The organism is Agrococcus sp. TSP3-2-1 (assembly GCF_049897585.1).
Taxonomy (GTDB): domain Bacteria; phylum Actinomycetota; class Actinomycetes; order Actinomycetales; family Microbacteriaceae; genus Agrococcus.
On the sequence record NZ_JAFCWN010000004.1, the window covers coordinates 165,671 to 221,640 of the forward strand.

50 protein-coding genes, 1 other RNA gene and 1 pseudogene (2 of these 52 running past the window's edge) are annotated in these 55,970 nt (G+C 73.2%); 33 read left to right on the forward strand and 19 right to left on the reverse strand.

Going from position 1 to position 55,970, the window contains the following annotated elements:
• The 8 genes from ACP7BI_RS07600 to ACP7BI_RS07635 all read left to right on the forward strand — a co-directional run.
• Positions 1-147, forward strand: the 3' end of a protein-coding gene (locus ACP7BI_RS07600) for a CpaF family protein (RefSeq protein WP_425844804.1). 1,086 nt of this gene lie to the left of the window's left edge; 147 of the gene's 1,233 nt are visible here — the last part of the coding sequence; the start codon falls outside the window, past its left edge; the stop codon is at positions 145-147.
• Entirely contained in the window at positions 144-1,001 is an 858-nt protein-coding gene (locus ACP7BI_RS07605; RefSeq protein WP_425844806.1) for a type II secretion system F family protein, read from the forward strand. The genes ACP7BI_RS07600 and ACP7BI_RS07605 overlap by 4 nt, the downstream gene beginning before the upstream one ends.
• Complete coding sequence (locus tag ACP7BI_RS07610) at positions 998-1,933, forward strand: type II secretion system F family protein (protein ID WP_425844808.1); 936 nt, start codon at positions 998-1,000, stop codon at positions 1,931-1,933. The genes ACP7BI_RS07605 and ACP7BI_RS07610 overlap by 4 nt, the downstream gene beginning before the upstream one ends.
• Positions 1,934-1,943: 10 nt before the next feature.
• Entirely contained in the window at positions 1,944-2,132 is a 189-nt protein-coding gene (locus tag ACP7BI_RS07615) for a hypothetical protein (RefSeq protein ID WP_425844810.1), read from the forward strand.
• A complete protein-coding gene (locus ACP7BI_RS07620; RefSeq protein WP_211448563.1) occupies positions 2,132-2,512 on the forward strand; it encodes a TadE/TadG family type IV pilus assembly protein in 381 nt (126 codons plus the stop codon). Before ACP7BI_RS07615 ends, ACP7BI_RS07620 begins: the two co-directional genes overlap by 1 nt.
• Complete coding sequence (locus ACP7BI_RS07625; RefSeq protein ID WP_425844811.1) at positions 2,487-2,969, forward strand: hypothetical protein; 483 nt, start codon at positions 2,487-2,489, stop codon at positions 2,967-2,969. Before ACP7BI_RS07620 ends, ACP7BI_RS07625 begins: the two co-directional genes overlap by 26 nt.
• Entirely contained in the window at positions 2,966-3,412 is a 447-nt protein-coding gene (locus tag ACP7BI_RS07630; protein ID WP_425844813.1) for a pilus assembly protein TadG-related protein, read from the forward strand. The genes ACP7BI_RS07625 and ACP7BI_RS07630 overlap by 4 nt, the downstream gene beginning before the upstream one ends.
• Positions 3,413-3,984: 572 nt before the next feature.
• On the forward strand, positions 3,985-5,613 hold the full coding sequence (locus tag ACP7BI_RS07635; protein WP_425844815.1) for a serine/threonine-protein kinase: 1,629 nt from the start codon (positions 3,985-3,987) through the stop codon (positions 5,611-5,613).
• 3 nt (positions 5,614-5,616) lie between these two features.
• On the opposite strand, the gene ACP7BI_RS07640 is transcribed toward ACP7BI_RS07635, so the two are convergent.
• A complete protein-coding gene (locus ACP7BI_RS07640) occupies positions 5,617-6,846 on the reverse strand; it encodes an MFS transporter (protein ID WP_425844817.1) in 1,230 nt (409 codons plus the stop codon).
• 91 nt (positions 6,847-6,937) lie between these two features.
• On the opposite strand from ACP7BI_RS07640, the gene prfB reads away from it, so the two are divergent.
• The 8 genes from prfB to ACP7BI_RS07680 all read left to right on the forward strand — a co-directional run bounded on the left by prfB (position 6,938) and on the right by ACP7BI_RS07680 (position 14,918).
• Entirely contained in the window at positions 6,938-8,056 is a 1,119-nt protein-coding gene (prfB, locus tag ACP7BI_RS07645) for a peptide chain release factor 2 (protein ID WP_425844818.1), read from the forward strand.
• A gap of 8 nt (positions 8,057-8,064) precedes the next feature.
• A complete protein-coding gene (locus tag ACP7BI_RS07650; RefSeq protein WP_425844819.1) occupies positions 8,065-9,474 on the forward strand; it encodes a 4-hydroxyphenylacetate 3-hydroxylase N-terminal domain-containing protein in 1,410 nt (469 codons plus the stop codon).
• A gap of 92 nt (positions 9,475-9,566) precedes the next feature.
• Positions 9,567-10,304, forward strand: coding sequence for a cell division ATP-binding protein FtsE (ftsE, locus tag ACP7BI_RS07655; RefSeq protein ID WP_425844820.1), 738 nt, complete (start codon positions 9,567-9,569; stop codon positions 10,302-10,304).
• The gene (gene ftsX, locus ACP7BI_RS07660) at positions 10,301-11,215 is read left to right on the forward strand and encodes a permease-like cell division protein FtsX (RefSeq protein WP_425844821.1); all 915 of its coding nucleotides are present in this window, start codon (positions 10,301-10,303) and stop codon (positions 11,213-11,215) included. Before ftsE ends, ftsX begins: the two co-directional genes overlap by 4 nt.
• Before the next feature lie 76 nt (positions 11,216-11,291).
• Positions 11,292-11,768 (forward strand): SsrA-binding protein SmpB, encoded by a 477-nt coding sequence (gene smpB / locus ACP7BI_RS07665; RefSeq protein WP_026373397.1) that lies wholly within the window; start codon positions 11,292-11,294, stop codon positions 11,766-11,768.
• Between the two features lie 83 nt (positions 11,769-11,851).
• Complete coding sequence (locus ACP7BI_RS07670) at positions 11,852-12,880, forward strand: 6-phosphofructokinase (RefSeq protein WP_211448579.1); 1,029 nt, start codon at positions 11,852-11,854, stop codon at positions 12,878-12,880.
• 107 nt (positions 12,881-12,987) lie between these two features.
• Positions 12,988-13,358: a transfer-messenger RNA gene (gene ssrA, locus ACP7BI_RS07675) on the forward strand.
• Positions 13,359-13,550: 192 nt separating this feature from the next.
• Complete coding sequence (locus ACP7BI_RS07680) at positions 13,551-14,918, forward strand: NAD-dependent succinate-semialdehyde dehydrogenase (RefSeq protein WP_425844823.1); 1,368 nt, start codon at positions 13,551-13,553, stop codon at positions 14,916-14,918.
• Here the strand turns inward: ACP7BI_RS07680 and ACP7BI_RS07685 are convergent, their stop codons facing one another.
• Together ACP7BI_RS07685 and ACP7BI_RS07690 are read right to left on the reverse strand one after the other, a co-directional pair.
• A complete protein-coding gene (locus ACP7BI_RS07685; RefSeq protein WP_425844824.1) occupies positions 14,919-15,083 on the reverse strand; it encodes a hypothetical protein in 165 nt (54 codons plus the stop codon).
• 146 nt (positions 15,084-15,229) lie between these two features.
• Entirely contained in the window at positions 15,230-15,520 is a 291-nt protein-coding gene (locus ACP7BI_RS07690) for a rhodanese-like domain-containing protein (RefSeq protein WP_425844825.1), read from the reverse strand.
• A 37-nt stretch (positions 15,521-15,557) separates the two neighbouring features.
• Here ACP7BI_RS07690 and ACP7BI_RS07695 point away from each other — a divergent pair, with 37 nt between their 5' ends.
• A complete protein-coding gene (locus tag ACP7BI_RS07695) occupies positions 15,558-16,046 on the forward strand; it encodes a VOC family protein (RefSeq protein WP_425844826.1) in 489 nt (162 codons plus the stop codon).
• A 27-nt stretch (positions 16,047-16,073) separates the two neighbouring features.
• Here ACP7BI_RS07695 and hisN read toward each other — a convergent pair whose 3' ends face one another.
• Genes hisN through aroA form a run of 3 tightly spaced genes read right to left on the reverse strand, consistent with a single transcriptional unit; the run spans position 16,074 to position 19,262 of the window.
• Complete coding sequence (hisN, locus tag ACP7BI_RS07700) at positions 16,074-16,850, reverse strand: histidinol-phosphatase (protein ID WP_425844827.1); 777 nt, start codon at positions 16,848-16,850, stop codon at positions 16,074-16,076.
• A 22-nt stretch (positions 16,851-16,872) separates the two neighbouring features.
• Positions 16,873-17,913: a ribosome small subunit-dependent GTPase A gene (rsgA, locus tag ACP7BI_RS07705; RefSeq protein ID WP_425844828.1), complete on the reverse strand. Its 1,041-nt coding sequence runs from the start codon at positions 17,911-17,913 to the stop codon at positions 16,873-16,875.
• Entirely contained in the window at positions 17,910-19,262 is a 1,353-nt protein-coding gene (aroA, locus tag ACP7BI_RS07710) for a 3-phosphoshikimate 1-carboxyvinyltransferase (RefSeq protein ID WP_425844830.1), read from the reverse strand. The genes rsgA and aroA overlap by 4 nt, the downstream gene beginning before the upstream one ends.
• A gap of 74 nt (positions 19,263-19,336) precedes the next feature.
• Between aroA and ACP7BI_RS07715 the strand changes: the two genes are divergently transcribed.
• Together ACP7BI_RS07715 and ACP7BI_RS07720 are read left to right on the forward strand one after the other, a co-directional pair.
• Positions 19,337-19,972: a sigma-70 family RNA polymerase sigma factor gene (locus ACP7BI_RS07715; RefSeq protein WP_425844832.1), complete on the forward strand. Its 636-nt coding sequence runs from the start codon at positions 19,337-19,339 to the stop codon at positions 19,970-19,972.
• Positions 19,969-20,244, forward strand: a complete 276-nt coding sequence (locus ACP7BI_RS07720) for a zf-HC2 domain-containing protein (RefSeq protein WP_425844833.1) — start codon at positions 19,969-19,971, stop codon at positions 20,242-20,244. Before ACP7BI_RS07715 ends, ACP7BI_RS07720 begins: the two co-directional genes overlap by 4 nt.
• Positions 20,245-20,302: 58 nt before the next feature.
• Here ACP7BI_RS07720 and aceB read toward each other — a convergent pair whose 3' ends face one another.
• Together aceB and aceA are read right to left on the reverse strand one after the other, a co-directional pair.
• Positions 20,303-21,964 carry a malate synthase A gene (gene aceB, locus ACP7BI_RS07725; protein ID WP_425844834.1) on the reverse strand — a complete coding sequence of 554 codons (1,662 nt, stop codon included), beginning with the start codon at positions 21,962-21,964 and terminating at the stop codon, positions 20,303-20,305.
• Positions 21,965-21,993: 29 nt separating this feature from the next.
• Positions 21,994-23,289 carry an isocitrate lyase gene (gene aceA, locus ACP7BI_RS07730; RefSeq protein WP_425844999.1) on the reverse strand — a complete coding sequence of 432 codons (1,296 nt, stop codon included), beginning with the start codon at positions 23,287-23,289 and terminating at the stop codon, positions 21,994-21,996.
• Positions 23,290-23,436: 147 nt separating this feature from the next.
• On the opposite strand from aceA, the gene ACP7BI_RS07735 reads away from it, so the two are divergent.
• Positions 23,437-24,942: a helix-turn-helix domain-containing protein gene (locus ACP7BI_RS07735; protein ID WP_425844836.1), complete on the forward strand. Its 1,506-nt coding sequence runs from the start codon at positions 23,437-23,439 to the stop codon at positions 24,940-24,942.
• A 174-nt stretch (positions 24,943-25,116) separates the two neighbouring features.
• Here ACP7BI_RS07735 and ACP7BI_RS07740 read toward each other — a convergent pair whose 3' ends face one another.
• The 3 genes from ACP7BI_RS07740 to ACP7BI_RS07750 all read right to left on the reverse strand — a co-directional run bounded on the left by ACP7BI_RS07740 (position 25,117) and on the right by ACP7BI_RS07750 (position 32,069).
• Entirely contained in the window at positions 25,117-26,589 is a 1,473-nt protein-coding gene (locus ACP7BI_RS07740) for a sugar transferase (RefSeq protein WP_425844837.1), read from the reverse strand.
• Positions 26,590-27,636: 1,047 nt separating this feature from the next.
• Entirely contained in the window at positions 27,637-31,458 is a 3,822-nt protein-coding gene (locus tag ACP7BI_RS07745) for a multifunctional oxoglutarate decarboxylase/oxoglutarate dehydrogenase thiamine pyrophosphate-binding subunit/dihydrolipoyllysine-residue succinyltransferase subunit (RefSeq protein WP_425844838.1), read from the reverse strand.
• Between the two features lie 98 nt (positions 31,459-31,556).
• Positions 31,557-32,069: an HNH endonuclease gene (locus ACP7BI_RS07750; RefSeq protein ID WP_425844839.1), complete on the reverse strand. Its 513-nt coding sequence runs from the start codon at positions 32,067-32,069 to the stop codon at positions 31,557-31,559.
• Between the two features lie 74 nt (positions 32,070-32,143).
• Between ACP7BI_RS07750 and ACP7BI_RS07755 the strand changes: the two genes are divergently transcribed.
• From ACP7BI_RS07755 to ACP7BI_RS07775, 5 genes and pseudogenes are all read left to right on the forward strand, one after another.
• A complete protein-coding gene (locus ACP7BI_RS07755) occupies positions 32,144-33,712 on the forward strand; it encodes a bifunctional 3'-5' exonuclease/DNA polymerase (RefSeq protein WP_425844840.1) in 1,569 nt (522 codons plus the stop codon).
• 25 nt (positions 33,713-33,737) lie between these two features.
• Positions 33,738-35,180 carry a GuaB1 family IMP dehydrogenase-related protein gene (locus ACP7BI_RS07760; protein ID WP_425844841.1) on the forward strand — a complete coding sequence of 481 codons (1,443 nt, stop codon included), beginning with the start codon at positions 33,738-33,740 and terminating at the stop codon, positions 35,178-35,180.
• Positions 35,181-35,293: 113 nt separating this feature from the next.
• A complete protein-coding gene (locus tag ACP7BI_RS07765) occupies positions 35,294-36,613 on the forward strand; it encodes a hemolysin family protein (protein ID WP_425844842.1) in 1,320 nt (439 codons plus the stop codon).
• Positions 36,610-37,650, forward strand: a complete 1,041-nt coding sequence (locus tag ACP7BI_RS07770) for a hemolysin family protein (protein WP_425844844.1) — start codon at positions 36,610-36,612, stop codon at positions 37,648-37,650. Before ACP7BI_RS07765 ends, ACP7BI_RS07770 begins: the two co-directional genes overlap by 4 nt.
• Before the next feature lie 242 nt (positions 37,651-37,892).
• A pseudogene (locus tag ACP7BI_RS07775) lies at positions 37,893-38,600 on the forward strand (glycosyltransferase 87 family protein); the annotation flags it as partial.
• Positions 38,601-38,897: 297 nt separating this feature from the next.
• Here the strand turns inward: ACP7BI_RS07775 and metX are convergent.
• Positions 38,898-40,118: a homoserine O-acetyltransferase MetX gene (metX, locus tag ACP7BI_RS07780; RefSeq protein WP_425844846.1), complete on the reverse strand. Its 1,221-nt coding sequence runs from the start codon at positions 40,116-40,118 to the stop codon at positions 38,898-38,900.
• 32 nt (positions 40,119-40,150) lie between these two features.
• Entirely contained in the window at positions 40,151-41,467 is a 1,317-nt protein-coding gene (locus ACP7BI_RS07785; protein ID WP_425844848.1) for a bifunctional o-acetylhomoserine/o-acetylserine sulfhydrylase, read from the reverse strand.
• A gap of 159 nt (positions 41,468-41,626) precedes the next feature.
• Between ACP7BI_RS07785 and ACP7BI_RS07790 the strand changes: the two genes are divergently transcribed.
• The gene (locus tag ACP7BI_RS07790; protein WP_425844849.1) at positions 41,627-42,400 is read left to right on the forward strand and encodes an SDR family NAD(P)-dependent oxidoreductase; all 774 of its coding nucleotides are present in this window, start codon (positions 41,627-41,629) and stop codon (positions 42,398-42,400) included.
• Between the two features lie 13 nt (positions 42,401-42,413).
• Here the strand turns inward: ACP7BI_RS07790 and ACP7BI_RS07795 are convergent, their stop codons facing one another.
• Positions 42,414-43,865, reverse strand: coding sequence for an MFS transporter (locus tag ACP7BI_RS07795; RefSeq protein ID WP_425844850.1), 1,452 nt, complete (start codon positions 43,863-43,865; stop codon positions 42,414-42,416).
• Positions 43,866-43,908: 43 nt separating this feature from the next.
• Positions 43,909-44,277: a hypothetical protein gene (locus ACP7BI_RS07800; protein WP_425844852.1), complete on the reverse strand. Its 369-nt coding sequence runs from the start codon at positions 44,275-44,277 to the stop codon at positions 43,909-43,911.
• 70 nt (positions 44,278-44,347) lie between these two features.
• Between ACP7BI_RS07800 and ACP7BI_RS07805 the strand changes: the two genes are divergently transcribed.
• The gene (locus ACP7BI_RS07805) at positions 44,348-45,136 is read left to right on the forward strand and encodes a ZIP family metal transporter (protein ID WP_425844854.1); all 789 of its coding nucleotides are present in this window, start codon (positions 44,348-44,350) and stop codon (positions 45,134-45,136) included.
• A gap of 17 nt (positions 45,137-45,153) precedes the next feature.
• On the opposite strand, the gene ACP7BI_RS07810 is transcribed toward ACP7BI_RS07805, so the two are convergent.
• Positions 45,154-46,716: a DUF222 domain-containing protein gene (locus ACP7BI_RS07810; protein WP_425844856.1), complete on the reverse strand. Its 1,563-nt coding sequence runs from the start codon at positions 46,714-46,716 to the stop codon at positions 45,154-45,156.
• 164 nt (positions 46,717-46,880) lie between these two features.
• On the opposite strand from ACP7BI_RS07810, the gene ACP7BI_RS07815 reads away from it, so the two are divergent.
• The 5 genes from ACP7BI_RS07815 to ACP7BI_RS07835 are packed head-to-tail and all read left to right on the forward strand — an operon-like array spanning position 46,881 to position 49,948.
• Positions 46,881-47,441, forward strand: coding sequence for a YceD family protein (locus ACP7BI_RS07815; protein ID WP_425844857.1), 561 nt, complete (start codon positions 46,881-46,883; stop codon positions 47,439-47,441).
• Positions 47,442-47,444: 3 nt separating this feature from the next.
• Entirely contained in the window at positions 47,445-47,648 is a 204-nt protein-coding gene (gene rpmF, locus ACP7BI_RS07820; RefSeq protein ID WP_021009302.1) for a 50S ribosomal protein L32, read from the forward strand.
• A 22-nt stretch (positions 47,649-47,670) separates the two neighbouring features.
• Entirely contained in the window at positions 47,671-48,375 is a 705-nt protein-coding gene (gene rnc, locus ACP7BI_RS07825) for a ribonuclease III (RefSeq protein ID WP_425844859.1), read from the forward strand.
• Between the two features lie 17 nt (positions 48,376-48,392).
• Positions 48,393-49,274: a bifunctional DNA-formamidopyrimidine glycosylase/DNA-(apurinic or apyrimidinic site) lyase gene (gene mutM / locus ACP7BI_RS07830; protein ID WP_425844860.1), complete on the forward strand. Its 882-nt coding sequence runs from the start codon at positions 48,393-48,395 to the stop codon at positions 49,272-49,274.
• Positions 49,275-49,315: 41 nt separating this feature from the next.
• On the forward strand, positions 49,316-49,948 hold the full coding sequence (locus ACP7BI_RS07835) for a DUF2461 domain-containing protein (RefSeq protein ID WP_425844862.1): 633 nt from the start codon (positions 49,316-49,318) through the stop codon (positions 49,946-49,948).
• A 48-nt stretch (positions 49,949-49,996) separates the two neighbouring features.
• On the opposite strand, the gene ACP7BI_RS07840 is transcribed toward ACP7BI_RS07835, so the two are convergent.
• The 3 genes from ACP7BI_RS07840 to ACP7BI_RS07850 are packed head-to-tail and all read right to left on the reverse strand — an operon-like array spanning position 49,997 to position 53,641.
• Positions 49,997-51,415 carry an aldehyde dehydrogenase family protein gene (locus ACP7BI_RS07840; protein WP_425844864.1) on the reverse strand — a complete coding sequence of 473 codons (1,419 nt, stop codon included), beginning with the start codon at positions 51,413-51,415 and terminating at the stop codon, positions 49,997-49,999.
• Between the two features lie 22 nt (positions 51,416-51,437).
• On the reverse strand, positions 51,438-52,553 hold the full coding sequence (locus ACP7BI_RS07845) for a GNAT family N-acetyltransferase (RefSeq protein WP_425844866.1): 1,116 nt from the start codon (positions 52,551-52,553) through the stop codon (positions 51,438-51,440).
• On the reverse strand, positions 52,550-53,641 hold the full coding sequence (locus tag ACP7BI_RS07850) for a GNAT family N-acetyltransferase (RefSeq protein WP_425844867.1): 1,092 nt from the start codon (positions 53,639-53,641) through the stop codon (positions 52,550-52,552). Before ACP7BI_RS07850 ends, ACP7BI_RS07845 begins: the two co-directional genes overlap by 4 nt.
• 123 nt (positions 53,642-53,764) lie before the next feature.
• Here ACP7BI_RS07850 and smc point away from each other — a divergent pair, with 123 nt between their 5' ends.
• Positions 53,765-55,970, forward strand: the 5' portion of a protein-coding gene (smc, locus tag ACP7BI_RS07855; RefSeq protein WP_425844869.1) for a chromosome segregation protein SMC. The gene runs 1,277 nt beyond the window's last position; 2,206 of the gene's 3,483 nt are visible here — the first part of the coding sequence; the start codon lies at positions 53,765-53,767; its stop codon lies beyond the right edge, outside the window.

The window sequence follows — 55,970 nt, forward strand, 5'->3', positions numbered from 1 at the left end:
GCGACCTCGGGCGTCATCGAGGCGTCGACCCTCTTCGCGCTCCGCGACGGCCTCCTCGAGCCGACCGGCTCGCATCCCGCGCGCACCGCGAAGTTCGCCGCGGTCGGCGTCGACCCCGTCGTGCTCCTCACGGGAGCGCGCGCATGACATTGCTGCTCGGCGCGACGCTCGGCCTCGGCGTGCTGCTCGCGGTCAGCCCGTGGCTGTGGCCGCGGCGCGCCGGAGCGGCGGACCCGCGCCCGCGTCGGCGCGCGCTCGACCGGTTGACGCTCGCGGGGCTCGACGGCGTGCCGCCGCTCGCGCTCGCAGCGGTCTCGACGATCGCGGGCGTGCTCGCCGCCGGCGTCTCGCTCGCGCTCGTCCCCGCGGTCGCGGTCGCCGTCGCGGCGCTCGCGGCCGGCACCGCCGCGCCGGTGCTCGCGGTCCGCTGGCGCGCGAAGCGCCGGGAGCGCGCCCAGGCCCGGGTGTGGCCCGACGTCGTCGATCACCTCGTCTCGGCCGTGCGCAGCGGGCTCGCGCTGCCCGATGCCGTCGCGCAGCTCGAGCGCGCCGGCCCCGAGATCACGCGGCCGTCCTTCGCTGCGTTCGCGGCCGACCACCGCGCGACCGGCTCGTTCGCGTACGCGCTCGACCGGCTGAAGGATCGGCTGGCCGATCCCGTCGCCGACCGCATCCTCGAGACGCTGCGGATGGCGCGCGAGGTCGGGGGCACGGAGGTCACGACCGTGCTGCGCGAGCTCGCGGCGTACCTGCGGGCCGATCTCGCCACGCGCGGCGAGCTCGAGGCGCGGCAGAGCTGGGTCGTGAGCGCCGCTCGGCTCGGCGTCGCCGCCCCGTGGATCGTGCTGCTCATCCTCTCCACCCGCCCCGAGGCGGCGCAGGCGTACAACGCGCCGGGCGGCCTGCTGCTCATCGCCGGCGGCGCCGTCGTGACGCTCATCGCGTACCGGGTCATGCTGCGCATCGGCGCGCTGCCCGTCGAGGCCCGGTGGTTCGCGTGACCGGGGAGGCGGGCTGGAGCCTCCTGCTCGGCGGCAGCCTCGGGCTCGGGCTGTGGCTGCTCGTGAGCCTCGTGCCGATCATGCGACGCCCGCTGCTGCTGCATCGCGTCGCCCCCTACGTGCTCGACGTGTCGGCCGGAGCGCGCGACCTCGTCGCGCGGCGCCGCGTCGACCCGGCTCGCGTCGTGGGCGTCGTCGCGTCGCCGGTCGGCGACCGGATCGCGCCGCTCGTGCACGCGGTGCTCGGCGCTCCGGAGGGCATCCGCCGCCGCTTGCGGCAGGCCGCCGACGACGGCACGGTGGCCGAGCATCGTGCTCGGCAGCTGCGGTGGGCGCTCGTCGGCGCGGCCGCCGGTGCGGCCCTCGGCGTCGTCGGCGCCGCCCAGCGGGGGCCGATCGCGCTGCCCGCCGCGCTCGCCATCCTCGGTGCCGCGACCGGCGCCTTCGCCGTCGACTGGCTGCTGCAGCGCCGCGCGAAGCGCCGACTCGCGCGCATCTCGAGCGAGCTGCCCTCGATCCTCGAGTTCCTCTCGCTCAGCCTCGCGGCCGGCGAGGGGCTGCAGGACGCGCTCCGCAGGGTCGGCGCCGCGGGGCACAGTGCGCTCGGGCGCGAGCTCTCCGGCGTTGTGGCCGACGCGGCGGCCGGATCGAGCCTCTCGACGGCCCTCGGCACGCTCGCCGACGAGCTCGGGCACCCCGGCGTGACGCGCAGCGTCGACCAGATGCGCGGCGCGCTCGAGCGCGGGACGCCGCTCGCCCAGACACTGCAGGCGCAAGCGCTCGACGCGCGCGACGCCGCGAAGCGCGACCTGCTCGAGGCAGCCGGTCGCAAGGAGATCTCGATGCTCGTGCCGCTCGTCTTCGGGCTGCTGCCGACGACGGTGGCGTTCGCGCTGTGGCCGGGCATCCACGTGCTGCAGGTCGGATTCTGAAGGAGGAGCCATGTCCACGATCAGCAACCGCTTCGCCCGGCTCGTCGGGCGGATGCGCGAGGAGGAGTGCGGCGACGTGCCCGGCTGGGTGCTCGTCACGCTGATGACAGCGGGACTCGTCATCGTGCTGTGGACGGTCGCGGGGCCCGCGCTCCAGGGCGTCTTCGAGCAGGCGATCTCGCGCGTCACGAGCTTCTGATGCGGTTGGCCGACGAGCGCGGCTCGGCGGTCGCCGAGTTCGCCATGGTGGCGGGGCTCCTCGTCGTGCTCGTGCTCTCGGTCATGCAGCTCTCGCTCGCGCTGCACGTGCGCGCGACCGTCGCCGACGCGGCGGCGGAGGGCGCGCGGCACGCCTCGCTGCTCGGCTCCGATGCCGCAGCGGGCGTCGAGCGCACGCGCGAGCTCATCTCGACAGCGATCGGACCCCGCTACGCCGAGCGGGTGAGCGCATCGAGCGCCGTCGTCGCGGGACTCGAGACCATCGAGATCCGCGTCGCGGCACCGCTGCCGGTGCTCGGCTTCATCGGCCCCGTCGCGCTCGAGGTCGCCGGCCATGCCCCCGTCGAATCGCTTCGCTGAGCGGCGCGCAGCCCCGGGTGGGCTCGCGTCGGAGGAGGGCTCCGCCTCGATCGAGTTCCTCACCGTCGGTCTCATCCTGCTCGTGCCGCTCGTCTACCTCGTGCTCGCGCTCGGCCAGATCCAGCACGCCGTGCTCGGCATCGAGGGCGGCGCCCGCCACGCGGCGCGGGCGATCGCGCAAGCCGACTCGCACGAGCAGGGCATGGCCGCAGCCGATCGGGCGATCCGTGTTGCGATGGCGGACGCCGGGCTCGAGCCCGAGGCCGTGCGCGTCGAGGTCGTGTGCACCCCGGCGCAAGACGCGTGCGACACCCGGCGCGGCACGGTCTCCGTCCGCCTCGACGGGACCGTGCCGCTCCCGCTCGCCCCGCCCGGCCTCGTCCTCGGCGCCGGGGTCGGCGTCCCCGTCTCGGCGCTCGCGAGCCAGCCGGTCTCCGCCTTCGGCGGCGCCCCGTGACGCGCGCCTGGTCGCGCCTCGCGCGCGACGAGGAAGGCTCGACGCTCGTGCTGGCGATCGGCTTCGCGGCACTCGCGCTCACCCTCGTGCTCGCGGTCGCCGCGGCGACGAGCATGCTCGTCGAGCGTCGCCGGCTGTTCACGGTCGCCGACGGGGCTGCGCTCGCGGCCGCGGAGGCGTTCGCGCTCGAGCAGGTGCGCTTCGACGGCGTCTCCGCCGCGCCGGAGCTTGCCGGCGCGGCGGTGCAGGAGGCCGCCGCGGCCTGGGCGGCGGAGGCCGCAGGCGACCTCGACGACGTGCTGGTCGAGGGTGCGAGCGCCGATGCCCGCAGCGCCACCGTCTCCGTCTCGAGCACGTGGCGCCCGCCGGTCGTCTCGCTCCTGCTGCCCGAGGGCATCCGGCTCGACGTGACCGCGACGGCGCGGGCCGTCTTCGTCGACTGATCGCGCATGCTCCCGGCATGCAGGAGCAGCCCGAGATCGACTACGACGCGGTCGCGGCGAGCCTGCCGGTCGACGACCCGGAGCGCGCCGCGGACGGCCTCAGCAGGTGCAGTCGGGAGAGCTGTGCGACGACGAGCTGCGGGCCGAGGCGACGTCGATCGCGCACGACCTCGCCGCGCGGCAGGAGCCTCGCCGCGACGAGTAGCGCTGGCGCATCGACCGCCCGCGCCCTAGGCCTGCCGCCATCGCCGGGGACGACGGGCTCGACGACGACCTCGCGCGCTACGGCTGGGGGGCGAGCCGTCGACGATGCTCACCGACGGCTTCGTCGGCGTTCGCGCGACGCGCGAGGAGCTCGCCGCGGCGCTCGCGGAGCGCAGCCGGAGTACGCGGCGCGGGCCTCGCTCGCGCGACGCACACGCTGCTCGAGCGCTCGGAGCTCTCGGCGCGGCTGCTGCGCGTGCACGTGTGCTGGCTCTGCTGGAAGGCCGACGGCACGCTCAGGGATGTGCCGCCCGACCCCTGAGCGAACTCCATCGCCGCGTTCAGGCGCGGTCGGGATCATGGGGGACATGATCCCCGGGACCGTGCTCGCGTCGCGCTACGAGCTCGTGCGCCCGCTGGGCTCCGGCGGCATGGGGCAGGTGTGGCTCGGGCTCGACCGCGTGCTCGGGCGCGAGGTCGCCGTGAAGACGGTCGACCTCGGGACGAGCGACGATCCGAGCGCTGCCGAGCGCTTCCGACGCGAGGGCCGTGCGGCCGCCGCGCTCACGCACGAGCACGTCGTGACCGTCTTCGACTCCGGCGCCGACGCCGGCACCGCCTTCCTCGTGATGCAGCTGCTGCCGGGACCCACCGTCGCCGAGCTGCTCGAGGGCGGCGAGCCGCTGCCGCTCGGTCGGGCCGTCGAGATCGGCGAGCAGACGGCGGCGGCGCTCGCGGCCATCCACAGCATCGGCATCGTGCACCGAGACATCAAGCCCGCCAACCTCGTGTTCGACGGCTCGGGCAGGCTCAAGGTCGTCGACTTCGGGATCGCGAGCGTCGACGGCACGTCGGGCCAGCTGACGGCCGCCTCCACCATCGTCGGCAGCGCCGCCTACATGGCTCCCGAGCAGGCCGACGGCGGTCGAGCGACGCCCGCGACGGATCTGTACGCGCTCGGCTGCGTCATGATGACCCTGCTCACCGCGCGGCCGCCGTTCGCGGGCGAGCACCCCCTCGCGCTGCTGCAGCAGCACGTGCACGCGCCGGCGCCTCGGGTGTCGGAGCGGCTCACCGACGTGCCTGCCGCGCTCGACGCCCTCGTCGCCCGGCTGCTCTCGAAGCACCCCGAGGACCGCGGGTCGGACGCGGCGCACGTGCGAGACGAGCTCGCCGCGATCCGGAGCGCGCTGCCGCGCACGGGCGAGGTCGCCGCCGCAGCGGTACCGGTGGCCGACACCGTGCCCCTCGTGGCTGCCGCGCCGACCGTCGAGGCGCTCGATGCGCCGTCGACCGGCCCGCTCGGCCCGGCCGGCGCGGCGACCGCGGTCGTCGTTGCCCCGCGCAAGCGCGTCGCCCGCCGGGCGCTGCTCGCCGTGGCTGCCCTCGTGGCGCTCGCGGCGCTGCTGCTCGTCGTCGTCCCGCTGCTGCAGCGGCCGAGCGCGGACGACGCCCTCGCATCGCAGCCGCCCGCCGCGCAGGACGGGGTGCCAGCCACCGTCACGCCGCCATCGGCGACGGCCGCGACGCCGCTCGCCGGCGAGTCGGGGACGAGCGCGGCCCCCGCCGCGCAGCCCGCGCCCGGCCCGGCCGCGGAGCCGACGCCGGCGGCGGCAGGGGAGGCGGCGACTCCGGCGCCCGCGCCCGCCGAGTCCGAGCAGCCGGCGCCCGCGCCCACCGCGTCTGCGCCTGCTGACCCGGCACCGGTCGAGTCGGCTCCCGTGGAGCCTGCGCCGATCAGCTTCGCCGGGGTGCGCGACGCGATCGGCGGCGCGGTCGCGGGCGGCGGGCTCGACACCGCCGCAGGCGATGCGCTCCTCGACCGGGTCGCCGCGCTCGAGGCCGCGGCAGCGGACGGGGAGGCCGGGAGCCCCGCGGCGGGACTCGCGGAGCTCCGCTCGCAGGTCGACGCGCTCGAGCGCGACGGCGCGGCGAGCCCCGAAGCCGCGGCGGCCATCCGGGCAGCGATCGACGAGGTCACGGCCTCCGCTGCGTGAGCGTCACTCCCGCGGCTTCCGCGGCAGCCACTTGAGCAGGATCGCAGCACCGGCGATGCACACCGCGGTCAGCCCGCCCGCTGCCCACGCGATCGACGCGATCGAGACGACCGCCGAGATCGCGAGCGGGGCGGCGGCGCCGCCGAGGTCGACCGTCAGCCGCCACGCACCGAGGAACGGCGCGGGGTTGCGGGGATCGGCGAGATCCGCGCCGAGCGTCATGATGATGCCGGAGCCGAGCCCGTTGCCGAGTCCGAGCACCATCGCCGCCGCGACGAACCAGCCGGTCGCGGCATCGAGGTCGTGCGAGACCGCGAGCATCGCGAACGCCACCGCCATGAGGCCGAGCGTCGGCACGACGCTCCACAGCCGCCCGAAGCGATCCATGATCCAGCCCGAGACGAAGAAGAGCGCGAAGTCGACGCCGCCCGCGATGCCGATCACGAGGCCGGTCGTGGCGGCGTCGAGCCCGATCGAGATCGCCCAGAGCGGCAGCAGCACATTGCGTGCGGAGCGCGCGAGCGCGAGCATCGCCGCGCCGACGCCGACGGTCGCGAGCACGCGCGCGTGCTGCCGCACCACGCGCCACACGCCCGTGCGCTCCTGCCGCAGCTCGATGACGCCCGTCGTGGGGGGCTTCCGCTCGAAGGCCGTCGTCGGGTCGGGCAGCACGACGAGGACGGCGATCGCGACGATCGTGCAGGCGCCGAAGAACACCCACACCGCGCCGAGCGGGAGCCCGAGCCCGAGCACCGCGGCGCCGATGAGCGGGCCGACGAACATGCCCAGGCGGAAGATGCCGCCGAGCGTCGAGAGCGCCCTCGCCCGATACCGGATCGGCACGTAGGTCGTCATGAACGCGTGCCGCGCGAGCGCGAAGACCGCGTGGCCGAGGCCGAGCACGAACACGGCGACGCCGAGCGTCCACGCATCCCTCGCCACGAGCGCGAGCGCGAGCGCCGCGAGCACGAGCGCGCCCGCGCCGATCATCGTCGGCCGCTCCCCGAAGCGAGCGACGACCCCGCCGCCGGGCACGTCGCCCGCGAGCTGCCCGATCGTCAGCATCGCCGCGACGACCGCGGCGACCGCGAGGGAGGCGCCCAGGTCACCGGCGATGAGCGGGATGTAGGGGATGACCGCGCCCTCGCCGATCGCGAACGCCGCCGTCGGCACGTACACGGCGCCCGCGACGCGCCGCCACGGGAACCGCTCGGTCTCGTCGCCCCCGCTCACAGCCCGAGCCTACGATGCTCGCGCCGGTCGAGCGGATGCGGTGCCGGCGTCGGGCGGGACGGACGATGCCGCGCCGGTAGGCTGGGTCATCATGGCCGATCTCGACATCGGCGGCGAGATCGCCGCCCTCCGCTCCACGTTCGCCGACATCAAGGCGGTCACCGACGTCGACCGGCTCGCCGCCGACATCGAGCGGCTCTCCGCCGCCGCGGGCGCCCCCGACCTGTGGGACGACCCCGACGCCGCGCAGAAGGTGACGAGCCAGCTGAGCCACGCGCAGACCGACCTGCGCCGCATCGTCGAGGCGGAGTCGCGCATCGACGACCTCGAGGTGCTCGTCGAGATGGCGAACGAGGAGGCCGACGAGGCGACGCGGCTCGAGGCGAAGAAGGAGCTCGCGAGCCTGCAGAAGCTCATGGGCGAGATGGAGATCCAGACGCTCCTCGACGGCGAGTTCGATCCGCTCCCCGCGGTCGTCACGATCCGCGCGGGCGCGGGCGGCGTCGACGCCTCCGACTTCGCCGAGATGCTGCTGCGCATGTACCTGCGGTACGCCGAGCAGCACGGCATGCCCGTCACCGTCTACGAGACGAGCTACGCCGAGGAGGCGGGCATCAAGTCGGCCTCGTTCGAGATCGATGCGCCCTACGCCTTCGGGCAGCTGTCGGTCGAGGCCGGCACGCACCGCCTCGTGCGGATGAGCCCCTTCGGCGCCGCGGGCAAGCGCCAGACCTCGTTCGCGGCGGTCGAGGTCGTGCCGCTGTTCGAGCAGGTCGACGAGGTCGAGGTGCCCGAGAACGACATCCGCGTCGACGTCTTCCGCTCCTCCGGGCCGGGCGGCCAGTCGGTCAACACGACCGACTCGGCGGTGCGCATCACCCACATCCCGACCGGCGTCGTCGTCTCGATGCAGAACGAGAAGAGCCAGATCCAGAACCGCGCCGCGGCGATGCGTGTGCTGCAGAGCCGCCTCATGCTGCTCAAGCGCGAGGAGGAGGCTGCCCGCAAGAAGGAGCTCGCCGGCTCGATCGCCGCGAGCTGGGGCGATCAGATGCGCTCCTACGTCCTCGCGCCGTACCAGATGGTCAAGGACCTCCGCACGCTCCACGAGGTCAACAACCCCTCGGCGGTCTTCGACGGCGACCTCGACGGCTTCATCGCCGCCGGCATCCGCTGGCGCAAGCAGCAGCAGCGCGAGGACGCGCAGTAGGAGCGGCGATGGGCACCCGACCGCAGACCGGCAGCGACTACCTCGCGAGCCTCGACGACGGCCGAGTGGTCGTCCACGACGGCGAGCGCGTCGCGCGCGTCGCCGAGCATCCCGACTTCGCGGGCACCGCATCCACCATCGCCTCGCTCTACGACGCCCTGCACGACGAGGCGGCGGATGCGCTGCTCGCGCCGATCGGGGAGGGCGACGGGCTCACCCACGCCTTCTGGACCGTGCCGCAGTCGCGGGGCGACCTCCGCGCGCAGCGCGAGGCGATCCGCGCGTGGCAGCGGCGCACGCACGGCTGGCTCGGCCGCACCCCCGAGTTCATGGCGTGCATGCTCACGTCGATGGCGGCGCACGCGCCGTCCTTCGGCCGCTTCGAGCCCAACGTGCGCGCGGCGCTCGAGCGCGACCAGCGGGCCGTCACGCACTATGCCCAAGCGCTCGTCAACCCGCCCGTCGACCGCGACCTGCCGCCCGACGAGGTCGGCGACGTGTTCCTGCACGTCGTCCGCGAGAACGACGAGGGCGTCGTGCTGCGCGGCGCGAAGGCGGTCGTCACGGGCGCGGCGACCGCGCAGCGGCTGTTCGTCTCGCACTTCGGCGGCGAGGTGCAGACGGATGCGTTCGCGATCGCCGCGTCGGTCGCCGTCGGCTCGCCGGGCGTGCGCGTGTACACGCGCGGCACGCCCTTCCGCACCGACCAGCCGCTCGCGAGCCGCTTCCAGGAGCACGACGCGCTCGTCGTCTTCGACGACGTGCTCGTGCCGTGGACCGACGTCTTCATCCGCGACGCCGACACGATGCTCGCCTTCAACCGCGGCGCGGTCGGCTGGAACGCCCGGCTCGCCTTCCAGGCGGCGACGCGGCTCGAGGCGAAGCTCGAGCGCATCGCCGGGCTCGCCGTGCGGGCGGCCGAGATCATGGGCACCGAGGAGCGGCGCGGCACGCAAGCGGCGCTCGGCGAGGTCATCGCCTTCCGGCACACGGTCGCGGGCCTCCGCGACGCGATGATCGAGCAGGCCGCGCCGTCGGGGGAGTCGATCCTGCCTGGCGTCGACGCCGCGATGGCGTTCTCGGCGCTCGCGCCCGACGCCTACTCGCGCGTGCGCATCTCGCTCGAGACGACGCTCTCGTCGGCGCTCGCCCACCTGCCGGTGCCGATCGGCTCGCTCGGCACTGCCGAGGTCGAGTCGGTCGAGCCGCTGCTGCGCGGATCGGGCGGGACGGATGCGCGCGAGCGGCTCGAGGTCGTCGGCGAGCTGTGGGATGCGATCGGCACGGGCTTCGGCGCGCGGCACGAGCTCTACGAGCGCAGCTACTGGGGCCAGCCGGAGCGCACCCACGTCGGCATCCTCGGGCTCGCGCGCGCCGACGGCCGCGTCGCGGACTGGCAGCGGCGCGCCGGCTCGTGAGCCGCGGAGCGGGCGGCGACGCGCGCCGAGGTCGCGCCGCGCCGACAGCGGTGCAGAGCCGAGCCGCCCGCCGCCCGTAGCCTCGACAGGCCATGATCCGCTTCGACGAGGTCTCCAAGACCTACTCCCGCAAGGCTCGCCCCGCGCTCGACGGCGTCTCCCTCGAGATCCTGAAGGGCGAGTTCGTCTTCCTCGTCGGTGCCTCCGGCTCGGGCAAGTCCACGCTCATCCGCATGGTGCTGCGCGAGGAGACGCCCTCGAGCGGCGAGGTGCACGTGCTCGGCCAGCGCCTCAAGGCGCTGCCCAACCGGCGAGTGCCCTTCTTCCGCCGCAACCTCGGCGTCGTCTTCCAGGACTTCCGCCTGCTCGGCAACAAGACGGTCTACGAGAACGTCGCCTTCACGCTGCAGGTGATCGGCAAGAGCCGCGCCTTCATCTCGGAGGCGGTGCCCGACGTGCTGAAGATCGTCGGGCTCGCGGGCAAGGCCTCGAGGATGCCGCACGAGCTCTCGGGCGGCGAGCAGCAGCGCGTCGCGATCGCGCGCGCGGTCGTCAACCGGCCGCCGATCCTGCTCGCCGACGAGCCGACGGGCAATCTCGACCCCTCGACGAGCGCGGGCATCATGGCGCTGCTCGCTCGCATCAACGAGGGCGGGACGACAGTCGTGATGGCGACGCACGAGGCCTCGATCGTCGACGAGATGCAGAAGCGCGTCGTCGAGCTCGACGCCGGCCGCATCATGCGCGACGAGGCGCACGGCTCCTACCGCCGACACCTCGGCGACGACGAGGAGCTCGCGCCGCGAGCGCTCGAGGAGGAGACCGCGTGAGGGTCCAGCTGATCGCGCAGGAGGTCTGGAACGGACTGCGCCGCAACCTCTCGGTCGTCGTCTCGGTCGTGCTCGTGACGTTCATCTCGCTGTCGTTCGTCGGCGCCGCGATCCTGCTCCAGATGCAGATCAACCAGATGAAGGGCTTCTGGTACGACCGGGCCCAGGTCGGGGTCTACTTCTGCGGGCCCGTCGACGCGACGGCGACGTGCAGCCAGACCGCCGCGACCGCCGAGCAGGTCGACGCCGTGCGGGCCGTGCTCGAGAGCGGCGCGATCGCGCCGTACGTCGCCGACGTCGAGTTCGAGGACCGAGAGCTCGCCTACCAGCACTTCATGGAGCAGTTCGGGGGCACCTCGAGCGCCGAGTTCGCGAGTCCCGAGACGATGAACGAGGCGCTCTGGGTGCGGCCGACCGCGCCGCAGGACGCCGACCTCATCCGCGAGGCGATGAGCGCGCTGCCGGGCGTGCTCGAGGTGCGCGATCAACGGGCGCTGCTCGAGCCGATCTTCCAGGTGCTGAGCACCGCGAGCCTCGTCGCGATCGGCATCGCCGTGCTCATGCTCGTGGCCGCCGTGCTGCTCATCTCCACGACGATCCGCCTCTCCGCCTTCTCGAGGAAGCGCGAGCTCGGGATCATGCGGCTCGTCGGCGCCTCGAACCGGTTCATCCAGACCCCGTTCATCATCGAGGGGATCGTCGCGGCGCTCGTCGGCGCGGTGCTGGCCGCGGGAGCGGTCGTCGCGACCGTGCACTTCCTGCTGCAGGGCTACGTCGCACCGATGCTGCAGACGATCGCGATCGTGGGGCTCGACGACGCGCTCGTCGTCGCGCCCGTGCTGCTCGGGATCGGCGTGCTCTTCGCGGGCGTCGCGGCCGCGGTCGCGATCCGCCGCTACCTCAGGATCTGAGCGGCACCGCCCGCCGCGCTACACTGGGCGGCTGCCCGAGCAAGGGCTGTCGAGACCACCGAGCAGGGAGCGAGTCATGCCGCGCGAACAAGGCCAGAAGGTCGTGGCGCAGAACCGCAAGGCGCGCCACGACTACCACATCGAGGATCGCATCGAAGCGGGTCTCGTGCTCACGGGCACCGAGGTGAAGTCGCTGCGCGCGGGCCGCGCGTCGCTCGTCGACGGCTACGCGTTCGTCGACCGGGGCGAGGCGTGGCTCGACGCCGTGCACATCCCCGAGTACGGGCAGGGCACCTGGACGAACCACCCGCCGCGGCGCAAGCGCAAGCTGCTGCTGCACCGCGACGAGATCGACAAGCTCGCCGCGAAGGTCGCGCAGGGCGGCTACACGCTCGTGCCGCTCTCGCTCTACTTCTCCGACGGGCGGGCGAAGGTCGAGCTCGCGGTCGCGAAGGGCAAGAAGGAGTACGACAAGCGGCACGCGCTGCGCGAGCGGCAGGACAAGCGCGAGGCCGAGCGTGCCATGCGCACGCGGAACCGCCTCGGCGACTGACCGCGCGGTTCGACTTTCCCAGCGCGCGTCGACTTGAATGGGCCTGCCGGCGCTCACCCAGGGCTCGCCGGTGGAAAGGCGACATGCGCATCGGCATCCTGACCTCCGGCGGCGACTGCCCGGGCCTCAACGCAGTCATCCGAGCCGCCGTGCTCACCGGCATGAAGCACCACGGGCACGAGTTCGTCGGCATCCGCGACGGCTACCGGGGGCTCAAGGAGGGCGACGTGCGGGTGCTCAACCGCTCGGCGGTGCGAGGCACCTCCCGCATCGGCGGCACGATCCTCGGCACGAGCCGCACGAACCCCTACGAGGGGGAGAAGGGCGGGCCCGAGCGCATCGCCGAGACGCTCGAGCGCCTCGGGATCGAGGCCGTCATGGCGATCGGCGGCGAGGGCACGCTCGCGGCCGCCAATCGGCTCGCCGACGACGGCATCCCCATCGTCGGGGTGCCGAAGACGATCGACAACGACCTCGACGCGACCGACTACACGTTCGGCTTCGACACGGCCGTGCAGATCGCGACGGAGGCCGGCGACCGGCTGCGCACGACCGGCGACTCGCACATGCGCTGCATGGTGCTCGAGGTCATGGGGCGGCACGTGGGCTGGATCGCGCTCCACACCGGCATCGCGACCGGCGCGCACGTCACGCTCATCCCCGAGCAGCCGCGCTCGATCGAGTGGATCTGCGAGTACGTGCAATCGGTCTACGACCGCCGCCGCGCGCCGCTCGTGGTCGTCTCCGAGGGCTTCAAGCTCGAGGGGATGGACGAGGAGTACTCGCGCAAGGGCCTCGACGCCTTCGACCGCCCGCGCTTGGGCGGCATCGGCGAGGTCATCGCGCCGATGATCGAGGAGCGCACGGGGATCGAGTCGCGGGCGACCGTGCTCGGCCACATCCAGCGCGGCGGGGCGCCCTCGGGCGCGGATCGCGTGCTCGCGACGCGCTTCGGGCTCGCCGCCGTCGATGCGATCACGGACCGCGCGTGGGGCTCGATGGTGTCGCTGCGCGGCACCGACATCGTGCGCGTGCCGATGGCCGAGGCGCTCGGCGACCTCAAGCGCGTGCCCGACCACCGCTACCGAGAGGCGGAGCTGCTCTTCGGCTGACGGTTGCCCGGAGATCCCGGGCGCGCTACCATGGTGGGCTGGCCTCGCCAGCGAGCCGGACGCATCCGGCATTGACAACTCCACAGCGTGCGACTCGCGCCCAGCACGGGGATGATCGGTTTCGACAGCGTCTCGATTGCTGCGGGAAGCGGGTAGAGGATGCAGGGTCATCTCTTCAACGCCCCCTGCAAACCAATAGGTGCCAATGCAAAGCGCACCGACTTCGCCCTCGCTGCCTAAGCGAGCCTGAAGTCCGTCAGACCGGAGGTGCCCTCGCTCCGGACCCTGGCGTCATGAAGAGGGCTTGCTGCGATGCTGCGTCACAGGGCATCGCGGGACTTTCACTGTGACTGGGCTCGTCGACCTAGGTGCTCAGGACAAAGGTCGGAGCCGAGCAGAACGCCACCCTTGAGCTGCACCCGGAGAAGCCGCACGATGTGAGCGTTGGACGGGGGTTCGATTCCCCCCATCTCCACCATCGGCCGAGTCGCACGCTGTGAGAGTCCCTGCTCGCTCCTGTCGAGCCATGGGGCTGCTCTCGCGCGCGATCGGAGCGCCCGCGCTCGATCGTGCGCCGTGGGACGAGCCGACGCCGCCGGGCTGCGCCTGTCGTCATCGCGAGCGCGACGCTCGACTAGCCTGGAGGCTCCCGATCCTGCGAGGAGGCAGCGTGAGCGAGTACCGGGTCGTCGACCCCTACACCGGCCAGGTCGTCAAGGAGTTCCCCACCGCGACCGACGACGAGATCCGCGCCGCGATCGAGCGCGCCCACGCGGCGTTCGAGCCGTGGCGCGCGACGCCGATGGCGGAGCGCGCCGCGATCCTCACGAAGGCCGCGACGGCCTTCACCGAGCGCTCGCGCGAGCTCGCCGAGATCATCCGCACCGAGATGGGCAAGCCCCTCGGGCAGGGCGTCTTCGAGGCGGAGTTCTCGGGCGAGATCATCCAGTACTACGCCGACAACGCGGCGGAATTCCTCGCCGACGAGGTGCTCAAGACTCGCGAGGACGTCGACGCGCGCGTCGTGAAGTCGGCGCAGGGCGTCATCCTCGGCATCATGCCGTGGAACTACCCGTACTACCAGGTCGCGCGCTTCGCCTTCCCCAACCTCATGCTCGGCAACACCGTGCTGCTCAAGCACGCGCCGCAGTGCCCGTGGTCGGCGACCGTCATCGCCGAGATCCTCGAGGAGGCGGGGCTGCCCGCCGGCGCCTACGAGAACATCTTCGCGACGAACGACCAGATCGGCGAGATCGTCATCCCCGACCCGCGCGTGCGCGGCGTCTCGCTCACCGGCTCCGAGCGCGCGGGCGCCGCGGTCGCCGAGATCGCGGGCCGCAACCTCAAGAAGGTCGTGCTCGAGCTCGGCGGGAGCGACCCCTTCGTCGTGCTCTCGACGGACGACATGGATGCGGTGGTCGAGTCGGCGGTCGCGGCCCGGATGGAGAACTCCGGCCAGGCGTGCAACGCCTCGAAGCGATTCATCGTCGTCGATGAGCTCTACGACGAGTTCTCGACGCGGCTCGCGGAGGCGATCGCCGCGGTCGAGGTCGGTGACCCCGAGGATGAGGACGCGCTCGTCGGCCCGCTCTCGTCGCAGGCCGCGGCCGACCGCCTGCGCGAGCAGACCAGTGCTGCGGTCGCGGAGGGCGCGCGCGTGCTCGCCGGTGCCGTCGACGAGGGCGACGGCACGCGCGTGCAGCCGGCGCTCCTCGCCGACGTGACGGACGCGATGAGCGTGTACCGCGAGGAGCTCTTCGGCCCCGTCGGCACCGTCTACCGTGCGAAGGACGTCGACGACGCCGTGCGCATCGCGAACGACACGCCGTTCGGGCTCGGCGCCCGCGTGTGGTGCAGCGACCCCGACCTCGCGCGCGCGGTCGCCGACCGCATCGACGCGGGCATGGTCGCGATCAACGACGCGAGTGCCGAGGACTACGACATGCCCTTCGGCGGCACGAAGCGATCGGGCTTCGGCCGCGAGCTCGGGCCGCACGGCATGGAGGAGTTCATGAACAAGAAGCTCGTCGTCGGCTGATCAGTCCAGCCAGCGGTGTCGCCGCTTCGCGCGCGCCCGCGCCCAGGCAGGTCCGAGCTCCGACTCGGCGGCCAGGGCGCGGGCGCGCTCGCTCCCCGCGAGCAGCCCGTAGTCGATGGCGTTCTCGCCGCCGAGGTGCGCCCGCCTGCCGAGCTCCCGGAGCACGCGCGCTCGAGCCGACGCCGCGTCCGCCGCAGCTCGCGGCGCACGAGCGGCGGGAGCACGTCGGCAGCCCTGCCAGCCGCCTCCGCGGGGCACGGCGGTGCTCGACGAGCGCCGCGACCCCCTCGGCGTCCACCGCCGGTGCCGCGTCAGGCGACCGAGCCGACCATCGGGCGGCCCTCCGCCGCCCACCGCAGGGTCCCGCCCGCGACGTTCACCGCATCCATGCCGCGCTGCTCGAGGAACGCGACGACCTGACCGCTCCGCGCTCCCGAGCGGCAGATGACGGCCGCGCCGTCGGGCACTTCGTCGAGCCGCTCGACGATCTCGCTCATCGGGATGTGCAGCGCGTCGACCGCGTGCCCCGCGTCCCACTCGTGCTGCTCGCGCACGTCGACGATCGGGCGGTCGGCGGTCTCGGCGGGCGTGATCTCTCGCATGGATCGAGGCTATCGATCCGCGCTCCAGGCGAGCATCATGGCCGCCATGACGGATGTGCGCACGGTGCTCTGGTTCGACGGCCGCATCGAGGAGGCGGCTGAGCTCTACGTCTCGCTCCTGCCCGACTCCGCGATCACCGATGTGATGCGGATCCCCGGCGAGGAGAGCCCCTGGCCGGGGGACGCGCCGCCGGGCGAGGCCCTCACGGTCGACCTCACGCTCGGCGGCTCGCCCTTCCAGCTGCTGAACGGCGGCCCGCAGTTCCCGCAGTCCGAGGCGGTGTCGATCGCCGTGACCGTCGACGGGCAAGCGGAGGTCGACCGGCTGTGGGACGCCCTCGTCGCCGACGGGGGCGAGGAATCGATGTGCGGGTGGTGCCGCGACCGCTTCGGCGTCTCGTGGCAGATCATCCCCGAGCAGCTCGGCGAGCTCATGCAGGGGCCGCGCTCGAAGGACGTCACGCGCGCGATGCTGTCGATGCGGAAGCTCGACGTCGCAGCGCTCGAGGCGGCCGCGCGGGGCTGAGCGCCGGCGCGGATCAGCCGGCGCGGCTCAGCGGGCGAGCCGCGCGAGCAGCTCGTCGTGCAGCGCGCCGTTGGTCGCGAGCGCCGACCCGTGCCACGGGCCCGCCTGGCCGTCGACCGAGGTGAAGCGCCCGCCGGCCTCCTCGATCACCGGCACGAGCGCGGCCATGTCGTAGGGCTTGAGGTCGAACTCGGCGACCGCGTCGACCTTCCCCTCCGCGAGCAGCACGTAGCTCCACGCGTCGCCGTACGAGCGCGCGCGCCACACCTCGCGCTGGAGCGCGACGAGGTCGTCGAGCCTGCCCGCGCCGTCCCAGCCCTGGATCGCGTTGTACGAGAGCACCGCATCCGCGAGCGCCGCCACGCCCGAGACCCGCAGGCGGCGGGGCTCGGCGGGATCGGTCCACGCGCCGGAGCCCTGCGCGGCCCACCAGCGTGCGCCGAGCGCGGGTGAGGAGACGACGCCGACGACCGGCCTGCCCTCGACCGCGAGCGCGATGAGGGTCGCCCAGATCGGCGCGCCGCGCAGGAAGTGCGCCGTGCCGTCGATCGGGTCGACGATCCACTGCCGCGCCGCGTCGCCCTCGATGCCGAACTCCTCGCCCAGGATCGCGTCGCCCGGGCGCTCCTCGGCGAGCATGGTGCGGATGCGCTGCTCGACCGCGCGGTCGGCGTCCGTCACGTGCGTCGTGTCGGCCTTCGTCGTGATCTCGAGGTCCTGCGCGCCGAAGCGCGCCATCGAGATCGCGTCGGCGGCGTCGGCGAGCCGGAGCGCGAGGGCGAGGTCGTCGTCGTAGCGGGTCACGCCCTCCAGCGTAGGGCGCGCGTCACTCCTCGTGCCGCTGCTGGCGCGCGGCGACGAGCGTGCCGAGCAGCCGCTGCATCGAGTCGACGCGGCGCTGCCCGAGCCGGCCCTCGCGCGCGGCGATCGCGAGCTCGCAGTACTCCTCGCCGACGAGGTGCGAGCAGCCGCGCGGGCAGTCCTCCGCGACTGCCGCGAGGTCGGGGAAGCCGCTCAGCACGTTGGCCGTCGCGACGTGGCCGAGGCCGAAGGAGCGCACGCCGGGCGTGTCGATGATCCAGCCGGAGCCGAGCTTGAACGAGACGGTCGACGACGAGGTGTGCCGGCCGCGGCCGGTGACGGCGTTCACGTGGCCGACCGCCCGCATCGCGCCCGGCACGAGCGCGTTCACGAGCGTCGACTTGCCGACGCCCGAGTGGCCGACGGCGACCGTCGTGTGCCCGTCGAGCCGCTCGCGGAGCGCCTCGACGGGAGGGTCCTCGATCGACGACTGCCACACCTCGATGTCGAGCCCCTCGAAGTGGGCGAGGAAGGGCGCGGGATCGGCGACGTCGGTCTTCGTGACCACCATGACGGGCGTGATGCCGGCGTCGAGCGCCGCGACGAGGTAGCGGTCGACGAGCGCGGGCCGCGGCTCGGGATCCGCGGCCGCGACGACCATGAGCAGCACGTCGGCGTTCGCGACGATGACGCGCTCGACGACGTCGGTGTCGTCGGCCGATCGCCGCAGCACGGTCGCGCGCGGCTGGATGCGCACGATGCGGGCGAGCGATCCCTCCTCGCCGCTCGTGTCGCCCACGACGTCGACCCGGTCGCCCGCCACGATCGCCTGCTTGCGCAGCTCCCGGGCGCGCGCGGCGCTCACGACGGCCTCGTCGGGCTCGCCGACGCGCACGGCGAGCGTGTAGCGGCCGCGGTCGACCGCGGTCACGATGCCCGTGATGGCGTCGTCGTGCTCGGGCCGCTGCTTCGACCTCGGCCGGTTCGCCTTCGGGTTCGGCCGCTCGCGCACGCTCGACTCGTCGTACTCGTCGTACGGGTCCTCGTAGTCGCCGAGCCAGCTCATGCGCCCCTGCCGCCCGATCCGCTGCCGTCGGTTCCGGCGAGCATCGCGCTCCACAGCTCCGGGAACTCCGGGATCGTCTTGGCCGTCGCACCGATGTCGTCGACCTCGACGCCCGGCACGCGCAAGCCGATGACGGCACCGGCGGTCGCGATGCGGTGGTCGTCGAAGGCGCGCCACGGGCCGCCCGCGAGCGGCGCGGGCTCGACCCTGATGCCGTCGGCCAGCGCCTCCGCTCGCCCGCCGAGCGCGGCGATGTCATCGACGAGGGCGCGGATGCGGTCGGTCTCGTGCCCGCGGATGTGGCCGATCCCCGTGACCTCGACGGGCGCGGACGCGAGCGCGCCGAGCGCGACGATCGTCGGCGCGAGCTCGCCCGCCGCGTGCATGTCGAGGCTCGCGCCGGGGATCGCGCCGCCGACGGCCTCGACCGTGAGGCACCCATCCGAGAGCCTCGACGTCGCGCCGAACGGCTCGAGCAGCTGCGGGAGCAGCGCACCGACCTGGGTCGTCTCGGCCGGCCAGCCGTCGAGCACGACGCGGCCGCCGATCGCGACCACGGCGGCGAGGAACGGCGCGGCGTTCGAGAGGTCGGGCTCGATCCGCTCGTCGAGCGCCGCGATCGGGCCGGGCTCGACGCGCCACGACGCGTCGCCCACCCGGCGCGCGTCGACGCCGCGCTGGCGCAGCGCCTCGAGCGTCATCTCGATGTGGGGGAGCGAGGGCAGCCGCTCGCCCCGGTGGTGGAGCGTGAGGCCGTCGTCGAAGCGCGCGCCGACGAGCAGGAGCGCCGACACGAACTGGCTCGAGGCGCTCGCGTCGATCTCGAGCTCGCCCCCGCGCACGCTCCCGGGACCGCCGGTGCCGCGCGCGCCGTGCACGGTGAAGGGCAGCCGCGGCTCCTCGGCGTCGACGCGCACGCCGAGCGCGCGGAGGCTCGCGATCGTCTCGGCCATGGGCCGCTCGCGCGCGTGCGGGTCGCCGTCGAACGCCACGGGGCCGTCGCCGAGCGCCGCGACGATCGGGAGGAAGCGCATCGCGGTGCCCGCGAGCCCGCAGTCGATCGAGGAACCGCCCCTGATGGGGCCGGGCGTCACAGCCAGGTCGGGGCCGAACCGGCCGTCGCCGGGCGTCTCGCGGATCGTCGCGCCGAGCGACCTGAGCCCCTCGACCATGATGCGGGAGTCGCGGCTTCGCAGCGGCCGGTGGAGCGTCGAGCCGCCGTCGGCGAGCGCCGCGAGCAGCAGCGCCCGGTTGGTGAGGCTCTTCGAGCCCGGCAGCTGCACGCGCGCGTCGAGCCGCGAGGTCGCGGTGGGGGCCGTCCAGGGCCGGGAATGATCGGGGTTCGGCATCGGTTGCAATCTATCGGTCGGAGGCGGAAGCAGAGGAGGTGCCTGTGCCGACAGCGACACTAGACTCGCCCGCGATGGCAAGCGAGCAGACAGAGCCCGAGCAGACAGAGCCCGAGCAGACAGAGGCGGCGAGGCGCGACGACTTCGCGGAGCAGGCGATGCAGTACGCGGATCAGCTCTACGGGGCGGCGATGCGCATGACGCGCAACCCCGCCGACGCGGCGGACCTCGTGCAGGAGACGCTGCTCAAGGCCTACGCGGCATACGGCTCGTTCAAGCAGGGCACGAACCTGCGGGCGTGGCTCTACCGCATCCAGACCAACACCTACATCAACACCTATCGCAAGCAGCAGCGCCGGCCCTTCGAGGCGGCGCTCGACGACATGGCGGAGTGGCAGATCGGCGATGCCGAGTCGTTCACCGCGACCGCTGCGCGCAGCGCCGAGGCCGAGGCCATCCACCGCATGCCCTCGGGCGTCGTGAAGGATGCGCTGCAGGAGGTTCCCGAGGACTTCCGCATGGCGGTCTACTGGGTCGACGTCGAGGGGCTCAGCTACGCCGAGACCGCCGAGGTCATGGAGACCCCGATCGGCACCGTCATGAGCCGGCTGCACCGCGGCCGCAAGCTGCTGCGAGGCCTGCTGGCCGACTACGCCCGGGAGCAGGGCATCGCCGTGCAGGATCCCACCGTGAAGGAGAAGAAGCCGTGAGCGAGACGCCGGCCCTCGAGATGACCGAGGGGAAGAAGGACTGCGCCGAGGCGCGCGCCGCGCTGGAGGAGTTCCTCCACAACGAGCTCTGCGCCGAGGATGCCGCAGACGTGCGCGCGCACCTCGAGGAGTGCGAGGAGTGCTCGGCCGAGCACCACGTGGGCGAGATGCTCACGGCGGCGCTCCAGGGCGCGTGCAAGGACCGCGCTCCCGAGGAGCTGCGCGCGAAGCTGCTCGCGTCCCTGCGCGCCGCGCAGGCCCAGCACGGCTGACGGGCGAGACGAGACGCAGGGCGGGACCGCATCGGTCCCGCCCTGCGTCGTCTGAGCATCACGCGGCCGCGCGCGCGTCCTCCTCGAGCGGCGTGGACGCATCCTGCACCGGGATCGAGCCGGTCGCGGGACGCCGCGCGCCGTCGCCGAGGTAGCGCTCCGTGCCCGCGAGCGTGAGGAACGCGGGGTACGCCTCCTCGAGCGCGGTCTCGCGGAACAGCTCGATCGCCTCGCGGAACCGGTCGTCCTCGCCGTCGGCGAACGACGGGGCGAGGTCGGCGACGATCGCCTCGCAGCGCTCGCGCGTGACCGTGCGGCCGTCGCTCGTGACCGACTCGTTGTGGATCCACTGCCACACCTGCGAGCGCGAGATCTCGGCGGTGGCGGCGTCCTCCATGAGGGAGTGGATCGCGACCGCGCCGTGGCCGCGCAGCCATGCCTCCATGTAGCGGATCGCGATCTCGATGTTGGAGCGCAGCCCCGCGTCGGTGATCTGGCCCTCCGTCGTCGAGAGGTCGATGAGCGCGGTCGCATCGACCTCGACGTCCTCGCGCGAGCGATCCAGCTGGTTCGGCCGGTCGCCGAGCACGGCGTCGAAGGCGGCCCGGCACGTCGCGACGAGCCCCGGGTGCGCGACCCACGAGCCGTCGAAGCCGTCGGCGGCCTCGCGCGACTTGTCTGCGGCGACCGCCCGCAGCGCCCGCTCCGTCGCCTCGGGATCCCTCGCGCTCGGCACGAACGCCGCCATGCCGCCGATGGCGTGCGCACCTCGGCGGTGGCACGCCCGCACGAGCTGCTCGGTGTAGGCGCGCATGAACGGCGCCGTCATCGTCAGCTGCGAGCGGTCCGGGAGCACGAAGTCTGGCCCGCGCAGGCGGAACGCCTTGATCATCGAGAACAGGTAGTCCCACCGGCCCGCGTTGAGGCCGGCCGAGTGCTCCCGCAGCTCCCAGAGGATCTCCTCCATCTCGAACGCCGCGGTGATCGTCTCGATGAGCACCGTCGCGCGGATCGTGCCGCGATCGATGCCGAGCCGGTCCTGGGCGAGCAGGAAGACGTCGTTCCACAGCCGCGCCTCGCGGTGCGACTCGAGCTTCGGCAGGTAGAAGTACGGTCCGCGGCCGCGCGCGATGAGCTCGCGGGCGTTGTGGAGCACGTGGAGGCCGAAGTCGACGAGCGAGCCCGACATGGGCTTGCCGTCCACGAGGATCCGGTGCTCGTCGAGGTGCCAGCCGCGGGGCCGCACGACGATCGTCGGGGTCTCGGCCCGCGTGACCCGGTACTCCTTGCCCTCCGGGCTCGTGAACGCGATCCGGTCGCGGATCGCGTCCTGCAGGTTGACCTGGCTCGCGATGACGTTCCGCCACAGCGGGCTCGACGCGTCCTCGCAATCGGCGAGCCACACCTTGGCTCCCGAGTTGAGGGCATTGATCGTCATCTTCCGCTCGATCGGGCCCGTGATCTCGACTCGGCGGTCCTCGAGCCCTGGCGCGGGCGGGGCGACCCGCCAGCTGTCGTCCTCGCGGATGTGCGCGGTCGATGCCAGGAACCCCGGCGTCTCGCCGTCGGCGAGCGCGGTGCGGCGCTTCCGGCGGTCCTGCAGCAGCTGCTGCCTCGTGCACTCGAACGCGTCGTGCAGCTCGAGCAGGAAGGCGAGGGCCTCGTCCGTGAGGACGCGGTCCTGCCCCTCGGCGTGGTCGGTGATGCGGATGCGGTCCATCGTCGTCCTCCTTCGTCGTGCCGTGCGGATCAGTGGAACTGCTCGGACTCGGTCGAGCCCGCGAGCGCGAGCGTGCCCGAGTCGGGGTTGAGGGCGGTCGCGACGAGGTCGAACCAGCCGGTGCCGACCTCGCGCTGGTGCTTCGTCGCGGTGTAGCCGCTCGCCTCTGCGGCGAACTCGCGCTCCTGCAGGTCGACGTACGCGGTCATGTGCTGCTCCGCGTAGCCCTTCGCGAGGTCGAACATCGAGTGGTTGAGCGCGTGGAAGCCGGCGAGGGTGATGAACTGGAAGCGGTATCCCATCGCGCCGAGCTCGCGCTGGAACCTGGCGATCTCGTCGTCGTCGAGGTGCTTCTTCCAGTTGAACGAGGGCGAGCAGTTGTAGGCGAGCAGCTGGTCGGGGAACTGCGCCTTGATGCCCTCGGCGAAGCGGCGGGCCACCTCGAGGTCGGGCTTGCCGGTCTCCATCCAGAGCAGGTCGGCGTACTCGGCGTACGCGAGGCCGCGGGCGATGCACGGCTCGATGCCGTTCCGCACCTCGTAGAAGCCCTCCGCGGTGCGGCCGCCGGTGAGGAACGGGCGGTCGCGCTCATCCACGTCGCTCGTCAGGAGCGTCGCGGCCTCCGCATCGGTGCGGGCGATGATGACGGACGGCACGCCCTCGACGTCGGCCGCGAGGCGCGCCGCGTTCAGCGTCCGCACGTGCTGCTGCGTCGGGATGAGCACCTTGCCGCCGAGGTGGCCGCACTTCTTCTCGCTCGCGAGCTGGTCCTCCCAGTGCACGCCCGCGGCGCCGGCCGCGATCATGGCGCGCATGAGCTCGAACGCGTTGAGCGGTCCGCCGAAGCCCGCCTCGGCATCCGCGACGATCGGCGCGAGCCAGTCGGCGACGGTGCGCTTGCCCTCGCTGCGCTCGATCTGGTCGGCGCGCTGCAGCGCGTTGTTGATGCGTCGCACGACCGCCGGCACCGAGTTCGCCGGGTAGAGCGACTGGTCGGGGTAGGTCTGCCCCGCGAGGTTCGCGTCGGCGGCGACCTGCCAGCCCGAGAGGTAGATCGCCTCGAGTCCCGCCCGCACCTGCTGCACCGCCTGGTTGCCGGTGAGCGCCCCGAGCGCGCGGACGGGCGTCTCATCGGTGTGCAGCCGCTCGAAGAGGCGCTCGGCCCCGCGGCGCGCGAGCGTGTGCTCCTCGACCACCGAGCCGCGCAGCCGCACGACGTCGGCCGCCGAGTAGTCGCGCTGCACGCCGCTCCAGCGCGGGTCCGCCGCCCACTCCAGCTCGAGCTCGGCTGCCTCTGCGGCCATCCGGGGGTCCTGCTGCTCCATCACGGTGTCCTCCTGTCGTGTCGCCGAGCCCTCGCCCGGCGCTGTCCTGATCTCACTGTGCGGGCAGGATGCGCGCTCCGGTGCGGGTTTGCGGCATGAAGATCTGCATTCCTGCCAGATGGTGCAGGAGTGCCGTATGGTGCTCGCATGACCGCACCTCGCGCATCCGCGCCGCCCGCCTCCTCGCCGGCGTGGGAGCGCCCCGCGCGCGACTCCGCGGTGGCCCCGCCGCACGTCGACGCGCTGCAGCTCGGGAAGGCGCTCCGGCATGCGCGGAAGCAGCGCGGCATGACGCTCGATGCCGTGCACGCGGCGATCGGCCTCGCGCCGTCGCAGCTCTCGGGCTTCGAGACCGGCAAGCGCGAGGCCCGCTTCTCGCAGCTGCAGCAGCTCGCGGCGCTCTACGGCGTCGGGCTCGACGAGCTCACCGGCACCGCGCCGCCGTCGCGCCGCGCCGCGCTCGAGCTGCGTGTCGAGCGCGCGATGCAGTCGTCGATGTGGCAGCAGAAGCGGCTGCCGACGATGCGGGTCGGGCCCCGCACGCCCGACGACGTGCTCGAGACGATGCTCGCGCTCGTCGACGAGCTCGAGCGCGTCGCGGAGGAGCGCGTCGCGACGCCCGAGGAGGCGCGGCGGGCGAACGTGCGGCTGCGCGCCGAGATGCGTGCCCGCGACAACCACTTCCCGGAGATCGAGGCGGAGGCCGCGGCGATGCTCGAGCGTGTCGGCTACCAGTCCGGCCCGCTCTCGCAGCACCTGATCGCGGCGATCACGGAGCGCCTCGGCTTCTCGGTGCACCACGTCGGCGACCTGCCGCACTCGACGCGGTCGGTGACCGATCTCAAGCGCAAGCGCATCTACCTCTCGCGCTCGTCGCGCACGGACCACGACCCGCGCTCGGTGCTGCTGCAGGCGCTCGGGCACCACGTGCTCGGCCACTCGGTGCCGGCGGACTACGGGGCGTTCCTGCGGCAGCGCATCGAGACGAACTACTTCGCCGCGGCGCTGCTCATGCCCGAGCGGACCGCGGTCGCCTTCCTCGCCGCGGCGAAGGACGAGCGCCAGCTCGCGGTCGAGGACCTCCGGGATGCGTTCGCGGTCTCGTACGAGGCGGCGGCGCACCGGCTCACGAACCTCGCGACCGTGCACCTCGGCATCCCGCTGCACTTCCAGAAGGTGCACGAGTCGGGGATCATCTACAAGGCCTACGAGAACGACGGCGTGACGTTCCCCGCCGACCACACGGGCGCGATCGAGGGCCAGCCGGTCTGCAAGCGGTGGACGAGCCGCGAGGTCTTCGACGCGGCGGACAGGGTCAACCCCTTCGAGCAGTACACCGAGACGCCGGCGGGCACGTTCTGGTGCACCGCGATGACGGAGCGCAGCGCGCAGGGCGAGTTCTCGCTCTCGATCGGCGTGCCGTTCTCGCAGGCGCGCTGGTTCCGGGGTCGCGCGACGAAGGAGCGCTCCGTCTCGCACTGCCCCGACCCCTCGTGCTGCCGCACGCCCCCGGTCGAGCTCGCCGAGGCGTGGGCGGGGCAGGCGTGGCCGAGCGCCCGCGCGCACTCGCACCTGCTCGCAGCGCTCCCGCCGGGCGCCTTCCCGGGCGTCGACGAGACCGAGGTCTACAGCTTCCTCGCCTCGCGCGACTAGAGGTGATGCGCACGGACGGGACGTCTCCGCGAGGCTCTGCTCGGTGCTTCGAAGAGCGAGCGGCGAGCGCAGCGCCCGGCCGGCTGCAACGCCTACGCCCGCCACCGAGCACGCCCCGCCATCGGCGGCTCACGCATCGGCAGGAGCAGCCGAGTCGCGCCGCGTCGGCGCCGCTCAGTACGCGCCCGCCGGATGCGCGACGACCCGTGCAGTCCGGAAGATGATCATGAGGTCCTCCATGACCGACCAGTTCTCGACGTAGCGCAGGTCGAGCCGCACGCTCTCCTGCCAGGTGAGGTCGCTACGACCGCTGATCTGCCACAGACCCGTGATGCCAGGCTTGAGATAGAGCCTGCGCGCGGCGACCTCGTCATAGCCGGTGGCCTCGTCGGGCAGGGGCGGGCGCGGGCCCACGACGCTCATGTCGCCGCGCAGTGCGTTCCAGAACTGCGGGAGCTCGTCGAGCGAGTGGCGCCGCAGGAACGTGCCGACTCGAGTGATCCGCGGGTCGTCCTTCAGCTTGAAGAGGGGCCCGGCGGCCTCGTTGAGCGGGCGGAGCTCCTCGAGGCGCTGCTCGGCGTCGACGTGCATGGTGCGGAACTTGAGCATCGCGAAGCTCTGTCCGTCGCGACCGATGCGCCGCTGTCGGAAGAGCACCGGGCCTGGCGAGTCGAGCTTGATCGCTAGCCCGATGGGCACCGCCACGACGCCGAGGACGAGCAGGGCGGAGGCCGACACGGCGATGTCGAGCGCTCGCTTGAGCGCATGTCGGCCGCCCTCGAACGTGGGGATGCGCACCTGGATGAGCGGCAGCCCGTCGACAGGTCGGAACGAGATCCGCGGCCCGGCGACATCGGTGAGCCGTGAGAAGAGCACCAGCTCGGCGCACGTGCCCTCGAGCTGACGGCGCACGCGCGTCAGGTATTCGGGATCCGCCTCGGTGCTCGCTGCGAGGATCACGGTGTCGGCACTCATCCGCTCGGCGCTCTCGGCGACGCTCACGGCGGTCGAGAGCACGGGCACGCGACGACCGCGCAGCTCCAGTGGCTCTCCGGCATGGTCGCGCACCGCTGCGCCGACGACGTGGAAGCCGAGCTCGTCGGTTGCGCCGAGCCGCTCGAGCACGTACGCGATCTCGCCGTGATCTCCGACGAGGATCGTCCGCGAGGCCCACTCTCCTTCGCGCCGGCGGGCGATGAGCTGCCGACGCCACTGCCAGCGCCCGACGAGCAGGCCGAGCAGGCCGAGCGGGATCGCCGTCAGCAGCTGCAGCCGGAGCTCCGGCCAATCGACGACCAGAGCGGCGGCTGCCAGCACGGCGAACGCGAGGCCTGTCGCGTGCGCCACGCGGCGGTACTCGGTTGCGCCGGCGCCCAGCACCGCCGCGTCGCGAGAGCGGATCGCCGCGAGCATGGAGAGCCACACGAGCGCGGTGAACCCGGGAGCCGCGAGCTGCTGCTCGAGCGCTGCAGGGGCGAGACGTGTCGCGACGGCGCTCGCGAACGCTGCTGCCAGCGAGGTCACGCCCAGTACGACGAAGAGGTCAGTGACGAGCAGCCGGCTGCGCGCACGCCGCTCCCAGCGCAGCCGACGAGTGAGCGTCGGAGTCGAGCGGGGTGACTGCGCACTCGGAAGCGCGAGCGGCACCGCCGCGGTCGCAGCCCTCCGCCGGTGGCCGCCCGGCGCGAACGGCGGAGCGACCGTCGATCCTGCTGCTCTCTGCACTCGACACCACCGCTCTCGCATCCGGGCGTGTCCGCCCAATCGGATAACACTGTTTCGAACGGTATGAGCGAACCCCGACAGCGGCAAGCGCAGATCCCCGCGCGACGGGAATCGTGCGGGGATCTGCGGGTGCGCTTGAGCGGTTGCTCAGCGCGACGTGAAGCCTCTCAGACCGGATGCGGATTCGTGCATCATCCCCGGAATGGGCCGGGGATGCCCGCATGCCTTGGAGGCGCGGGAGGCGTCCGGGATCCGCTGCGTGGTCGCGGCGCCGCCGAAGATCATCCGGCTGGCCGGGGAACCGGTCAAGACCGACGCCGGCGGCGCGCTGCTGCTGCTGCGACACGGGGTCGTCTACGACGGCGACACTCGGACGGGCAAGCACCACGCGAGCCTGCGCCGCATCCGCAAGCAAGGCCTCGACCGCGCCGGAGGCGGCACGCTGGCCGCGTCCGATGCGGCGTTCGACGCGGTCACGCCCACACTCGCGCGCCGGGACCGGCTCGATGCGGGGATGCAGGCGATGGCCGCCGACTCGCCGTCCACGGACGTGACCAGGCGGCTCGCGTGCCTGGGCGGCGTCTCCGCCTCGGACCGATCACGAAGAACGGCAACACCACCACGCCCGCCGGCTGCTGATCGAGGCCGCATGGCGCCGCAAGAGCGTCTACCGGCCCGGGAAGACGATGACCGACCGACGGGCGATGGCGCCAGCCCACGTCGCCGCCCGCGGCGATGCTCGGCGGTGAGCAACCGTTCCTCGCGGAACGGTCACGCTCGACCTCAGACCAGCCAGAGCGCTCCCGCCGAAGCCAGGGGCATGCGGTCTCCGAACCCGCGCACTTCCGACTGGCCACGCGTCGCAAGACACGCCACAACCCCCCCCCGCCGCCCGACAGACGAGGAAGCGCCGCCGAGCATCGAGCCCGGCGGCGCTTCACCCTGCCACTTGACAGCAACGGCTACACGTCAGCCGAGCGCCGACTCCAGGATCGCGGCGAGCTCTTGCGAGGATCGCTTCGCCGAGCCGGTCGCGGGGCTCGCGGATGCGGGGCGCCCGACGACCTTGAGCGTGCGGCCGTGCAGGTGGCGGGGGAGCGCGAGGTGCATGAACGGCCACGCGCCCTGGTTGAGCGGCTCCTCCTGCACCCACACGAGCTGCGCGTTCGGGTAGCGGTCGACCGCGTCGTTGATCTCGTCGATCGGCAGCGGGTAGAGCTGCTCGACCCGCACGAGTGCGACGTCGCCGCGGCCGCGCTTGGCAGCCTCGGCCTTGAGGTCGTAGTGGATCTTGCCCGAGTGCAGCAGCACGCGCGTGACGGCGCCGGCGTCCTGCACCTGCTGGTCGTCGATCACGGTCTGGAACGCGCCGCTCGTGAAGTCCTCGAGCGCGCTCGTCGCGTCGCGGAGCCGCAGCATCGCCTTCGGCGTGAAGACGATGAGCGGGCGGCGCGGCCGGGCGTACGCCTGGCGGCGGAGCAGGTGGAAGTGGTTCGCCGGCGTGGACGGCCGCGCGATCGTCATGTTGTCCTCGGCCGCGAGCTGCAGGAAGCGCTCGATGCGGCCCGACGAGTGGTCGGGGCCGGCGCCCTCGTAGCCGTGCGGCAGCAGCAGCACGAGCGAGGAGTGCTGGTTCCACTTCTGCTCGGCCGAGGCGATGAACTCATCGATCACGATCTGGGCGCCGTTGGCGAAGTCGCCGAACTGCGCCTCCCACAGCACGAGCGCGTCCGGCCGCTCGACCGAGTAGCCGTACTCGAAGGCCATCGCGGCGTACTCGCTCAGCAGCGAGTCGTAGATCGACAGCCGCGCCTGGTCCTCGCCGAGGTTCGCGAGCGGCAGCCACTCCTGGCCGTTGTTCCGGTCGTGCATGACGGCGTGGCGCTGCACGAACGTGCCGCGACGCGTGTCCTGCCCCGACATGCGCACGGGCGTGCCCTCGAGCAGGAGCGATCCGAGCGCGAGCAGCTCGCCGAACGCCCAGTCGACGCCGCCCTCGCGGCTCGCCTTGACGCGCTTGTCGAGCACCTGCTTGACCTTCGGGTGCACGGCGAAGCCGTCGGGGGCATTGCCGTGCGCGTCGCCGATCGCGGCGATGACGGATGCGTCCACCCCGGTCGACTCGGGCTCGCCGGCGGCCTGCTGGAACACGGCGGGCGTCACGATCGGCATCGAGCCGGTCGCGGCCGCGTGGGTCTCCATGAACGCCTGCTCGAGCTTCCCCTGGAAGTCGGCCTGCGCCTCCTGGTACTCGTCCTCGGTGATGTCGCCGCGACCGACGAGGTTCTCGGCGTAGAGGGTGCGCACCGAGCGCTTCGCCTCGATGAGCGAGTACATGAGCGGCTGCGTCATGGTGGGGTCGTCGCCCTCGTTGTGCCCGCGGCGGCGGTAGCAGATGAGGTCGACGACGATGTCGCGCTTGAACTCCTGGCGGTACTGGAAGGCGAGCTCCGCGACGCGCACGACGGCCTCGGGGTCGTCGCCGTTCACGTGCAGGACGGGCGCGTGGATCGCCTTCGCGATGTCGGTCGCGTAGGTAGACGAGCGCGACTCGGTCGGCGGGGTCGTGAAGCCGACCTGGTTGTTCACGACGAGGTGCACGGTGCCGCCCGTCTGGTAGGCGCGCAGCTGCGAGAGCTGGTGCGTCTCGAACACGACGCCCTGGCCGGCGTTCGCCGCGTCGCCGTGCACGAGGATCGGCAGCACCGACTGCTCGCCGTTGCCGAGCCGGTCCTGCTTCGCGCGCACGATGCCTTCGAGCACGCCGTTGACGGCCTCGAGGTGCGAGGGGTTCGCCGCGAGGTAGACCGGCACGGTCGAGCCGTCGGCCGCGGTGAACTCGCCTTCGTTGCCGAGGTGGTACTTCACGTCGCCCGAGCCCTGGAAGACGGCGGCGCCCTCGAACTCCTGGAACACCTGGCCGTAGGTCTTGCCGGCGATCGACGTGAGCACGTTGAGGCGGCCGCGGTGCGGCATGCCGATCGCGACCTCGTCGAGGCCCGCGGCGGCCGCGCCTGCGAGCACGGAGTCGAGGAACGCGATCATCGACTCGGCGCCCTCGAGCGAGAAGCGCTTCTGGCCGACGTACTTCGTCTGCAGGAAGGTCTCGAACGCCTCGGCCTCGTTGAGCTTGCGCAGGATGCGCATCTGCTCGTCGTGCGTCGGCTTGACGTACGGCACCTCGAGGTGGCTCTGGAACCACTGGCGCTGCGCCGGGTCGGGGATGTGCATGTACTCGACGCCGATCGTGCGGCAGTACGAGTCGCGCAGCACGCCGAGGATGTCGCGCAGCAGCGCCGAGCGCTTGCCGCCGAAGCCGCCGGTGACGAACTCGCGGTCGAGGTCCCAGAACGAGAGCCCGTGCTGCTCGATCTCGAGGTCCGGGTGCGTGCGCTGCACGTACTCGAGCGGGTCGATGTCGGCCATCAGGTGGCCGCGCACGCGGAACTGGTTGATGAGCTGCGCGACGCGCGTCTGCTTCGAGAGCTCGTCCGACTCCCGCACCGACACATCCGTGGCCCACTTGATGGGCTCGTAGGGGATGCGGAGGTCGGCGAAGATGCCGCGGTAGAAGTCCCGCTCGCCCACGAGCAGCCCGTGCACGATCTTCAGGAACTCGCCCGAGCCGGCGCCCTGGATGACGCGGTGGTCGTAGGTCGACGTCATGGTGACCGTCTTGCCGACGCCCGACTCGGCGAGCCGCTCGGGGCTCGCGCCCATGAACTCGGCCGGGTAGTCGAGCGCGCCGACGCCGATGATGCAGCCCTGGCCTTGCATGAGCCGCGGCACGGAGTGCACGGTGCCGATGCCGCCCGGGTTCGTGAGCGAGATCGTCGTGCCGGCGAAGTCGCCCGCGTCGAGCTTGTTCGCGCGCGCCTTCTTCACGAGTGCCTCGTAGGCGGCGACGAACTCCGAGAAGTCCATCGACTCGCAGCCCTTGATGCTCGGCACGAGCAGCGCGCGGGTGCCGTCGGGCTTCGGGATGTCGATCGCGATGCCGAGGTTCACGTGCGGCGGGGCGACCATCGCGGGCTTGCCGTCGATCTCGTCGTAGTAGACGTTCTGGCTCGGGAAGGCCTTCAGCGCTTGCACGAGGGCGTAGCCGATGATGTGCGTGAACGACACCTTGCCGCCGCGCGTCCGGCGCAAGTGGTTGTTGATGACGATGCGCTGGTCGATCATGAGCTTCGCCGGCACGGTGCGCACGCTCGTCGCGGTCGGCACCGAGATCGACTTGTCCATGTTGGCGGCGAGCGTCTTCGGCATGCCGCGGAGCGTCGTGACGACGGGCTCGTCGGCCTTCCGCTCCTCGCCCTTCGCCGTCTGCTTGTCGCTCGCCGTCGGGGCGTCGGCGGGCACGGGCATGGGGCGCGCAGCCTGGCGCGTCGTCTTCGCGACGATCGTGCCGTCGGCCTTCGTCGGCGAGGGCGTCTCTGCCGGGCCCATCGCGTCGGCGCGCGACGAGTCCTGCGTCGCCTGCGCCTCGCCGGAGTCGACGGGCTTCGGCGTGCGCGACTCGGCGCGCACGGGCTGGCGCGGCGGCGCGGGCTGCTTGGGCGCGGCGGGCGCCGCGGTAGCGGGGGCCGCAGCCTCGGCCGCGGGCGCCGGAGCCTTGGGCGTCTCGCTCATGCTCGTCTCAGCCTCGCCGGAGGAGCGCTGCGCTGCGTAGCGCTCGAGGATTGGCCACCACGACTGGGCGACGGAGCTCCTGTCCTTGACGAACAGCTGGTACTGCTCCTCGACGAGCCACTCGTTCGCTCCGAAATCGCTGTCGTCCGCAGGGCTGGACACGGTATCGATCGCCTCTTCCGATTCTCGCGGGCACGCCGCAGGCACTCCGCGGCGACACTGCCGACAAGCATAGTGGCGCGCGCTGGTCGCTCAGCGCGTCACGCCCGCGGCACGAGTCCGAGCTCGGCGAGATCGACGCCCGCAGCCTCGACCGCGAGCAGCATGACCTCGCGGCGCCACACGACGCGCGGCTCGAACCGCAGCGGCATGCCGGCCTCGGCGGGCGTGCGGTCGCCCTTCGCGCCGTTGCACGCGACGCACGCCGTGATGGTGTTGAGCCACGTCGACTCGCCGCCGCGCGAAGCGGGGTGGACGTGGTCGATCGTCGCGCCCGGCGCCTCGCAGTAGGCACACCGGCGCCCGTCGCGGTCGAGCACGCCGCGCCGGCTCCACGGCATCTTGTCGTACAGGCGCGTGTGCGGGATCCGCACGTAGTCGTTGAAGACCACGACGCGCGGCACCGGGAGCTCGATCGAGTTCGAGCGGATCATGCCGTCGGCCGCGAGCATGATCTGCGCGCGCTCCTTGACGAGGAACGCGACCGCGCGCTGCAGCGAGGCGACGCCGATGGGCTCGAGCGTCGCGTTGAGCACCACCACTTGCGCTGTCATCGCGGATCTCCAGCACCATCGTGCCGCACGCGGGCTATGAAGCGCATGTGGGACGCGCGCACTAGCGTGCAGGCATGGATCTCGCGGTCGTGCCGCTCGAGCGCGGCGCCCGCATCGCGGTGGCCGCGCTCGAGCCGGACGGCGCGACGGATGCGCGGATCCACGAGGCCGCGCGGGTCGCGGACGACGAGCGGCTCGGCTCGTCGGGCGCGCGCCTCGTGTGGCAGGACGCGCGCGCCATCGCTCCAGCACTGCTCGACGCGGGCGTGCGCATCGAGCGGGTGCGCGACCTCCGGCTCGTGCACCGCATCCTCGTCCACGCGAGGAGGGTCCCGCTCGAGGAGCGCTGGTCGCGACCGCTCGACGCGGGGGCGGACGCGCTGTTCTCGCTCGCCCCCGAGGCGGAGGGCGTCCCGGCGGTCGCCGAGCAGCTGCGCGCGCAGGAGGCGGCGATCGGCGACGACGCGGGGCTCGCGATGCTCGCGGCCGCCGAGTCGATGGGCGCGGTCGTGGCGGTCGAGCTCGGCCGCGAGGGCCTGCCGTTCGACGTCGCGCGGCACGACGCGCTGCTCGTCGAGGCGCTCGGCGAGCGCTCGACGGGACGGCCGGCTCGCATGGAGGAGCTCGCCGCCGAGGTGCGCGAGGCGCTCGGCGAGCCGGGGCTCAACCCCGACTCGCCGCAGGACGTGCTGCGGGCGCTCCGCCGCGCTGGCCTCGACGCGAGCTCGACCGCGCGATGGGAGCTGCGCGACCTCGACCATCCCGTCATCGAGCCGCTGCTCGCCTACAAGCGGCTCGCGCGCCTGCACACCGCGAACGGCTGGGCGTGGGCGAAGCGCTGGGCGCGCGTCGACGAGCGCGGGCGCACGCGGCTGCGGATCGAGTACGTGCCGGGCGGGGTCGTCACGGGCCGCTGGGCGACGGAGGGATCGGGCGCGATGCAGATCGCCCGCCAGATCCGCGGTGCCGTCGCCGCGGAGCCCGGCATGCGCCTCGTGGTCGCCGACGCGGCGCAGCTCGAGCCGCGCGCCCTCGCCGCCCTCGCGCGCGACGAGGGCCTCGCCGAGGCGGGGCGCGGCGCCGACCTCTATCGCGCGCTCGTCGACCGCGGCGTCGTCGCGAGCCGCGAGCAGGCGAAGCTCGGCATGCTCGGCGCGCTCTACGGCGGCACCCGCGGGCAGGCGGCGCTCGTGCTGCCGCGGCTCGCGCGCGCCTATCCGCGAGCGATGGCGGCCGTCGAGTCGGCGGCCCGCGCTGGCGAGCGGCGCGAGCGCGTGCGCACGTGGCTCGGCCGCACCTCGCCCGAGCCGCCGCGCTGGTCGAACGACGAGCGAGGGGCCGCGCAGGCGCGGGCGTGGGGACGCTTCACGCGCAACTTCGTCGTGCAGGGCACGGCGGCGGAGTGGGCGCTCGCGTGGATGGCGGGCGTGCGCCGCGCGATCGCCGACGTCGACGGAGCCGCGCTCGTGTGCTTCCTGCACGACGAGGTGATCGTGCAGGCGCCCGAGGCAGACGCGGAGGCGGTGGCCGAGGCGATCCGCGACGCTGCGTCGCTCGCCGGGAGGCTGCTGTTCGGCGACTTCCCGATCGAGTTCCCGGTGCAGACGGCGGTCGTCGACGACTGGGGCCGGGCGAAGGGCTGAGGCGGCGGCGCTCTACCCTGGGAGCATGCGCTTCATCGACGACGTCCCGGAGCACGACCTCACCTACTCCGACGTCTTCCTCGTCCCCAGCCGCAGCGACGTGGGATCGCGCATGGCGGTCGACCTCGCTCCCGATGACGGCACGAGCGCGACGCTCCCGATCGTTGCGTCGAACATGAACTCCGTCACCGGCCCGCGCATGGCTGCGACGCTCGCGCGCCGCGGCGGGCTCGCCGTGCTCACCCAGGACCCGCCGCTCGAGCAGACCGTCGCGTCGATCGCGTGGGTCAAGGCGCAGCCGATCGCGCTCGAGTCGCCGCACCGCGCGGCGCCCGGCGACGTCGTGCAAGAGGTGCTCGAGCGCGTGCCCGCGCTCGAGGGCCACGCGGTCGCGGTCGAGGATGCCGACGGCACGCTGCTCGGCGCCATCCCGGCGGAGCGGCTCGGCCACGCGCTGCCCGACGCGACGCTCGGCGACCTGCTCCACTCGCGCCTGCCCGAGCTCGCGCCCGCCGACGTCACCGACGGCCGGTCGATGTTCGCGGCGCTCGAGCGCGAAGGGGTCGGGGTCGCGCCCGTCGTCGACGACGGCCGGCTCATCGGCTTCGCCTCGCGGCTCGGCGCGCTCCGCGCCGACATCTACCGGCCCGCGCTCGACGACGGCGGCCGGCTGAGCGTCGCCGCCGCGGTCGGCATCAACGGCGACCCGGGCTCGAAGGCGCTCGCGCTCGTCGAGGCGGGCGCCGACGTCATCGTCGTCGACACCGCGCACGGCCACCAGGCGGGCATGCTGCGCGCGCTCGAGGCGGTGCGCGCGGCGGTCGGCGACGAGCTCCCGATCGCGGCGGGCAACATCGTCTCCTCCGACGGCGTGCGCGATCTCGTCGCCGCGGGAGCCTCGATCCTCAAGGTCGGCGTCGGCCCGGGCGCGATGTGCACGACCCGCATGATGACCGCCGTCGGCCGCCCGCAGTTCTCGGCGGTGCTCGACACGTCGGCGACGGCGATCGAGCTCGGCGCGCGCGTGTGGGCCGACGGCGGCGTGCGCTACCCGCGCGACGTCGCCCTCGCGCTCGCGGCCGGCGCGCCGAGCGTCATGATCGGCTCGTGGTTCGCGGGCACGATCGAGGCCCCCGGTCGCCTGCAGCGCGACGCGCAGGGGCGCTTGTTCAAGGAGTCGTGGGGGATGGCTTCGACGCGCGCCGTCGTCGGCCGCTTCGGGCAGCTCGACGCCTACGAGCTCGCGCGCAAGCAGCTCTTCGCCGAGGGCATCTCGACCTCGACGATCCTGCTCGACCCCGCGCGGCCGAGCGTCGAGGACCTCGTCGACATGATCACGGCCGGCGTGCGCTCCTCGTTCACGTACGCGGGCGCCGATTCGGTGCCGGCCTTCCGCGAGCGCGCTCGGGTCGGCGTGCAGTCCGCGGCGGGCTACGAGGAGGGCAAGGCGCTGCCCGTGTCGTGGTGACGCCCAGGGTTGGAACCCATGCCGAGGCCGAGGGGATGCGCCGAGGCGTTCCTCTAGAATGTCGCCGTGAACGACGACCACAGTCATAGTCCGCGGCCGGAACCGACCCGTTGATGGATGCGCTGCTCATCGGCATCGGCGTCATCCTCACGATCGGGACCGGCCTCTTCGTCGCGAGCGAGTTCGCGCTCGTCAACCTCGACCGCGCAGATGTCGAGGCGCGCCGCGACCGCGGCGAGAAGCGCCTCGACGGCACGATCAAGGCGCTCCGCCAGACCTCGACGCACCTCTCGAGCGCGCAGCTCGGCATCACGCTCACGACGCTCCTGACGGGCTACACGATGGAGCCCGCGATCTCGCGGCAGCTCTCGCCCGTGCTCGTCTCGTGGGGGCTCGCCGAGGGCGTCGCCGGGCCGCTCTCGAGCGTCATCGCCATGACGGGCGCGACGATCCTCTCGATGATCATCGGCGAGCTCGTGCCCAAGAACCTCGCGCTCGCGAAGCCGCTCGGCACCGCGATCGGCGTCACGCCGTTCCAGCGCGCCTTCACCGCGGTGTTCCGGCCCGCGGTGCTCGGGCTCAACGGCTCGGCCAACGGCATCCTCCGCTCGATCGGGCTCGAGCCGAAGGAGGAGCTCTCGGGCGCACGCACGGCGGAGGAGCTCTCGACGCTCGTGCGTCGCAGCGCCATGGAGGGCGCGCTCGACGTCGGCGCCGCGACGCTGCTCTCCCGCACCCTGCGATTCTCGGAGCTCTCGGCGGGGGACGTCATGACGCCCAGGCCGCGCGTGCAGGCGATCGAGCGCTCCGCATCCGTCGCCGACCTCGTGCAGCTCGCGCACCAGACGGGCCTCAGCCGCTTCCCGGTCGTCGACGGCGACCTCGACGAGGTGCTCGGCATCGCGCACGTCAAGCAGGCGATCTCGGTGCCGCGCGAGCGGCGCGCCGACGTGCCGGTCGCGGCGATCGCCGAGGAGCCGCACCGCGTGCCCGAGTCGGTGCACCTCGACGCGCTGCTCGGCGACCTCAAGGAGCGCGGCTACCAGATGGCGGTCGTCGTCGACGAGTACGGCGGCACCGCCGGCATCGTGACGCTCGAGGACCTCGTGGAGGAGGTCGTCGGCGAGGTCTCCGACGAGCACGACCGGATGCACGTCGAGGTCGTGCGCGGTCCGGGCTGGGTGACGTTCCCCGGCTCCTTCCGGCCCGACGAGCTGCTCGAGCGCGCGCGCGTCGCCGTGCCCGAGGAGGGCCCGTTCGAGACGGTCGGCGGCTTCATCATGGCCGAGCTCGGCACCCTGCCGAGCGTCGGCGACACCGTGCGCGTCGAGGGCGGCACGCTCCGCGTCGACCGCGTCGACGGGCGCCGCGTCGACCGCGTGCGCTTCATCGAGGATGAGCCGGCACGCGAGGCAGCGGAGCGGGAGCGATGAACGACTGGCTCGGCATCGTGTGGCTCGTCATCCTGCTCGCGGCCAACGCGTTCTTCGTCGGCGCCGAGTTCGCGGTCATCTCCGCCCGCCGCAGCCAGATCGAGCCGCTCGCCGACCGCGGCCACCGCGCGGCGAAGCTCGCGCTGTGGGCGATGGAGCACGTCTCCCTCATGCTCGCGATGTGCCAGCTCGGCATCACGATCTGCTCGCTGCTCATCCTCAACGTCTCCGAGCCGGCGATCCACCACTTGCTCGAGGGACCGCTCGAGTGGACGGGGCTCGCGCCCGAGGCTGTCTCTGTCGTCGCGTTCGTCATCGCGCTGCTGCTCGTCACCTACCTGCACGTCGTGCTGGGCGAGATGGTGCCGAAGAACGCGGCGTTCTCGGTGCCCGACCGCGCCGTGCTGCTGCTCGCGCCGCCGCTCGTACTCGTCTCGCGCATCTTCAAGCCCCTCATCTGGGCGATGAACGAGGTCGCGAACGGCATCCTGCGCCTGTTCCGCGTGCAACCGGTCGCGGAGGCCGCGAGCGCGTTCACGATCGACGAGGTCGAGACGATCGTCGAGACCTCGAAGCGCGAGGGCGTGCTCTTCGACCCGACGGGCGCGATCTCGCGCACGTTCGAGTTCACCGAGCGCCGGGTGCGCGACGTCGCCCTGCCGCTCGACGAGATCGTGACGCTCCCCGCGGGAGCGACGCCGACCGACCTCGAGGCGGCGGTGCGCGAGCGCGGGTTCTCGCGCTACGTCGTGTCGGATGCCGAGGGCATGCCGAGCGGGTACGTGCACATCAAGGACGTGCTCGGGGCCGACGACGCCGAGATGGACGTGCCCGTGCCGGCCAAGCGCATCCGCCAGCTCGCCTCGATCTACCAGGACGCGGAGCTCGAGGACGCCCTCGCGCTCATGCGCTCGACCGGCGCGCACATCGCGCGCTCGTTCGACGCGAACGGCGACACGACGGGCCTGCTGTTCCTCGAGGACATCATCGAGGAGCTCGTCGGCGAGGTGCGCGACGCGACCAGGAGGCTCTTCTGAGCCAGGCTCCGGCGGGCCAGCCTCGAGCGGGCCAGCCTCGAGCGTGGCAGCCTCGAGCGCGCCAGCCTCGAGCGTGGCTGTGGCTCGCGTTCGGCGGCGTGCACGCGCTGCTCGCGATCCTCGCCCTGCCGAGCGTCTCGGACGCCTACGGCGACGTGCTCGCGGTCTACCCGTTCTGGGTCGAGCAGGGGCTCGGCGCCGAGGGGCGCCCCGGGCAGTGGCTCGGCGTCGACGTGCCGTGGGTGTACCCGCTGCTCGCGTGGGCGCCGATCCTCGCCTCGAGCGCGTTCGGCACCGCGGCGCTGCCGCTCGTGTGGATGCTCCTCGTCACGGCCCTCGATGCGATCGCGTTCGCGCTGCTGCTGCGGGTGCCGCGCGGCATCGTCATGGCGTGGACGTGGCTCGCGCTCCTCGTCGCGCTCGGCCCCGTCGCGCTCGCGCGCATCGACACCGTCGTCGTCGCGGTGTGCGTCATCGCGATCGTGGCGCTCCGCAGCGACCGGCCGGGCGTCGCGGCGGCCCTGTTCACGATCGGCGCGTGGATGAAGGTCTGGCCGGGCGTGCTGTGGCTCGCGCTGCTCGTCGTGCGGCGCGAGCGGATGCGCGTGCTCGCGGCGGGCGCGCTCGTCTCGGCCGCGGTGCTCGCGCTCGCGGCGCTCGTCGGCTCCGAGCATGCGCTGTCGTTCCTCACCGAGCAGGACGATCGCGGCCTGCAGATCGAGGCGGTCGCGGCGACGCCCTACTTGTGGCTCGCGAGCGCGGGCGAGGCGCAGGTGCTGTTCGACCGGCAGATCTACACGTTCCAGGTCGAGGGCGACGGCGTCGGCACGGTCGCGGCGCTCGCGACCCCGGTGCTCGTCGCGGGGGTGCTCGCGATCGGCGCGCTCGGCGCGCTCGCCGTGCGCCGCGCGCACCGGCGGGAGGCGATCGTGTGGCTCGCGGTCGCGCTCGTCGAGGTGATGATCGTGACGAACAAGGTCGGCTCGCCGCAGTTCGTGCTGTGGCTGTTCGTGCCGGCGCTGCTGCTCGCCGAGGCGGGCGCGAGGCGGCACTGGATCGGCGTCGGCGCGATCGGGCTCGTCGCGGCGCTCACGCAGCTGCAGTTCCCGTGGACCTACGACTGGCTCGTCGCGGCGCACCCGGCGGCGGTCGCGCTCCTCACGGTGCGGAACGCGCTCCACGTCGCGCTCCTCGTCGGGGCGGTGTGGATGCTCGTGCGGGCCGCGCGCGTCGGCCCGGTCGGCGTGTCAGCCCAGCAGCGTCGACAGCAGGTCGCCGACACGGCCCGACTCGATGAGGAACGCGTCGTGCCCGAAGCCGCTCTCGAGCACGACGGGCTCGGCGCCGGAGACGCTCGTCGCGATCCCTGAGGCGAGCCGCCGTTGGTCGGCGACCGGGAAGAGCCGGTCGCTCGAGATGCCGACGACGAGCGTCGGCGCCGTGACGCGCTCGAGCGCCGCCTCGACGCCGCCGCGGCCGCGGCCCACGTCGTGCGTCGACATCGCGTCGACGAGCCGCACGTAGGAGCCCGCGTCGAAGCGCCGCGTGAAGCGGTTGCCGTGGACGTCGAGGTACGACTCGACCTGGAACCGCCCGCCGTGCAGCGGGTCGACGCTCGACTGCCACTCGCGGCGGAAGCGCTCGTTGAGCTCTTGCTGCGAGCGGTACCCGAGCATCGCCATGCGGCGCGCGAGGGCGAGGCCGCGAGCGGGGCCCGCGTGGCCGGGCAGGTCGTAGAAGTCGCCGCCGAGCCAGCCGGGGTCGGTCGTGACGGCCTCGATCTGCAGGGCGTTCTGCGCGATCTGGTCGGCGCTCGTCGCGGCGTTGGAGGCGAGGAGCGCGGCTCGACCGGTGCGCTCGGGGTGCGCGACGGCCCACTCGAGCGCGTGCATGCCGCCCATCGAGCCGCCGACGACCGCGTGCCACTGCCGGATGCCGAGCTGGTCGGCGAGGCGCCGCTGCGCCTCGACCTGGTCGCGCACCGTCACGCGCGGGAAGCGCGAGCCCCACTCGCGGCCGTCGCGGTCGAGGGAGGCGGGCCCCGTCGAGCCCTGGCAGCCGCCGAGCATGTTCGGCGCGACGACGAAGCAGCGGTCGGTGTCGATCGCGCGGCCGGGGCCGACGACGTCCTCCCACCAGCCGGCCGTCGCGTGGCCGGGGCCTGCGGGTCCGCGCACGTGGCTGTCGCCCGTGAGCGCGTGCAGCACGAGCACCGCGTTGCTCGCGCGCTCGTCGAGGCGACCCCACGTCTCGAACGCGAGCACGGCATCCGGGATCGTCCCGCCCGACTCGGTCTCGACGTCGCCGATGCGGGCGAAGCGCCGCTCGCCGGGGTCGTCGCCCGGCCGCCACGCGCCCGTGACGGGCACGGGGCGCGCGTCGGGCCCGGCGTCGAGCCCCGTGTCGACGAGCCGTGCGGCGGGCACGCGAGCGGCCGGCTGCGCGTCGTCGCTCAGCTGCCAGTCCACGCGTGCCCGCCGACCGCTCGTGCCGTCCGTGCTCAGGCGTTCGCCGAGAGCTCCGCCGACTTCGCGGCGGCGGCCTCGAGGCCGCGGCCGAGGTCGGCGATGAGGTCGTCGACGTGCTCGATGCCGACCGAGAGCCGCACGAGGCCGGGCGTGACGCCCGCGCTCAGCTGCTGCTCGGGCGTGAGCTGCGCGTGCGTCGTCGATGCCGGGTGGATGACGAGCGAGCGCACGTCGCCGATGTTGGCGAGGTGGCTGAAGAGCTCGAGCGACTCGACGAGCGCCTTGCCGGCCTCGACGCCGCCGCGCAGCTCGAACGAGAGCACGGCGCCCGTGCCGCGCGGGGCGAGCTCGCGGCCGCGCTCGTGCCACGGGCTCGACTCGAGGCCCGCGTAGTGCACGGCGGCGACCTGCGGGTGCGCCTCGAGGAAGCGGGCGACGGCGGTCGCGTTCCCGACGTGGCGGTCGAGGCGCAGCGAGAGCGTCTCGATGCCCTGCAGCAGCTGCCACGCGGTGTCGGGCGCGGCGGAGGCGCCGACGTCGCGGAGGAGCGTGACGCGCGCCTTCAGGATGTAGGCGATCGCGTCGCCGAGCGCCTCGGTGTAGGTGACGCCATGGTACGACTCGTCGGGCGTCGTGAGGCCGGGGAACTTGTCGGACTCCGACCACGCGAAGCGGCCGCCGTCGACGATCGCGCCAGCGACGACCGAGCCGTGGCCGCCGAGGAACTTCGTCGCCGAGTGGATGACGATGTCGGCGCCGTGCTCGAGCGGGCGGATGAGGTAGGGCGTCGCGATCGTGTTGTCGACGATGAGCGGCACGCCGGCGTCGTGGGCGACGCCCGAGACGCCCGCGATGTCGAGCAGGTTGATGCGCGGGTTGCCGATCGTCTCGGCGAACAGCAGCTTCGTCTCGGGGCGGATGGCGCGGCGCCACTCGTCGAGGTCGTCCTGGTCCTCGACGAACGTCACCTCGATGCCGAGCCGCTTGAGCGTGAAGTTGAAGAGGTTGTAGGTGCCGCCGTAGATCGACGACGACGAGACGATGTGGTCGCCTGCGCTTGCGATGTTGAGCACGGCGTAGGTGCTCGCGGCCTGGCCCGATGCGAGCAGGAGGGCGGCGCTGCCCCCTTCGAGCGCTGCGAGGCGCTGCTCGACGACGTCGTTCGTCGGGTTCATGATGCGCGAGTAGATGTTGCCGAGCTCGGCGAGGCCGAAGAGGCGGGCAGCGTGCTCCGTGCTGTCGAACACGTACGAGGTCGTGCGGTAGACGGGCGTGATGCGCGCCTTCGTCGTCGGGTCGGGCTGCGCGCCCGCGTGGACCTGGAGGGTCTCGAACTTCCAGTCGCTCATGGTGTGCTCCTTGCGGGTCGATGCCGAGCTGGGTCGTGCTCCATCGTGCGGTCGATCGAGCGATCGGGCCAGCCGGGTGCGTCGCACGGCGTAACACTGCGGCTCCGCCGGTCCGGGGCCGAGTGGCGCCGATCGGCCGCCGCCTGCTTGCATGGCGGCATGAGCGAGAAGCGGATCGTCGTCACGGGAGCATCGAGCGGCATCGGGGAGGCGGTCGCGCGACAGGCTGTGGAGCGCGGATGGAGCGTGCTCGCCGTCGCGCGCCGCGCGGAGCGGCTCGAGGCGCTGCAGCGCGACACCGGCTGCGAGATCCTCGCCGCCGACCTCACCGACGAGGGCGACATCGCGCGGCTCGCGGAGGCGGCTGCGGCGTTCCGCCCGACGGGCCTCGTGCAGGTCGCGGGCGGCGCGAAGGGCGCAGCGCCGATCGGCGAGACCTCGATCGACGACTGGCGGTGGATGTTCGAGGCCAACGTCATCGGCACGAAGCGCGTGATCGATGCCCTCCTGCCGCTGCTGCGCGACTCGACTCGCGACGGCTCCTACGCCGAGATCATGGTCGTCACGTCCATCGCCGCGACGGTGCCCTACACGGGCGGCTCGGGCTACAACGCGGCGAAGTCGGCGGAGAAGCAGCTCGTCGACGTGCTGCGGCTCGAGCTCGCGGGCGAGCCGATCCGCGTCATGGAGGTCGCGCCCGGCATGGTCCGGACGGAGGAGTTCAGCCTCGTGCGCTTCGAGGGCGACAAGGAGAAGGCGGATGCGGTCTACAAGGACGTGCAGGACCCCCTCTCGGCTGACGACGTCGCGCGCGTCATGACCGACATCCTCGCGCTGCCCGGCCACGTCTCGATCGACGAGACGATCATCAAGCCGGTTGCGCAGACGCACCCGTGGATGGTGCACCGCGGGCCACTGAGCGCGAAGGGCTGACGCGCCGGGCGGACTAGGAGCGCGGGGCGGGCGTCGCGCCGGGCACGGCCTCGGCGACCGGCTCCGGGTCCGCGAAGGCGAGCTTCGGCACCGCGACGAGGGCAGCGGCGGCGACGAGCGCGGTGACGCCGCAGATGATCCACACGACGATGTAGCCGCCGAGGCTCGCGGCGGTGCCGACCGCGCCGACCGCGAGCACGATCGCGAAGATCGATGAGGCGAACGAGCCGCCGATCGTCTTCGTCGTGTTCGTCATGCCGGTCGCGACGCCCGTCTGCCCGCGGGGTGCGGCCGCGGCCGCGGCGGCGGGCAGTGCGCCGACGAGGGCGCCCGAGCCGACGCCCGCGACGGCCATGCACGCGAACACCTGCCAGATCTCGAGGTGGAAGGGAACGAGCAGCAGGTAGCCGATGCCGACGAGCGTCGACGCGACGATGAGGAGCAGGCGAGGGCGGATGCGCGTGGAGAGCACGGCGAGCGCGCCGGCACCCACGATGAGGGCGAGCAGGTAGACGCCGATGAGGAGCGAGCGGCCGGTCGCGTCGAGCCCGAGGCCGTAGCCGAGCGACGGGTCCGTGCCGGCGTAGGTCGCGAGCGGCGTCTGCGCGCCGAGCAGGCTCACGCCGACGAGGCCCGCGGTGAGCTGCACGGGCCACATCGACGGCTGGCGCATGACGCGGAGGTCGATCGCGGGGTCGTCCTTGCCGAGCACCCAGCGGCCGAAGGGGAGCAGCAGCAGCATGCCGAGCGCCATGACCGCCCAGCCCCACCACGCCTCGAGCCCGCCGATCTTCAGGAACGTGAGGCCCGACGTGATCGTGAGGAGCGAGAGCGCGAGCAGCACGAAGCCGCCGGCGTCGAGGCGGCGGCCGGGGAGCGGCTCCGACTCCGGCACGCCCCAGAGGATCGCGAAGAACGTGAGCGTCACCATCGCGGCCGGCACCATGAGGGTCGGCGGGATGGCGTCGCCGAAGGCGCCGAGCGCGGCGGCGGAGCCGAGGGCGCCGAGGATCGCTCCCGCCTCGAGGGCGATGACGAGCAGGCCAGCGGCTCGGCGCGTCGTCGACGGCGCGACGCCCGTGCGGCGGCCGCGGTCGAAGATGAGCGCGACCTCGAGCGGCAGCCACACGGCGTAGGCGCCCTGCAGCGAGAAGGCGATCAGGTAGCTCGTGAAGTCGCCCGCGAAGGCGATCCACCAGCTCGCGGCCGCGGTGATCGCGGTCGAGAGCAGCAGCATGCGCTTGTGGCCGTGCATGTCGCCGAGCTTCGCGAGGATCGGCACGAGGAGCGCCGACAGCAGCAGCTGCCCGGCCTCGAACCAGTTGACGTCGGCGTCGGTGACGTCGAGGTGACGGGCGATGTCGGGCGCCAGCGTGACGTACCAGCCCTGCAGCACGCCGCTCGTGAGCTCGACGCACACGAGCCAGCCGATGAGGGCGAGGGGCACGGCGCGCGACGTCGACACGAGTGCATCATGGCACTGCGGTGCGCCGCGGACGCCCACGCGGTCAGTGGTCGGCGCGCTGGGTCTTCAGGGTGCGGAGGGACTCCTGCAGGCGAGCCGCCTTCGAGCCGGACATGTCGAGGTCGATCGTGCAGTCGCGAGCGCGCAGGGTGAGCCTCGTGTGCAGTCCGATCCGCTCGCCGGTCACCTCGTACAGCTGCCCGAGCGGGATGGTGCCGGTCTGGTCGTCACCGCCTGCGGCGCCCACTTCCGACGCATCCTGCGTCGCGGCTGCCATGACCGAGCGGCTCAGGACTCCGAGCGCGGTGCTGCGGCTCCACTCGATGCGGTCCCGGAAGACCCAGACCCGTGTCGGCATGCCTCGGAGCTGTGCCTTGAGCTCCAGCACCGGCATCGTCGCGCCGTCGGCCATGCCAGCACGATAGGCGCGGTGCACGCTGATCGGAACTCCCCATGTGCCGGCGCCAGTCGTACCCTGAGGCATGGCGCAGGCTCTGCTGTTCGGCGCGGTCGCCTCGAGCGCGCTCATCGTCGGCGCACTCATCGGGATGCGGTTCGGGCTGCCCAAGCGCGCGCTCGCGATCCTGCTCTCGTTCGCCGCCGGTGCGCTCGTCACCGCCCTCGCATTCGAGCTCTTCGAGGACGCCTACGAGATGGGCGGCATCTGGCGGGCGGCGATCGGCCTGCTCGTCGGCGCGCTCGTCTTCACGCTGCTGAGCGCGCTGCTCGATCGCGCGGCGCAGCCCGGGAAGGGCGCTCCCGCGGGTGAGGTCGAGGGCAGCGCGAAGCTCGACACCGATGCGGCGGCGACGGATGCGCGCGCCACGAAGGCCTCCACCCGCGGCGCCGCGGGGCTCGCGCTCCTCGCCGCCGTGACGCTCGACGGTGTGCCCGAGAACGTCGCCCTCGGCGTCTCGCTCACCGAGGGCTCCGGCGGACTCGCGCTGCTCGCCGCGATCTTCGTCTCGAACCTCCCCGAATCGCTCGTGGGTGCCTCGTCGATGAAGGAGCAGGGGATGTCGGGCGCGAAGGTGCTCGGCCTGTGGTCGATCTGCGCCGTGCTGCTCGTCGGCGCGGTCGTGCTCGGCGCCGGACCGCTCGCGAGCGCCGAGGCGGAGACGATCTCGCTCCCGCTCGCGTTCGCGGCGGGCGCGGTGATCGCCTCGCTCGCCGACACGCTCATGCCCGAGGCCTACGAGCACGGCGGCCCCGCGGTCGCGATGAGCACGGCGGCGGGCTTCGTGCTGTCGTTCGTGCTCTCGCTCGCCTGAGCGAACGCGCCAGAGGGTCAGGCGGTCGCGCTCTCGAGGTCGCAGGTGCAGTCCTTGAGGTGTGCCCATGGCGGGTCGCTCGCGGTGCACTTGGCGGGTTCGTCGCTGGGGTGGCCCCAGTAGTCGGGTGTGCGGTCGACGAACGCGGGTCCGGCGGGTTCGGGTTCGTCGAGGTAGATCTTGCCGGTGGGGCTGGTCCATTCGAGGACGCCTTGGTCGAGCTGGCGGACGGTCCAGGCGGTCGCGTGCTTCATCAGGTGATGTCGTCGGCACAGGTGCGCGAGGTTCGAGAGGGTGGTGGGGCCGCCGTCGGCGTGGGCGATGGTGTGGTCGGCGTCGGCGCGGGAGACGCGGTTGGTGCAGCCGGGCCAGCGGCAGCGGCCGTCGCGGCGCTGGAGCCAGCGGCGCATGGCCCGGTTGGGCTTGTAGGTGTCGACGGCGACCGGGACGCCGGTGACGGGGTGGAGGAAGAGCCGCTCCCAGGTGATCGTCTCGGCGGCCAGCGCCCGCACGGTGGCGGCGTCGACGAGCGCCCCGCCCTCCAGGGCGCCGGAGAACCGCAGCTGCGGCGGCTCGTCGGCATCGTCGGTGCGCTTGAGCAGCTCGGTGGCAGGGATCGTGACCGTGACCGTTGCCGAGATCTGGTTGATGCCGTGCAGATCCTCCGGCGTTTGCCCGGTGAGCAGCACTTCCATGAGCGCGTCGAGCCGGTACTGGTCGAAGGTGCGGGGGTCGTCCTTCGGCTTGGCGCGGGCGGCGTCGGTCGCGCGGTTGAACGCGCCGTGGATGGTGACGGACGGGCCGGACAGCGCGAGCGTCGAGATGCCGTCGTCATGGTCGTCGACCCAGGCGCGGCGCTGCTCGACCGCCCGGTCGTGGCGGCGCTGGAGCGGATCGGCCATCGCCCGGTCGACGATCCGCCTCGCGCGGGAGCGCAGCTGCGACGGGGTGACGCGCTCGGCGATCTCCACCAGCTCCGCCTCCACGCGAGCGCGATCCTCGGGGTCGACGGATGGGTCGGTGCGGAGCGCCTCGGTGGCCTGCTCGATCGCGCGCAGGTGCGTGCCGGTGATGCGGCCGGCCTTGTGTGAGGCGTGCGCGGCGGGGAGGTCGGTGACGGTCGTCCAGGCCTCGACGAGCTTGCGCTCCATGACGCGGTCCGAGAGGCGCAGCTCCGCCGCGAGGATCGAGGCGCTCTCCTTGACGGCCATGCCGACGTCGCCGCCTGCGTCGCGCAAGTGCTGGAGCTCGGCGGCGAGGACCTCGCGGTGCTCGGCCTCGAGGCGCGCCCGGCGCAGCTCGATCGCGCGGATCCGGCCGGCGAGCGCGTCCTGCCGGCGCACGGACTCGGGTCGCTCGGCGGCGGGCGCGGTGCCCGGCAGCGGCGGCACCTGCTTGCGGCCGGCGATGACCTCCTCGACCTCCGCGTCGCTCAGCAGCGCGAGCCGCTCCGACCAGTCGCGGTCGTGGGCGGCGAGCTCCTCCTCGAGCTCGTCGGCGGTGCGGCCGTGCGGGTCGATCGCGCCCGCCCGGATCGACGCGATGTACTCCTCCGCATCGATGCCCCACCACTCATCCATGACGGCATTCCACCACGGGCCACTGACACACGAACGGCCGAGAAGCCCGCTTGTGGAGAACCCGTTTCGCCCGGTCAGGCGCCGATCGAGGTCGTCTTCGACACGCTGTGCGCCTGCGGCGGGCCGTGGAGAGGCCGTCGAGGGCGCGGCCGTAGACTGGGACCATGGCCACCACGCATCCGTTCACGCTGTCCGTGCGCGACATCGTGCACAAGCCGGGTCGCATGCGCGAGGTCGAGGAGACCGCGCCGTTCGGCGACAAGGTCGGCGAGGGTCTCGCCGCGGTGCTGCCCGACCAGCCCATCGAGCTCGACGTGCGCCTCGAGAGCGTGCACGAAGGCATCCTCGCGACCGGGCAGGCGAGCGTCACCGCCCTCGCGACGTGCTCGCGCTGCCTCGCCGAGTTCGACCTCGACCTCGATGTCGACTTCGTCGAGCTGTTCGCGTATGATGGTGCGTCGGAAACCGACTACCTCGTGGTCGACGAGTCTGTCGACATGCTTCCGGTGGTTCGGGACGCGGTCGTGCTGGCGCTGCCGTTCCAACCGGTCGACCGACCGGACTGCTCGGGGCTCGATCCTGAGACAGGGGAGCGGCTCGAGCCTGGCACGGTCCACGAGCCGACGGAGACCATCGATCCACGGTGGGCAGCGCTCCAGGGTTTCTCATCAGACGTGTCCGACGATGAGTCGGAAGAGGGCGCGCAGGCGCCGAAGAAGGAGTGAGCAATGGCTGTTCCCAAGAGGAAGATGTCGCGGTCGAACACCCGCGCCCGCCGTTCGCAGTGGAAGGCCGTCGCGCCCAAGCTCGTGAAGACCGTCGAGGGCGGCAAGACCGTCTACAGCCTCCCGCACCGTGCGAAGGTCGTCGAGGACTCGGCCGGCACCGCGCTGTACATGGAGTACAAGGGCCGCAAGGTCGCCGACGTCTGATCCTGCTGGGACCCTTCGTCGCATGACGGACCAGCGAGGAACGGCGCAGCGCCGACTGCTCGAGCAGCTCGGGGTCGACATCGACCCCGAGCTGCTGTCGTTGGCGCTCACCCACCGCTCGTGGGCGTACGAGCACGGCGGCGTGCCGCACAACGAACGCCTCGAGTTCCTCGGCGACTCGATCCTCGGCCAGGCGATCACGATCGAGCTCTACCGGCGCTTCCCCGAGCTGCCCGAGGGCGAGCTCGCGAAGCGCCGCGCCGGCGTCGTCTCGATGAACGCGCTCGCCGAGGTCGCGCGCGACATCGGGCTCGGCGAGCACATCCTGCTCGGCAAGGGCGAGGCAGCCTCCGGCGGCGCCGAGAAGCCCTCGATCCTCTCCGACACGCTCGAGGCGGTCTTCGGCGCCGCATTCCTGTCGGCCGGGCACACCGCATCCGCTGGCCTCGTGCTCCGGCTCGTCGGCCCGCTGCTCGACGACCCGCTGCGCGCCGGCGCCGCGCTCGACCCGAAGACGGCGCTGCAGGAGCTCGCGGCCGCGCAGGGCAAGGGCGCGCCCGCCTACGCGATCGAGGCAGAGGGCCCCGACCACGCGCGTACCTTCACCGCGACCGTGCTCATCGATGACGAGGCCGTCGCGACGGGCACCGGCACGAGCAAGAAGGTGGCCGAGATGGCCGCGGCCCTCGAGGCACATCGGCTGCTGAGCGCGCCGGCCGCGCACTGACATGCCGATGCGCTGACATGCCGGAGCTGCCCGAGGTCGAGGTCGTGCGCGCTGGGCTCGCGCCGGCCGTGACCGGCGCTCGCGTCGAGGGCGTCGAGGTGCTCGACGCGCGATCGATCGCCCGCCACGACGGCGACGCCGCCGCGTTCGAGGCGGCCCTCACCGGTCGCACCCTCGGAGCGCCCGAGCGGCGCGGCAAGTTCCTCTGGGTGCCGATCCAGGACGGGGCGGATGCGCTGCTCGCGCACCTGGGGATGTCGGGCCAGGTGCTCGTGCGCGAGCCGGGCGCTGCGCCCGACCGCTACACGCGCATCCGGCTGCTGCTCGACCAGCCCGACCACGGCCCGATCGAGGTCCGCTTCGCCGACCAGCGCATCTTCGGCGGGCTCGCGGTGCGGCCGCTCGTCGCGGCCGACGGCGGCCGGGCGGTGCCCGACCAGGCCGCGCACATCGCGCTCGATCCGATCGATCCGGGCTTCGACGCATCCGCCGTCGCCCGCCGCCTGCGCCGGAGGAGGCAGGGCGTGAAGGCGGCGCTGCTCGACCAGACGCTCGTGTCGGGCATCGGCAACATCTACGCCGACGAGGCGCTCTGGCGGTCGCGGCTGCACTACGCGACGCCCGGCGAGCGGCTCACGCAAGCGCGGGCGCTCGCCCTGCTCGCCGACGTGCGCGCCGTGCTCGAGCAGGCGCTCGCCGAGGGCGGCACCTCGTTCGACGCGCAGTACGTCAACGTCAACGGGCAGGCCGGCTACTTCGAGCACTCGCTGCACGCCTACGGCCGCGGCGGTCAGCCGTGCCACCGCTGCGGCGCGATCATGGTGCGCGAGCCGTGGGCGAACCGCTCGTCGACGCGCTGCCCGCGCTGCCAGCGGCGGCCGCGCGGCATCGCGGTCTGACGTCCGGCCCTCGGCCAGGGGGCCGCTCTTAGACTGGATCGATGCCCTTCGACGGATTCTCACCCGACGCGTTCGCCTTCTACGCCGACCTCGAGGCGCACAACGAGCGGCCCTGGTGGCTCGAGAACAAGCACCGCTACGACGAGCACGTGCGCGCGCCATTCGAGGCGCTCGCCGAGGAGCTCGAGCCCGTCGCGAGCGCTGTCAAGGTCTACCGCCCCTACCGCGACGTGCGCTTCGCCCACGACAAGACGCCCTACAAGACGCGGCAGGGCCTGTTCGCGCAGCGCGCGCCCGGCATCGGCTGGTTCCTCAACCTCGACGCGACCGGCGTCTCGATGGGCGGCGGATTCTTCGGGGATGCGTCGTTCACGAAGGCGTACCGCGCGGCCGTCGAGGCGGTCGCGGCGGGCACCGAGCTCGAGGGCATCGTGCGCGAGCTCGAGTCGGCCGGCTACGAGCTCGGCGGGGAGCGCATCAAGACGGCGCCGCGCGGCGTCGACCCGGCGCATCCGCGCATCGAGCTGCTGCGCTACCGCTTCCTCACGGCCCGGCGGCATCTGACGCCCGAGCAGGCGGGCGGGCCGGAGCTGCTCGACGCGCTGTTCGACACGGTCGAGCACCTGCAGCCGCTGGTCACCTGGGCGGTCGCGAACGTGGCGCCGAAGCGGTAGCTGCGTCTCGATGCGCGCCCTGCGGGCGCTGCTCGACGAGCGGGAGCGTCAGCCGAGGATGCGCTTCGCGAGCCGCCCGCGCCACGAGCTGAACGGCGGGTAGATCACCCGCAGCGTGTCGATGCCGGTCGGCTTCGACAGCACGGGCTTCAGGTGGCTGAACGCCTCGAACGAGTGCTTGCCGTGGTACGCGCCCGAGCCGCTCTCGCCGACGCCGCCGAACGGCAGCCCCGCCGCGCCGACATGCGCCACCGCGATGTTGACGCCCAGCGCGCCCGACGACGTCTCGCGCTCGACGCGACGCACCGCATCCCGATCCCTCGCGAAGACGTAGAGCGCGAGCGGCTTCTCGGCGCCGTGCATCGTCTCGAGGAAGCCGTCGACGCCGTCGACCGGCAGCACCGGCAGGATCGGGCCGAAGATCTCCTCCTGCATGACGGGGGATGCGTCGTCGACGCCCGTGAGGATCGTCGGCGCCATGAAGCGGTCGGCCTCGTCGACCTCGCCGCCGGTCACGACCGTGCCGCTGCCGAGCAGCCCCTTGAGGCGCTCGAGGTGGCGGCCGTTGACGATGCGGCCGTAGTCGGGGGAGGTGCGCGCATCGCCGAGCTGCTCGGCGGTCGCGCGGCGCAGCTCCTCGACGAGCTCGTCGGCGATCTCGCGGTCGACGCGGATGTGATCGGGCGCGACGCACGTCTGGCCGGCGTTGATCCACTTGCCCCACGCGAGCCGCCGCGCGGTCGCCGGGATGTCGGCGGAGCGGTGCACGTAGGCGGGGCTCTTGCCGCCGAGCTCGAGGATCGTGGGGGTCAGGTGCTTCGCGGCCGCCGCCGCGACGACGCGCGCGATCTTCGCGTTGCCGGTGTAGAAGATGAGGTCCCAGCGCTGCTCGAGCAGGGCCGTCGTCTCGTCGACCGCGCCCTCGACGACGCGCACCGAGCGCGGGTCGAGGTGCTGCGGCGCGAGCTCGGCGAGCAGCGCCGACGTCGCCGGCGCCACCTCGCTCGGCTTCACGACCGCGGCGCAGCCCGCGGCGATCGCGCCGATGAGCGGGGCGAGGGCGAGCTGCAGCGGGTAGTTCCACGGCGCGATGATGAGCGCGGCGCCGAGCGGCTGGGCGATCGTCCTCGCGACCGCCGGCTGGAGCGCGAGCGGCGCGGCGACCGGTCGCGGCGCCATCCAGCGGCGGAGCGACCGCTTCGCGGCGCGCGCCTCCGCGACGAGGAAGCCGATCTCGGTGAGGTGCGCCTCGATCTCTCCCTTGCCGAGATCCGCCTTGAGCGCCGCCTCCCACCGCGACGTGTGCTGCAGCAGCATCGCGGTGAGGCCGTCGAGCTGCCGCTCGCGGTACTCGCGCGGCCGGGTCAGCCCATTCTCGACCGCGCGCCGCAGCTCGACGGCGATGCCCTCGATGGATGCGTCGGGCCGACTCTCGGGGCGGGCGTCGATCGTTGCGCGGTCGCTCATGCGCCCATGCTGGCAGGCGCGGCTATGGCCGGGCTCCATCGGCCGCAGCTCCGTCCTCGAGCCGCTTCTGCCACGCCCCCTCCGCGCCGACCGCGACGAAGCCGAGCGCCTCGTTGACCGCGAGCATCGGGCGGTTCTCGCTCGCGTTCCAGGTGATGACGCGCGTGCGGTCGGGGTGGAGGCGGCCGAGCTGCAGCAGGTTCTCGGCCTTCACGAGCATGCCGAGCCGGTGCCCGCGGTGGTCGGCGTGCACGAGGGTGTCCTCCTGGAACGCTGGGCGCCCGGGCGCGGGCAGCACGAGCACTGTGAACGCGACGGCCTCGCCGCTCGCGCGGTGGATCGCGACCGCCTGCAGGAGCGTCTGCCCCGCTTCCGTGAGCTCGGCCTCGAGCCGCTGCACGCGAGCGGCGTCCCACCGCTCGTCGTCGACGTCGAGGCCCGCGGCCGGCGCGTCGGTGACCATGCGGCCGTGCAGCGTCGCCATCGCGTCGAGCAGCTCCGGCGGCGTCGGGCCCTGCCACGCGCGGGCCTCGTAGTCCTCGCCCGCGTGCGCGAGCGCATCCGCCCGGTGCCGCTCGAGCTCGGCGCGCGCCGACTCGACGTCGAGCTCGGAGATGCGGTCGATCTGCTCGAGCGTGTAGCCGAGCGACACCGCGAGCCGCGCGGGCGCGTCGAGCGCGATCGCGCCGTGCCCGCTCACCGCCGCCATCGCCTCGTCGCCCTCGGCAGGCGGCCGGTGGTCCACCCACGACTGCAGCGTCGTCGCGCCGAGCTCGCGGCCGATCGCCTCGAGCCGCTCCGCCATCGCGCGGCCGATGCCGCGCCGGCGCTCCTCGGGCACGACCCACGCCGAGACGAAGGCGATGCGCGAGCCCTCCTCGGCGTTGATCGACGCGATCGCGCGACCGACGTCGCGGCCGCCCTCGATGACGAGGAAGCGCCGCGTCACCTCGTCGTCGGGGTGCCGCAGGCTCGCGACGATCTCATCGACCGTCGTGTCGTGCGCGTCGTCGCCCCAGTGGTGCTGCGTGACGCGGTTCGCGGCGTCGACGTAGCGGGCGATGCGCGAGAGCCGCGGCTCGTCGAGGTCATCGTCAGGTGCCTCGAGCTCGAGCCACTCGAGCTGCGTCTCCGTCATCGCGCGTCCTTCCGCTGCCACTGCGCCTCGTACGCGATCGGCTCGAAGCCGCATCGCTCGTTCACCGCGAGCATGGGCCGGTTCTCCTCCGCATTCCAGGTGACGATGCGCGTGAGCTCGGGCCGGAGCTCCCGCAGCCGCAGCATGTTGTCGAGCTTCAGCAGCATGCCGAGGCCGTGGCCGCGGTGCGGCTGCGTCACGAGCGTGTCGTGCTGGCGCGCGACGCCGCCGGTCGTCGGCAGGATGAGGGTCGAGAAGCCCGCGAGCTGCCCGCTCGTCCGCTCGCGCGCGGCGACCGTCAGGAGCGAGCGGCCGCCGCCCTGCTTCGACTGCTCGAACGCGGCGAGGCGCGCGTCGTCCCACGACTCGGGCTCCCACGCGAGCCCCGCGACGGGTGCGTCGACTGACATCCGCTCGTGCAGCATCCGCATGCCCTCGCGGTGCTCGCCGGGCGTCTCGCCGACCCACCGCTCGAGGTCGTACCCGCTCGCGCGCTCGAGTCCTGCCGCGTGCCACGCCTCGAGGTCGCCCAACTGCGAGAGGTCGGCGACGCTCACGCGGTAGACCTGCTCGAGCTCGAAGCCGCGCGCGACGAGCGGCGCGACCTCCGGATGCGTCGGGTCGGCCGCACCGTGCCCCGTGCGGGCGCTCACGCCCCCGGTGCGCGCGCCGACGGTGGAGGCCACGATCGTCGAGCGGCCGAGCGCGCTCGCCTCGTCGATGCCGCGCGCGACGAGCGCCTCGGCGATCGCGGCCTGCTCGAGCGCGGGGAGCGCGGGATCGAGCTGGACGCCGAGGTCAACGACGTCGGTCGAGTCGATGAGCGTCGTGTACATCGTCAGCACGCCCGCGAGCCGCTCGCCGCACCACGCGAGCAGGCGGTGGATGCGCTCGGTCTCGTTCGAGCGCAGGAGGGCGACGAACTCGGCGAGCGTGTTCGTGTAGAGGCCGTCGCCGGAGCGCGCGGCGTTCGCGCGCTCGTTGAGGTCGAACGCGAGGCGGAGCTCGTCGTCGTGCCCGCTCGCGGGGTCGAGGCGGGGGTCGACGGCATCGGGGAGCGGCGCGGCGGGGCGGATGTCGATCTGCATGGGTCCTGCCGCTCTGCACCGGCGCCGTGCCGGCGGGCAGCATTGCAGGATAGGGGCGCGCGCGCCTGCCGTGCAACACGCGAGGCGGCGACTACGGTGGTGCGAGCACGAACCGGGAGCCGCATGCACCTCAAGACCCTCACCGTCAAGGGCTTCAAGTCGTTCGCGCGCGCCACGACGTTCCAGTTCGAGCCGGGCGTCACGTGCGTCGTCGGCCCGAACGGCTCCGGCAAGTCGAACGTCGTCGACGCCCTTGCGTGGGTCATGGGCGAGCAGGGCGCGAAGACGCTCCGCGGCGGCAAGATGGAGGACGTCATCTTCGCCGGCACGGCGACGACCGGTCCGCTCGGTCGCGCGCACGTCGAGCTCGTGATCGACAACGCCGACGGCGCGCTGCCGATCGAGTACGCCGAGGTGCAGATCTCCCGCACGCTGTTCCGCAACGGCGGCTCGGAGTACGCGATCAACGGGGAGTCGTGCCGCCTGCTCGACGTGCAGGAGCTGCTGAGCGACTCGGGCCTCGGCCGCGAGATGCACGTCATCGTCGGCCAGGGGCAGCTCGACAGCGTGCTGCAGGCGACGCCCGCCGACCGCCGCGGCTACATCGAGGAGGCCGCCGGCATCCTCAAGCACCGCCGCCGCAAGGAGAAGACGCTCCGCAAGCTCGACGCGATGCAGGCGAACCTCACGCGCCTGCAGGACCTCGCGGGCGAGATCCGCCGGCAGCTCAAGCCCCTCGGCCAGCAGGCCGAGATCGCGAAGGAGGCCGCGACCATCCAGGCGACCGTGCGCGACGCCCGCGCGCGGCTCATCGCCGACGAGGTCATCGGCCTGCGCGGTCAGCTCGAGGCCGCCGCGCGCTCCGAGTCGGAGCGGAAGTCGGAGCGCATCGTGCTGCAGGAGCAGCTCGAGCAGGCGAAGCTGCGCGCCACCCGCATCGAGGAGTCGATGGCAGGCGACGACGTCGATCAGGCCCGCACGGTCGCGCACGCGCTTGAGCGCGAGCTCTCGCGGCTGCAGTCGCTCCACGCGCTCGCCGGCCAGCGGCTCGCGCTGCTCGAGGAGGCGCCCGAGATGGGCGACGCGGGCCCGCTCGTGACGCCCGACATGGTCGCCGCCGCGCGCGACGAGGCGCGCGCGCTGCAGGACCGGGTGGCGGATGCCGAGGGTCGCCTCGCGAAGGCGGCCTCGGCGACCGCCGTGGCGCGCGCGAACCTCGACTCGCTCGACGAGGAGATCGCCGCGCAGGCCGCGCTCGTCTCGAAGCACGACCTCGAGGCGGCCGGGCACCGATCGAAGGTCGACGTCGCGCAGTCGACGCTCGCGGCCCGCGAGGCCGAGGTCACGCGCCGCGAGGCGGCGCTCGCGAACGCCGAGCAGCGGCTCGCCGACGCGACGGGGGCCGCCGAGGGGCTCGGCGACGCGGAGGAGGCGGGCGACGCCGAGGCGCTCGCGGTCGCCTACCGCGAGGCCGACGAGCGGCAAGCGGCCCTCTCCGGCGACCTCGACGAGCGGCGCGACGCCCTGCACCGCGTCGAGCGGGAGCGCGACGCCCTCGCGGCCCGCGCCTCGGCGCTCACGGTTGCGCTCGACGCGGGGAACGCATCCGCGGGCCTGCTCGGTGCCGGCATCGATGGGCTCACGGGGCTCGTCGCCGAGCACGTCAAGGTGAAGAAGGGCTTCGAGGCGGCGATCGCTGCGGCGCTCGGCACGCTCGGCGAGGCCGTGCTCGCCGAGTCGCGAAGTGCGGCCGCCGCGGCGATTGAGCACGCGCACGACGCCGGGCTCGGCCGCATCGAGGCGGTCGTCGGCGACGCCGTGCCGATGCGCTTCGACGTGCCGGCGATCGAGGGCGCCGTCCACGCGCCGACCGTGGTGGATGCGCCCGCGGGCGTGCTCGGGGTGCTCGCGCTCACGTTCGTGGTCGACTCGCTCGACGCGGCGCGCGAGGTCGGGCCGCGGATCGCGGGGCTCGAGCTCGGCGGACCTGTGACGATCGTCACGCGCCGCGGCGACTTCGTGACCGAGTACCTCATGCGCGGCGGCTCCGACGACGCGCAGTCGCGCCTCGAGCTGCTCGCCGAGCGCGACGCGGCGACCGAGCAGCTCGAGCGGCTGCGCGCCGACATCGAGCGCGAGGCCGAGGCGCTCGAGCGCGCGCGGCAGGCGCACCAGCAGGCGAAGCGCGCCGCCGCCGACGCGCTCGAGCAGCTGCGCGCGCACGACGCGGCATCGGCCGCGCGCGGCGAGGAGCGCTCGCGCGTGCGCGCTCGCCTCGAGTCGGCGACCGGCGAGCACGAGCGCGCGCGGGCGGCGCTCGCCGAGGCGC

Bases quoted from the DNA above. Each gene is read 5' to 3' on its own strand.
- ACP7BI_RS07605 (WP_425844806.1), top strand. From the start codon at position 144: ATGACATTGCTGCTCGGCGCGACGCTCGGCCTCGGCGTGCTGCTCGCG.
- ACP7BI_RS07615 (WP_425844810.1), top strand. From the start codon at position 1,944: ATGTCCACGATCAGCAACCGCTTCGCCCGGCTCGTCGGGCGGATGCGC.
- ACP7BI_RS07620 (WP_211448563.1), top strand. From the start codon at position 2,132: ATGCGGTTGGCCGACGAGCGCGGCTCGGCGGTCGCCGAGTTCGCCATG.
- ACP7BI_RS07625 (WP_425844811.1), top strand. From the start codon at position 2,487: ATGCCCCCGTCGAATCGCTTCGCTGAGCGGCGCGCAGCCCCGGGTGGG.
- ACP7BI_RS07635 (WP_425844815.1), top strand. From the start codon at position 3,985: ATGATCCCCGGGACCGTGCTCGCGTCGCGCTACGAGCTCGTGCGCCCG.
- prfB (WP_425844818.1), top strand. From the start codon at position 6,938: ATGGCCGATCTCGACATCGGCGGCGAGATCGCCGCCCTCCGCTCCACG.
- ACP7BI_RS07650 (WP_425844819.1), top strand. From the start codon at position 8,065: ATGGGCACCCGACCGCAGACCGGCAGCGACTACCTCGCGAGCCTCGAC.
- ftsE (WP_425844820.1), top strand. From the start codon at position 9,567: ATGATCCGCTTCGACGAGGTCTCCAAGACCTACTCCCGCAAGGCTCGC.
- smpB (WP_026373397.1), top strand. From the start codon at position 11,292: ATGCCGCGCGAACAAGGCCAGAAGGTCGTGGCGCAGAACCGCAAGGCG.
- ACP7BI_RS07670 (WP_211448579.1), top strand. From the start codon at position 11,852: ATGCGCATCGGCATCCTGACCTCCGGCGGCGACTGCCCGGGCCTCAAC.
- ACP7BI_RS07690 (WP_425844825.1), bottom strand. From the start codon at position 15,520: ATGCGAGAGATCACGCCCGCCGAGACCGCCGACCGCCCGATCGTCGAC.
- ACP7BI_RS07695 (WP_425844826.1), top strand. From the start codon at position 15,558: ATGGCCGCCATGACGGATGTGCGCACGGTGCTCTGGTTCGACGGCCGC.
- rsgA (WP_425844828.1), bottom strand. From the start codon at position 17,913: ATGAGCTGGCTCGGCGACTACGAGGACCCGTACGACGAGTACGACGAG.
- aroA (WP_425844830.1), bottom strand. From the start codon at position 19,262: ATGCCGAACCCCGATCATTCCCGGCCCTGGACGGCCCCCACCGCGACC.
- ACP7BI_RS07715 (WP_425844832.1), top strand. From the start codon at position 19,337: ATGGCAAGCGAGCAGACAGAGCCCGAGCAGACAGAGCCCGAGCAGACA.
- aceB (WP_425844834.1), bottom strand. From the start codon at position 21,964: ATGGACCGCATCCGCATCACCGACCACGCCGAGGGGCAGGACCGCGTC.
- aceA (WP_425844999.1), bottom strand. From the start codon at position 23,289: ATGGAGCAGCAGGACCCCCGGATGGCCGCAGAGGCAGCCGAGCTCGAG.
- ACP7BI_RS07735 (WP_425844836.1), top strand. From the start codon at position 23,437: ATGACCGCACCTCGCGCATCCGCGCCGCCCGCCTCCTCGCCGGCGTGG.
- ACP7BI_RS07750 (WP_425844839.1), bottom strand. From the start codon at position 32,069: ATGACAGCGCAAGTGGTGGTGCTCAACGCGACGCTCGAGCCCATCGGC.
- ACP7BI_RS07755 (WP_425844840.1), top strand. From the start codon at position 32,144: ATGGATCTCGCGGTCGTGCCGCTCGAGCGCGGCGCCCGCATCGCGGTG.
- ACP7BI_RS07760 (WP_425844841.1), top strand. From the start codon at position 33,738: ATGCGCTTCATCGACGACGTCCCGGAGCACGACCTCACCTACTCCGAC.
- ACP7BI_RS07765 (WP_425844842.1), top strand. From the start codon at position 35,294: ATGGATGCGCTGCTCATCGGCATCGGCGTCATCCTCACGATCGGGACC.
- ACP7BI_RS07770 (WP_425844844.1), top strand. From the start codon at position 36,610: ATGAACGACTGGCTCGGCATCGTGTGGCTCGTCATCCTGCTCGCGGCC.
- ACP7BI_RS07785 (WP_425844848.1), bottom strand. From the start codon at position 41,467: ATGAGCGACTGGAAGTTCGAGACCCTCCAGGTCCACGCGGGCGCGCAG.
- ACP7BI_RS07790 (WP_425844849.1), top strand. From the start codon at position 41,627: ATGAGCGAGAAGCGGATCGTCGTCACGGGAGCATCGAGCGGCATCGGG.
- ACP7BI_RS07800 (WP_425844852.1), bottom strand. From the start codon at position 44,277: ATGGCCGACGGCGCGACGATGCCGGTGCTGGAGCTCAAGGCACAGCTC.
- ACP7BI_RS07805 (WP_425844854.1), top strand. From the start codon at position 44,348: ATGGCGCAGGCTCTGCTGTTCGGCGCGGTCGCCTCGAGCGCGCTCATC.
- ACP7BI_RS07810 (WP_425844856.1), bottom strand. From the start codon at position 46,716: ATGGATGAGTGGTGGGGCATCGATGCGGAGGAGTACATCGCGTCGATC.
- ACP7BI_RS07815 (WP_425844857.1), top strand. From the start codon at position 46,881: ATGGCCACCACGCATCCGTTCACGCTGTCCGTGCGCGACATCGTGCAC.
- rpmF (WP_021009302.1), top strand. From the start codon at position 47,445: ATGGCTGTTCCCAAGAGGAAGATGTCGCGGTCGAACACCCGCGCCCGC.
- rnc (WP_425844859.1), top strand. From the start codon at position 47,671: ATGACGGACCAGCGAGGAACGGCGCAGCGCCGACTGCTCGAGCAGCTC.
- mutM (WP_425844860.1), top strand. From the start codon at position 48,393: ATGCCGGAGCTGCCCGAGGTCGAGGTCGTGCGCGCTGGGCTCGCGCCG.
- ACP7BI_RS07835 (WP_425844862.1), top strand. From the start codon at position 49,316: ATGCCCTTCGACGGATTCTCACCCGACGCGTTCGCCTTCTACGCCGAC.
- ACP7BI_RS07840 (WP_425844864.1), bottom strand. From the start codon at position 51,415: ATGAGCGACCGCGCAACGATCGACGCCCGCCCCGAGAGTCGGCCCGAC.
- ACP7BI_RS07845 (WP_425844866.1), bottom strand. From the start codon at position 52,553: ATGACGGAGACGCAGCTCGAGTGGCTCGAGCTCGAGGCACCTGACGAT.
- ACP7BI_RS07850 (WP_425844867.1), bottom strand. From the start codon at position 53,641: ATGCAGATCGACATCCGCCCCGCCGCGCCGCTCCCCGATGCCGTCGAC.